This is a genomic window from Streptomyces ficellus (assembly GCF_030406405.1).
GTDB lineage: Bacteria > Actinomycetota > Actinomycetes > Streptomycetales > Streptomycetaceae > Streptomyces > Streptomyces ficellus_B.
The window spans coordinates 1-41,692 of record NZ_JAUEPL010000056.1 but is presented as its reverse complement, the minus strand read 5'-3'; the positions used below and the strand labels follow the sequence as shown (position 1 = coordinate 41,692).

The 41,692-nt window shown below is 72.3% G+C and carries 32 protein-coding genes and 1 pseudogene; 14 read left to right on the top strand and 19 right to left on the bottom strand.

Translation table 11 applies throughout. The features are described 5' to 3' along the window. Nucleotides 1–167: 167 nt before the first annotated feature. Nucleotides 168–1,316, bottom strand: a complete 1,149-nt coding sequence (locus QWM81_RS27125; protein ID WP_290115013.1) for an ABC transporter substrate-binding protein — start codon at nt 1,314–1,316, stop codon at nt 168–170. 332 nt (nt 1,317–1,648) lie between these two features. Here QWM81_RS27125 and QWM81_RS27120 point away from each other — a divergent pair, with 332 nt between their 5' ends. From QWM81_RS27120 to QWM81_RS27100, 5 genes are all read left to right on the top strand, one after another. After that, on the top strand, nt 1,649–2,890 hold the full coding sequence (locus QWM81_RS27120) for an ABC transporter substrate-binding protein (protein WP_435372466.1): 1,242 nt from the start codon (nt 1,649–1,651) through the stop codon (nt 2,888–2,890). Continuing rightward, nucleotides 2,890–3,909 carry a carbohydrate ABC transporter permease gene (locus QWM81_RS27115; protein ID WP_290115011.1) on the top strand — a complete coding sequence of 340 codons (1,020 nt, stop codon included), beginning with the start codon at nt 2,890–2,892 and terminating at the stop codon, nt 3,907–3,909. Before QWM81_RS27120 ends, QWM81_RS27115 begins: the two co-directional genes overlap by 1 nt. After that, nucleotides 3,906–4,763: a carbohydrate ABC transporter permease gene (locus tag QWM81_RS27110; RefSeq protein WP_290115010.1), complete on the top strand. Its 858-nt coding sequence runs from the start codon at nt 3,906–3,908 to the stop codon at nt 4,761–4,763. The genes QWM81_RS27115 and QWM81_RS27110 overlap by 4 nt, the downstream gene beginning before the upstream one ends. Before the next feature lie 4 nt (nt 4,764–4,767). Further along, nucleotides 4,768–5,325: a hypothetical protein gene (locus tag QWM81_RS27105; RefSeq protein ID WP_290115009.1), complete on the top strand. Its 558-nt coding sequence runs from the start codon at nt 4,768–4,770 to the stop codon at nt 5,323–5,325. A gap of 202 nt (nt 5,326–5,527) precedes the next feature. Then, nucleotides 5,528–8,260: an exo-rhamnogalacturonan lyase family protein gene (locus tag QWM81_RS27100; RefSeq protein ID WP_290115008.1), complete on the top strand. Its 2,733-nt coding sequence runs from the start codon at nt 5,528–5,530 to the stop codon at nt 8,258–8,260. 92 nt (nt 8,261–8,352) lie between these two features. Here the strand turns inward: QWM81_RS27100 and QWM81_RS27095 are convergent, their stop codons facing one another. The 4 genes from QWM81_RS27095 to mmuM form a co-directional block, all read right to left on the bottom strand. Beyond that, on the bottom strand, nt 8,353–9,384 hold the full coding sequence (locus tag QWM81_RS27095; RefSeq protein ID WP_290115007.1) for a LacI family DNA-binding transcriptional regulator: 1,032 nt from the start codon (nt 9,382–9,384) through the stop codon (nt 8,353–8,355). 115 nt (nt 9,385–9,499) lie between these two features. Beyond that, the gene (locus QWM81_RS27090) at nt 9,500–11,449 is read right to left on the bottom strand and encodes a DUF2264 domain-containing protein (protein WP_290115006.1); all 1,950 of its coding nucleotides are present in this window, start codon (nt 11,447–11,449) and stop codon (nt 9,500–9,502) included. Further along, the gene (locus QWM81_RS27085) at nt 11,446–12,480 is read right to left on the bottom strand and encodes a hydroxyacid dehydrogenase (protein WP_290115004.1); all 1,035 of its coding nucleotides are present in this window, start codon (nt 12,478–12,480) and stop codon (nt 11,446–11,448) included. Before QWM81_RS27085 ends, QWM81_RS27090 begins: the two co-directional genes overlap by 4 nt. Before the next feature lie 109 nt (nt 12,481–12,589). Continuing rightward, a complete protein-coding gene (gene mmuM / locus QWM81_RS27080) occupies nt 12,590–13,501 on the bottom strand; it encodes a homocysteine S-methyltransferase (protein WP_290115003.1) in 912 nt (303 codons plus the stop codon). Nucleotides 13,502–13,698: 197 nt separating this feature from the next. On the opposite strand from mmuM, the pseudogene QWM81_RS27075 reads away from it, so the two are divergent. The 4 genes and pseudogenes from QWM81_RS27075 to QWM81_RS27060 form a co-directional block, all read left to right on the top strand. Then, nucleotides 13,699–14,790: pseudogene (locus tag QWM81_RS27075) on the top strand (glycoside hydrolase family 43 protein); the annotation flags it as partial. Nucleotides 14,791–14,814: 24 nt separating this feature from the next. Continuing rightward, nucleotides 14,815–15,591: a glycoside hydrolase family 43 protein gene (locus QWM81_RS27070; protein WP_353938351.1), complete on the top strand. Its 777-nt coding sequence runs from the start codon at nt 14,815–14,817 to the stop codon at nt 15,589–15,591. Between the two features lie 56 nt (nt 15,592–15,647). After that, on the top strand, nt 15,648–17,015 hold the full coding sequence (locus tag QWM81_RS27065; RefSeq protein ID WP_290115022.1) for an RICIN domain-containing protein: 1,368 nt from the start codon (nt 15,648–15,650) through the stop codon (nt 17,013–17,015). A 31-nt stretch (nt 17,016–17,046) separates the two neighbouring features. Then, nucleotides 17,047–18,117: a rhamnogalacturonan acetylesterase gene (locus QWM81_RS27060; RefSeq protein ID WP_290115002.1), complete on the top strand. Its 1,071-nt coding sequence runs from the start codon at nt 17,047–17,049 to the stop codon at nt 18,115–18,117. A gap of 60 nt (nt 18,118–18,177) precedes the next feature. On the opposite strand, the gene QWM81_RS27055 is transcribed toward QWM81_RS27060, so the two are convergent. From QWM81_RS27055 to QWM81_RS27005, 11 genes are all read right to left on the bottom strand, one after another. Beyond that, nucleotides 18,178–18,750, bottom strand: coding sequence for a hypothetical protein (locus tag QWM81_RS27055; protein ID WP_290115001.1), 573 nt, complete (start codon nt 18,748–18,750; stop codon nt 18,178–18,180). Nucleotides 18,751–18,759: 9 nt separating this feature from the next. Further along, the gene (locus tag QWM81_RS27050) at nt 18,760–21,654 is read right to left on the bottom strand and encodes a glycoside hydrolase family 2 TIM barrel-domain containing protein (RefSeq protein ID WP_290115000.1); all 2,895 of its coding nucleotides are present in this window, start codon (nt 21,652–21,654) and stop codon (nt 18,760–18,762) included. A 12-nt stretch (nt 21,655–21,666) separates the two neighbouring features. After that, a complete protein-coding gene (locus QWM81_RS27045) occupies nt 21,667–22,524 on the bottom strand; it encodes a carbohydrate ABC transporter permease (protein ID WP_290114999.1) in 858 nt (285 codons plus the stop codon). Beyond that, nucleotides 22,521–23,426, bottom strand: coding sequence for a carbohydrate ABC transporter permease (locus QWM81_RS27040; RefSeq protein ID WP_290114998.1), 906 nt, complete (start codon nt 23,424–23,426; stop codon nt 22,521–22,523). Before QWM81_RS27040 ends, QWM81_RS27045 begins: the two co-directional genes overlap by 4 nt. 1 nt (nt 23,427) lies before the next feature. After that, entirely contained in the window at nt 23,428–24,747 is a 1,320-nt protein-coding gene (locus QWM81_RS27035; protein ID WP_435372464.1) for an ABC transporter substrate-binding protein, read from the bottom strand. 164 nt (nt 24,748–24,911) lie between these two features. After that, nucleotides 24,912–26,135: an ROK family transcriptional regulator gene (locus QWM81_RS27030; protein ID WP_290114997.1), complete on the bottom strand. Its 1,224-nt coding sequence runs from the start codon at nt 26,133–26,135 to the stop codon at nt 24,912–24,914. 102 nt (nt 26,136–26,237) lie between these two features. Next, entirely contained in the window at nt 26,238–26,933 is a 696-nt protein-coding gene (locus QWM81_RS27025) for an ester cyclase (RefSeq protein WP_290114996.1), read from the bottom strand. Nucleotides 26,934–26,969: 36 nt separating this feature from the next. Further along, nucleotides 26,970–28,346, bottom strand: coding sequence for a glycoside hydrolase family 10 protein (locus QWM81_RS27020; RefSeq protein ID WP_290114995.1), 1,377 nt, complete (start codon nt 28,344–28,346; stop codon nt 26,970–26,972). A 94-nt stretch (nt 28,347–28,440) separates the two neighbouring features. Then, nucleotides 28,441–31,284 carry a helix-turn-helix transcriptional regulator gene (locus tag QWM81_RS27015; RefSeq protein ID WP_290114994.1) on the bottom strand — a complete coding sequence of 948 codons (2,844 nt, stop codon included), beginning with the start codon at nt 31,282–31,284 and terminating at the stop codon, nt 28,441–28,443. Between the two features lie 189 nt (nt 31,285–31,473). Then, nucleotides 31,474–33,168 (bottom strand): S8 family peptidase, encoded by a 1,695-nt coding sequence (locus tag QWM81_RS27010; RefSeq protein ID WP_290115017.1) that lies wholly within the window; start codon nt 33,166–33,168, stop codon nt 31,474–31,476. 442 nt (nt 33,169–33,610) lie between these two features. Beyond that, the gene (locus QWM81_RS27005; RefSeq protein WP_290114993.1) at nt 33,611–35,128 is read right to left on the bottom strand and encodes a PucR family transcriptional regulator; all 1,518 of its coding nucleotides are present in this window, start codon (nt 35,126–35,128) and stop codon (nt 33,611–33,613) included. A 290-nt stretch (nt 35,129–35,418) separates the two neighbouring features. On the opposite strand from QWM81_RS27005, the gene QWM81_RS27000 reads away from it, so the two are divergent. Continuing rightward, entirely contained in the window at nt 35,419–36,930 is a 1,512-nt protein-coding gene (locus QWM81_RS27000; protein WP_290114992.1) for a purine-cytosine permease family protein, read from the top strand. Next, nucleotides 36,927–37,769, top strand: a complete 843-nt coding sequence (locus QWM81_RS26995; protein ID WP_290114991.1) for a lysyl oxidase family protein — start codon at nt 36,927–36,929, stop codon at nt 37,767–37,769. Before QWM81_RS27000 ends, QWM81_RS26995 begins: the two co-directional genes overlap by 4 nt. 84 nt (nt 37,770–37,853) lie before the next feature. Here QWM81_RS26995 and QWM81_RS26990 read toward each other — a convergent pair whose 3' ends face one another. Together QWM81_RS26990 and QWM81_RS26985 are read right to left on the bottom strand one after the other, a co-directional pair. Continuing rightward, nucleotides 37,854–38,309, bottom strand: a complete 456-nt coding sequence (locus QWM81_RS26990; protein ID WP_290114990.1) for a hypothetical protein — start codon at nt 38,307–38,309, stop codon at nt 37,854–37,856. Next, a complete protein-coding gene (locus tag QWM81_RS26985) occupies nt 38,303–38,767 on the bottom strand; it encodes an ATP-binding protein (RefSeq protein ID WP_435372463.1) in 465 nt (154 codons plus the stop codon). Before QWM81_RS26985 ends, QWM81_RS26990 begins: the two co-directional genes overlap by 7 nt. A gap of 215 nt (nt 38,768–38,982) precedes the next feature. Here QWM81_RS26985 and QWM81_RS26980 point away from each other — a divergent pair, with 215 nt between their 5' ends. Genes QWM81_RS26980 through QWM81_RS26970 form a run of 3 tightly spaced genes read left to right on the top strand, consistent with a single transcriptional unit; the run spans nt 38,983 to nt 40,498 of the window. Further along, on the top strand, nt 38,983–39,846 hold the full coding sequence (locus QWM81_RS26980) for a Sco1979 family transcriptional regulator (protein ID WP_290114989.1): 864 nt from the start codon (nt 38,983–38,985) through the stop codon (nt 39,844–39,846). After that, the gene (locus QWM81_RS26975) at nt 39,847–40,083 is read left to right on the top strand and encodes a DUF397 domain-containing protein (protein WP_290114988.1); all 237 of its coding nucleotides are present in this window, start codon (nt 39,847–39,849) and stop codon (nt 40,081–40,083) included. Further along, on the top strand, nt 40,019–40,498 hold the full coding sequence (locus QWM81_RS26970) for an SAM-dependent methyltransferase (RefSeq protein ID WP_290114987.1): 480 nt from the start codon (nt 40,019–40,021) through the stop codon (nt 40,496–40,498). Before QWM81_RS26975 ends, QWM81_RS26970 begins: the two co-directional genes overlap by 65 nt. 37 nt (nt 40,499–40,535) lie before the next feature. On the opposite strand, the gene QWM81_RS26965 is transcribed toward QWM81_RS26970, so the two are convergent. Next, nucleotides 40,536–41,692 (bottom strand): 6-phospho-beta-glucosidase (locus QWM81_RS26965; protein WP_290114986.1); only part of this gene is annotated, 1,157 nt, incomplete at its 5' end.

Genomic DNA, 41,692 nt, shown 5'->3' with positions numbered 1-41,692 from the left:
ACCCGGGGTCGGTCTCGGACCTGTTCAACCGCAAGGGCGTGGTGATCGTCCCCAAGGGCGAGCTAGGCCGCAGGGCTGCCGGGCCCACGGCTGCCGGCCCCCGGGCGGGCGGCCCCCGAGCGGGCGCGTGCCCGCCCGGGAGCCTTCGCTCCGGGGGCCCCGGGCCGTCACCCCCGCAACGGCAGCAGCTCGCCGTCGACCGGCAGGCCGTCCACCCGGCGGTTGTGGACGACGGCCAGTTCGTACGGGTGGCGGCGGCCGCGCTGCCACTGGCCGCCTGCCAGCCGCACCGTGGCGATGTTCGGCACCGGACCGGACGTCCAGTCCAGCGGGCCCGCCATGGTCTCCAGGCGGGTCGCGCCGAGCGCCGCCGCGACACGGGCGGGGTCGGTGGGGTCGTCGGCCGTGGCCAGGGCGTGCGCGGCCACCTCGAACAGCGCGTAGGCGAGCCCGAGCGGCTGGAGCCACTGGTTGCCGGTGCTCCGTTCGTACGCCTCGGCCAGCTCGGCGGCCGTCATGCCGTCGATGGAGGAGCGGTAGGGGTGGGCCGGGGTCCAGTAGACGAGCGTCGCCACATGCGCCTGGGGCGGCTGACCGGCGGCCGTGGCCACGGGCGGATAGGCCAGCCACCGCGAACAGGTGAGCAGCCGGGGCCGCAGGCCCTGCTCGGCCGCCTCGCGGCGGAAGCGGCCCAGATCCGCGCCGGTCGCGGCGCTCGTGACGATGTCCACGCCCGCCTCCCGGAACGCCGCCAGGTGGCCGTCGAACCCGGCGGACGGCTCCCGGTACCCGGCCGGGTCCACCACGTGGTGCCCACGCGCGCGTGCCACGGGCAGGAAGCCGTGCTCGGGGTGGCGCGACCACTCGCCCTGCGGGCCGTCGTTCCACAGGCACCCGACCGTACGGCCGGTGCCGCCCGCCGCCTCCCACAGGTCCGCGAAGGTTTCCGCGATGTCGTCAAGGCCCCAGCAGAAGTGGTACGTCCAGCGCGGCGGCCGCTCCGGCGTCGCGCCGCGCCCGTAGTAGTACACCTGCCACGGGAAGGTGCTGGACAGGCACGGAACCCCCACCCGCTCACAGGCGTCGGCGACGGCCGGCAGCACCTCCGTACCCGCCAGCGTGAGCACGATCCGCGCCCGCTCGTCCTCCACCAGTTCCCGTACCGCCTTCCGTGCGCCCTCCGCGCTGGAACCGCTGTCGCGGCCCACGAGCCGCAGCCCGCGCAGCTTCGGTGCCAGCAGCTCCATGGCGTAGGCGAGCGGATCGCCCAGCCGCGCCAGCCGCCCGGTGCGCGCGACCACCACGCCCACGGTCACGGCCCGTCCCTCTTGACTGTTCGTCTCTTCCATGAGACGGACAACGCGGCGGGCACGGCGGACGTCACGATCCCGTACATCCGCCGAGTCGATGAATCGATTCACACGCGCTGCCCCCGGCCGCCGGGGCGTCGCTCCCCGCAAAGGGCCGCGACGAAGCCGACAGCATAGATCTCGTCCGAACCGTTGACGTTGCCCGCGAGGCTCCTTACGTTGTCCCGGCAAGCGCTTTCCTAAAACGATTCAACGGACGAAGAACGCGGCGATCCATGCGCGCTGGAGGACGAACTGTGCGTACGAATGGGACTGTTGACCGGCGCAGCCTGCTGAAGATGGCGGGCGGCTCCATGGCCGCCCTCGGCCTCACGGCGGCGGGCTGCGGCTCCGGAAGCGGCTCGGGTGACGGGACCGTCACCATCCGGTACGCGTGGTGGGGGTCCGACGACCGCGCCAAGCGCATCAATCAGACGATCGCGCTCTTCGAGAAGAAACACCCGAAGATCAAGGTCCAGACCGACTTCCAGCCCTACCTGGACTTCTGGAAGAAGTTCAACACCCAGGCCTCCGGCGGCAATCCGCCGGACGTCTTCCAGAACGCCATCGGCTTCCTGCGCAAGTACGACGAGAAGAACGTGCTCCTCGACCTCAATGAGCAGGTCGAGGCGGGAAACCTGAGCATGGACAACTTCCGCGCGGGCCTGGAGGAGTTCGGCCGGGTCGACGGCAAGCTGCTCGGCGTCCCCGTCGGCTCGAACTCCATGGCCCTCGTCATCGACCAGCCCGTCTTCGCCAAGGCCGGTATCAGCCCCAAGCCCGGCTGGACCTGGGACGAGTACCACGACGCGATGGCCAGAATCCGCGACACCCAGGGGCGTGCGGGCGACAGCGGCCTCTACGGCGTGATGTACCTCTACGACCTCTTCCTGCGCCAGAACGGCAAGGCGTTCTTCACCGAGGACGGCCTCGGCTTCACCGAGGCGGACCTCGTCGACTGGTGGACCAAGGGCTTTCAGGGCGTGAGGTCCGGCGTCTACGCCGACCCCAAGAAGGTCGCCCAGATCAGGCCCAAGTCGGCGGTCGCCGCCGAGATCGCCGCCTCCGAGTTCACCTGGGACAACTTCACCATCCGCTACACCTCCGAGGGCAAGAGCCAGTACGGCCTCGCCCCCATCCCCACCACGGACGGCAAGACCACCGGCCAGTACCTCGGCTCACTGATGCTCAGCGGCTCCCGGCGCACCCAGCACCCCAAGGAGGTCGCCCGGTTCATCGACTTCATGGTCCACGACCCCGAGGTCGCCAAGATCATGGGCTACGACCGGGGGGTGCCCGCCACCACCGAGCAGTACGAGGCGTTCCAGCCGACCGACGAGGTCAACAAGAAGATCGCCGCGTACGAGCGGCAGCTCGTCGAGACGCGCGTCCTCCAGCCCATCACCCCGCACCCCGCCGGCGCCGACGTCTGCGAGGCGGCGTTCCTGCGCGTCGCCGAGGACGTGGGGCTCGGCAAGCGGTCCGTGGACGAAGCGGTCCAGCAGTTCTTCACCGAGGCGAAGACAGCGCTCGGCTCCTGATGGGAACCACCGTGACACACCTCCCGACCACCGCGGCGCAGCCCCTGACCGAGGGGGACGAGGGCTCCGTACCGCGGTACGGCCCGGGCGGCGGCGAGCGCCGCACGCGCGCCGCCGTCCGGCGCCGCGGCCGCCGCGACAACCTCGCCGGCTACCTGTTCATGTCCCCCTGGATCGCCGGATTCCTGCTCCTGACGGCGGGACCGATGGTCGCCTCGCTCTACTTCGCCTTCACCGACTACAACCTCTTCGACACGCCGAAGTGGATCGGCCTGAGGAACTTCACCGACATGTTCGCCGACCCCCGGTGGCGTACGTCGGTCGAGGTGACGCTCTGGTACGTGGTCGTCGGCACCCCGCTGAAGCTCGCCGCCGCCCTCGCCGTGGCCCTGCTGCTCAACCAGAAGCGGCGCGGACAGGCCTTCTACCGGGCCGCGTTCTACGCCCCGTCGCTGATCGGCGCCAGCGTCTCCATCGCCATCGTCTGGAAGGCGATCTTCTCGGACGACGCCATCGTCGACCGCGCGCAGCGCGCCCTGTTCGGAGTGGACGTCGGCGGCTGGACCGGCGACCCGGACTGGATCATCTACAGCCTGGTGGCGCTGACCGTCTGGCAGTTCGGCGCCCCCATGGTCATTTTCCTCGCCGGGCTCAAGCAGGTACCGCGCGAGCTGTACGAGGCGGCCGAGGTCGACGGGGCCGGCACCTGGCGGCGGTTCTGGCACATCACCCTGCCGATGATCTCGCCGGTCCTCTTCTTCAACGTCCTGCTGGAGACCATCCACTCGTTCCAGATCTTCGGCTCGGCGTACATCCTCGGCGGTGCCGGCGGCACCTGCGGTCCCGCCGACGCCACCCTCGTCTACACCTGTTACCTCTACGTCCAGGGCTTCGAGAACAGCCGGATGGGCTTCGCCTCGGCCATGGCGTGGATGCTGCTGCTCGCGGTCGGCCTGGTCACCGCGGTGCTGTTCTGGTCCCAGCGGCGCTGGGTCCACTACGAGGAGGCCGCCCGATGACCGCGCTGACCACCTTCCGCCGGCGCGGCGCCGGATCGCTCGCCTGGCACCTCGGGTCGCTGGCGGTCCTCGCCGTGGTGCTCTACCCCGTGGTATGGGTGATCGGCGGCTCGTTCAAACCGAACGACGAGATCGTCGGCAGCCTGGAACTGTTCCCGGCGAACCCCATCACCGACAACTACAGCCGCCTCGCCGACGGCATCGCCGACATCCCCATCTCCACCTTTTTCGGCAACTCCCTCCTTCTGGCGGTCGGTTCGGTCGTCGGCGTCCTGATCTCCTGCTCCCTGTCCGCCTACGCCTTCGCCCGCATCGGGTTCGCCGGGCGCGGCGTGCTCTTCGCGCTGATGATCGGCACGCTGCTGCTGCCGTACCACGTGCTGCTCATCCCGCAGTACGTGATGTTCCAGAAGCTGGAGCTCATCAACACCTACACCCCGCTGCTCCTGGGCAAGTACCTCGCCACCGACGCCTTCTTCGTCTTCCTGATGATGCAGTTCATGCGTGGCCTGCCGAAGGAGCTGGACGAGGCCGCCCGGCTGGACGGCTGCGGGCACCTGCGGATCTACTGGTCGATCGTGCTGCCGCTGTGCCGGCCCGCGCTCATCACCAGCGCGATCTTCACCTTCATCAACGCGTGGAACGACTTCATGGGCCCGCTGATCTACCTCAACGAACCCGAGAAGTACACCGTCTCGCTCGGCCTGAAGATGTTCGTGGACCAGGACGGCGTCGCCAACTACGGCAGCATGATCGCCATGTCGCTGGTCGCGCTGCTGCCCGTGCTGCTGTTCTTCCTGGCCTTCCAGCGCTACCTGATCGACGGTATGGCCACCTCGGGCCTGAAGGGCTGAGCCGGTGCGCGCCGTCCGCTTCGGGGTCTTCGCCGAGTGCCTGCTCACCGGAGTGTGGATCGCCCTCGCGTCGCTGCCGCTGGTCACCCTGCCCGCGGCGCTCGCCGCCGGCTCCGCCCACCTGCGCCGCCACCTCGCCCACGAGCCGGGCGGGCTGCGCGAGTTCGCCACCGACGTGCGCGCCGCCGCCCGCCACGGCGGCCTGCTCGCGGGCCTGACCGGCTGGGCGGCGCTCGCCCTGGTGTGGGCGGACATCGCGGTCGTACGGGCCGGCGGGCTCCCGGGCGGCGCGTTCGCCGGCGCCGTGGGCGTACTGGCCCTGCTCGCCCTGTCCGTCGCGGGCCTCCGGGCGGCCGTGGCCTGGCACCCGGGCGCCCCGTGGCGTCCCCTCCTCACCTCGGCCACCCGCCGGACGGTGAGGGACCCGGCCGGATCGCTCGCGCTGGTCTGCGGGTTCGCCGTGATCGCGGCGTCCATGTGGTTCTCCCCGCCCCTGGCGGCGCCCGCGCTGGGGATCCTGACGGCGGCGGCCCTCGCGGTAGAGCAGCGAGCGGACGCCTAGGGAGAAACGGCGCAAGGGGGCGGACAGGGTCGCCCCCACAGGGGCTGGCGGCGTCCGAAGAGCTCCCCCCCCGCGGGACCTACGGCCGCCGACCGGCGAGGAGGCGCGCCCGCCGGGGCCCCCGACCCGTCCCACCGGCGGAACCCACCCGACGCCACGGACCCGTGGCGCACCCGACAAGCCCCATGGAAAGGAACCTTCCATGTCCCCCATCCCCCGCAGAGGTCTCCTCAAGGCCGCCGCAGCCGCCGGGGCCGCCGCCCAGTTCAGCTGGGCGCTCGGCCAGGGCGCCGCCCAGGCCGCTGAAGCGCCGGACGCCGCGGCCGGTGACGCGCCCGTGAGCGTCGGGTGGCTGGAGGCCGGCGGCCTCGGTGCCGCGCCCGGCTCCACGTTCGGCGTGCCGTGGCCCAAGGGCGCCCACCCGGCCGGCCAGACGTTCGCCCTGGCCACCGAGGGCGGCGCGAGCCTCCCCGTACAGACCTGGGCCACCGCCTACTGGCCGGACGGCTCCCTCAAGTGGACCGCCCACGCGGTCGGCCCCGAGGCGGCCGGCGCCGAGAAGTTCACCCTCACGGCCGGAACCCCGGCCCCCGCCGGCCGCCAGGTGACCGTCACCGAGACCGGCCGGCGGATCACCATCGACACCGGCACCGTCAAGGCCGTCGTCTCCAAGGACGGCGAGAAGCTCGTGGAGTCCGTCACCCGGGGCGGGACAACGATCGCCACCGAGGGACGGCTCGTCCTGCTCCGGCAGAGCGACCTGGACGACGGGGACCAGGGCAACGCCAAGTGGGAGCGGTTCGACGGCGAGATCAGCGGCGCGGTCGTCGAACAGCGCGGCCCGGTGCGAGCGGTGGTCCGCGTCGACGGCAAGCACCGCAAGGGCAGCCGCAGCTGGCTGCCGTTCAGCGTGCGGCTGTACTTCTACGCGGGCGCCGAGTCGTTCCGGATGGTCCACACCATCACCTACGACGGCGATCAGCGGAAGGACTTCATCCGCGGCCTCGGCGTCCGCTTCACCGTCCCCATGCGCGACGCCGCCTACGACCGCCACATCCGTATCGCGGGCGAGGGCAAGGGCTTCCTCACCGAGGCCGTCCAGGGCATCACCGGCCTGCGGCGCGACCCCGGCGCCGCCGTACGGACCGCGCAGGTCAAGGGCCAGAAGCTGCCCGACCCCGCCACCTGGGACCAGCGTGTCACCAGCCGCCTGGGATACATCCCCACCTGGAGCGACTACACCCTCGCCCAGCTGTCCGCCGACGGCTTCACCCTGCGCAAGCGCACCAAGGCGGACCACGGCTGGATACCCGCCGGAGGCGGCGGCCGGGCGAGCGGCTTCGGATACGTCGGCGGGGTCAGCGGCGGACTGTCCTTCGGGCTGCGGGACTTCTGGGAGAAGCACCCCGCCCAGCTCGACATCCGGGGCGCGGCCGAAGACGCCGCCGAGGTCACCCTCTGGCTCTGGTCACCCGAAGCCCAGCCCATGGACCTGCGCTTCTACCACGACGGCATGGGCCAGGACACCCATCCCGAGCAGCTCGAAGGCCTCAACATCACCTACGAGGACTACGAGCCCGGCTTCGGCACCCCGTACGGCATCGCCCGCACCAGCGAGCTGATGTTCTGGGCCAACGCCGCCACCCCCAGCGCGGAGGCGCTCGTCGCCCAGGCCGCCGCCGTCCGCACCCCGCCGCAGCTCGCCGCGTCCGCGCGCGACCTGGCCAGGGCCGGGGTCTTCGGCGGCCTGTTCGCCCCCGTCGACCGTTCCACCGCCGCCAAGGCCAGGATCGAGGACCAGCTCGACTTCCTCTTCACGTACTACAAGGACCAGGTCGAGCAGCGCCGCTGGTACGGCTTCTGGGACTACGGCGACATCATGCACACCTATGACGAGGACCGTCACCAGTGGCGGTACGACGTCGGCGGCTACGCGTGGGACAACTCCGAGCTCTCGCCGGACCTGTGGCTCTGGTACGCCTACCTGCGCTCCGGTCGCGGCGACATCTTCCGCTTCGCCGAGGCGATGACCCGGCACACCGGCGAGGTCGACGTCTACCACCTCGGGAAGTGGGCCGGGCTCGGCACCCGGCACGGCGTACAGCACTTCGCCGACAGCGCCAAGCAGCAGCGCATCTCCACCGCCGTCTACCGCCGCCCCTACTACTTCCTCACCGCCGACGAACGCGTCGGCGACCTGATGCGCGACCTGGTCGACTCCGACGAGACGTTCCTGGTCCTCGACCCCATCCGCAAGATCCGCACCGAGCCGTACACCCCCGACCGCCACGCCCTGTCCATCGGCTTCGGCACCGACTGGAGCGGCCTGGCGGCCGCCTGGCTGACCGAGTGGGAGAGGCGCGGCCCCCAGGCGGCGAAGGCCGAGGCCCGGCTGCGCTCCACCATGGAGACCATCGCCGCCCAGCCCAACGGCTTCGTCCAGGGCACGGGCCTGTACGACCTGGACACCGGCCGTTTCGCGGTCGCGGACAAGCCGGTCGTCGGCGTCTCCCACCTGTCGGCCATGTTCGGGCTCGTCGAGATGTGCGCCGAGCTCATCGACCTCATCGACATGCCGGCGTTCACGCGGGCGTGGCTGGACTACTGCCGCTACTTCAACGCCACCAAGACCGAACAGGCGGCACGTTACGGCTCCCACTTCGGCAACCTGCTGCTCTTCCAGGGCCACTCGCGCCAGGACGCCTACGCGGCCGTGCGGTTGAAGGACGACAAGCTGGCGGCGCGCGCCTGGCAGAAGTTCTTCAGCAGCGACGGCTACACCACGGCCATGACGTGGAACAAAACCCCGCTCGAAGGCCCGGCCGTCCTCGAACCCGGCTACGAGCACCTGTGGATCAGCACCAACACCACGGCCCTGTTCGGCCTCGCCGCGATTCAGAACCTGGCACTGATCGGCGACAAGCTGCCGCGCTGAGCCTCACACCGGGACCGGGGGCGGGCCGCGCCCCCGGTCCCGGACCCATGCGGCGGCGGCGCGGGCCACAGTCGCGTGGCCGGCGCCGCTCGTCAGCCGAACCGGCCGACCCCGGCCGGGGCGGCCGTGCTCGCCCGCACCACCAGGCGCGTCGACAGTTCCGTGCGGGTGCCCTCGGGGCGTTCGCCCGCCATGAGGCGGACCAGCAGGCGCAGCGCGGTGGAGGCCATCTCGGAGAGCGGGCGGCGCACCGTGGTCAGCCCCGGTGCGGCCCAGCGGGCCTCCGGCAGGTCGCCGAAGCCCACCACGCTGATGTCGTCCGGCGCCCGCAGCCCGCGCTCGGCGAGGGCCTCGTACACCCCCAGGGCCATCGCGTCCGAGCAGACGAAGAGGGCCGTCGGCGGCTCGGGCAGGGCCAGCAGCTCCCGCGTGTGGCGTCGCGCGGTGGCCTCGTCCGGCTCGCCGTGCCGCACGTACTCGGGTCGCCTGCGGAGGCCGGCCGCCACCAGTGCCGAGCGGTACCCGGCCACCGCCGCGCCCCGGCACAGGTCGCCCCGGCAGTCCCCGATCACCGCGATCCGCTCGTGCCCGAGCGCGATCAGGTGCTCGGTCGCGGTCCTCCCGCCCTGCCAGTCGCTCGCACCGACCGAGACGGCGCCTGGCGGCGGTCCGGTGACGGGGTCGATCATCACGTACGGGACGCGGTGGCGGGCCAGCCAGGCGTGCTGGGACGCGGTCAGCTCCGCCAGGTGGAACAGCGCCCCCGACGAACCCCGGCCGGCGAACGTGTCCAGCCAGCCCCCGGCCCGCGCCGGTCCCGCCGACACGACCACCTCCAGCCCGGCGTCGTGCGCGGCCTGCCCCACTCCGTGCACCACCGCGCCCGGCCACGAGCGCTCCAGCGAGGGCAGCACGAGGTCCACCAGGCCGGACGTGCGCGCCGTGCCCGGGCGGGGCCTTCGCACGTAGCCCAGCCGGTTCAGTACCTCGGTGACCCTGCGGCGGGTCTCGGGGGCCACGTCCTCGCGGCCGTTGACGACCTTGGAGGCGGTGGGCACGGAGACCCCGGCCTCCCGGGCGACCACCGCCAGCGTCGGCCCGGCGGCGCTCACGGTACGTCCCATCGCGTTCCCCTCCAGGCGTCGGTGCGTCGCGGCAACGTTTCGGTAACCGCTTTCTACAGTACGGGCTGCCTCATCCGACCGTGAAGAGCGGGGAGTTCACGGACTTGAACGCTCCTTACACGGTGTGCGCGACCGCCAGGGGCGCGAAGGCGACCCGGGTGACCGCCCCGCCGTCCGCCCACCGCACCTCGACCGCCTCCGCGTCGGCACGCTCCACCGCCGCCATACCCGCCAGGCCGGCCGGGTCGTGAGTGCCCGTCAGGGACGCCAGCGCCACCAGCACCGCCGTGCCGCCGCCGTCGTACGGTCCGGCGCTCAGCCGGGGCAGTGTCGCCCAGCGGGTGAACGCCGTGCCCTGGGGCGCGCGGAGCCGCTCCAGGCCCTCCCAGCCGTGCAGGCCCTCCAACTGCGACACCAGGCCGTGCCCGCGAAGTCCCCGCTGCCCGTCGACAGCTGGCGCCTCGTCCGGGCCGGTCGCCCACCCCGACAGGTGTATCCGGGCCCCGGGCGGCAGGCCCGTCACCCGGTGCACCCGCAGCTCGTAGCGGCCGCGCGCCACCGTGACGCTCTCCGCGCGCAGCCCCGGGACCATCGGCGGCCCCGCCGGGAACACCGGCCGGTGCCAGGAGGCCGCCCACCCCCAGCCGTCACCGTGACCGGCCCCCAGCGCCCGGACCCGGCACCGTACCGACGCCACCCCGCCGACCTCGACCGACAGGTGGTTGTCGGGCGCGTTGGCGGCGGCGGTCGGGCCCGTACGCGTGGAGTAGGCGAGCCGGCCGTACAGCACGTCGTGCACGGCGGCCGACTCGCCCTCGTGCGGCCGGAGATGGTCACTGCCGTGGTTGTGCAGCCGCGCGATGCCGTCCGCGCCGGTCGTCTGCACCAGCAGCCCCGGCGCGGGCAGCGCCAGCACCCGGTCCGGTCCCTCGGCGGGCGCCGCCTCCTCCCGTACCGTCCACAGCGGGTCGTCCGCCGGGACGAGCAGCGCCACGAACGCCTTGGCGGCCCAATAGGGCGAGGCGGGGCCCGAGTACGGCTGGAGCGTCGCCTCATGAGGCCCGTGCCAGCCCAGCGACAGCAGCCCGTCACGCGCGTCGACGGCGCCCCGGTCCAGGAAGTACCGCAGGGCGCCGCTCAGCAGCCGCCGCGATACGCCCGGGGCGAGCGGGGTGTGCCCGGTCAGCGCCCCGACGCCCACCGCCGCGCCCGCCGCGAAGCGGTACGACAGCGACCGCCCGAAGTGCACCGGCGCCCCGTCGCCGCCGAACAGCAGCGAGAAGCCCTCCAGATGCTCGCGCAGCCGGGGCCCGTACAGATCCAGCAGGGCCTTGTCGCCCGCGAGATGGGCGTGCAGGACGGGGTACAGGTGCAGGGCCCAGCCGTTGTAGTGGTCGAAGGCGCGGCCGTCGCCGTCCGCGTACCAGCCATCACCCCGGTACCAGCTCTCCAGCAGCTCAAGGCCCCGGTCGATGGCCCGCGCCGTATGAGCGTCGCCGCGCCCCACCGACTCCAGGAACCCGGCCACGCACAGCGGGAACAGGTACCAGTTGTTCGGCGCGGGCGTGTGCCGCAGCGCGCCCCGCAGCCACGCCTCGGCCCGGTCCCGCACGCCGCCGTCGAGGCGGTCCCACAGCCATGGCCGGGTCAGCCGGAGCCCGAGCGCCACGGACGCCGACTCCACCATCGGCTGGCCCTGCACATGGTGGTCGAGGATCAGCGGCCACGACTCGGTGTCCTCCCGGCCGGGCGTGCGCGTCCCGGCCGCGAGCCCGTCCGCGTACCGGCCGAGGAAACCGTGGGGGTCCTCACCGCCGGCGCCCGCGACACGGAACGCCGCCGCCAGGAAGGTGCGCGCGTACCCCTCCAGGCCATCGGAGCGCACCCCCGAGACGGACGGCCGCCCCGGCAGGTCCAGCAGCGCCCCGCCGGGGGTCGCCCAGCGCCAGGCGGCCCGCACCAGGCCATCGGCGGCGGCCTCCCAGTGGGCCCGGGTGAAGCCGGTGTGCGGGCTCAGCGCCCGGTCGTCCGGTGGGAGTCGCAGGAGCCGCAGAGGGTCGCTCATGCCAGGTACGCCAGCCTCTCGCGTCGTACGGGATGGGCGAAACCGTCGCCTGCGGCCCAGCGGGCGACCTCGCCCGCGGTCAGTTCGGCCAGCCGCCGCCACTCATTGCCCTGGGAACCGGCCAGATGCGGGGTCAGCAGGGCGTTTTCGCACTCCCACAGGGGGTGAGCGGGCGGCAGCACCTCGGGATCGGTGACGTCCAGCACGGCGTGGATACGGCCCGCCGTCACCTCCTCGGTCAGGGCCTGCTGGTCCACGACCGCGCCGCGCGCGGTGTTGATCAGCGTCGCGCCCGGGCGCAGCGCGGCGAGCAGTGGGCGGCTGACGAGCCCCCGCGTGGCGGGCAGCAGCGGCGTGTGCACGCTCACCACGTCGCTCGCCGCGAACAGCTCCTCGATGCCCACCTTCCGTACGCCGAGCGCGGCGGCCTCGTCGTCATCGACGTACGGGTCGTACAGCAGGACGCGCAGGTCGTAGGGGCGCAGCAGCTCGATGACCCGGCGTCCGACCAGCGAGGCGGAGCACATCCCCACCGTACGCCCGTAGTTGCCCAGGTCATGAGGTGTGCGCAGCCAGTTCTCCGGGGCGCGCGCCACCCGGTAGGCACGGGCGCGTTCCAGGACGCGCTTGCCCGACAGCAGGATCATCGCGACCGTGTACTCGGCCACTGGCAGGGCGTTGGCGGCCGCCGCCGACGACACCTCGACGCCCCGTTCCCAGCACGCCTCGGTGACGTGCGCGCGGACGCTGCCGGCGGTGTGCGCGATGGCCCGCAGCCGGGGCGCCGCGGCGAGCACGGCCTCGTCCACGGGCGGGCAGCCCCAGCCGGTGACCAGCAGTTCGGTGCCGGCGAGCACGGCACGGGCCCGGTCGGTGGTCAGGTCGTCCAGTACGGGCGGGGGCGCCAGGTCGCAGACGGCGGCGAGTGCGGCCGTGCCGTCCGTCAGGTCCGGTCCGAAGATTGCCGCTGCCGCGTCCTCGCTCATGGCGAGAGCGGCGGACGGCCGCCGGCGGGGGCGCACGGTCGGCATCGCATCACTCCAAGGGGGTGGGCACGGGCGGCAGGGGAATCGTGATCGTCCTGCGGTGGTCCGGTCAAGGGATGGGACGGGGGTTTGGTAAGCGCTTTCCGGATGGGCCTCACGCCAGCCTGACCGCCAGCTCGGCGATCGTGTCGGGTCCCACGCGGCAGCAGCCCCCGATCAGCCGCGCGCCGGCCCGCTGCCAGCCGGTCACCCGCTCCGCCGAGAACGTCGAACGGCCGCGCCAGGCGCGCGCCTCGGCGTCCCACTCCTCGCCGCTGTTCGGGTACACCACCACCGGCTTGCCCGTGACGCGGGCGGCCAGCGCGACCGCCCGGTCGGCGTCTTCGGGAGCGCAGCAGTTCACGCCCACGGCGACGATCTCGTCGGCGCCGGCCGCGACCTCGAACGCCTCCGCCAGCGGCTGCCCGGCGCGCGTCCGGTCCCCGGCCACGGTGTACGACAGCCATGCCGGTACGCCCAGCCCGCGCACCGCCCGGACCAGGGCCCGCGCCTCGTCCGCGTCCGGCACGGTCTCCAGGGCCAGGGCGTCCGGGCGGGCGGCGGCCAGCACCTCCAGGCGCGGGCGGTGGAACCGCTCCAACTCCTCGACGCTCAGCCCGTAGCGGCCCCGGTACTCCGACCCGTCGGCCGGCATCGCGCCGTACGGTCCGGCGGACGCGGCGACCCACAGCGGGCGGCCCGGAGCCTTGGCCTCCGCGCGCCTGGCGGCCTCACGCCCCAGTTCCACGCTCAGCGCGAGCAGTTCGGCCGCCCGGTCGTGGTCGACGCCATGGCGGGCGAACCCCTCGAAGGTGGCCTGGTAGCTGGAGGTGATGACGACGTTGGCGCCCGCCTCGTAGTACGCGAGGTGCGCGTCGACGATCGCTTCCGGCCGCTCGGCGAGGAGCCGTGCGGACCACAACTCGTCGCTCAGGTCGTGCCCGGCGGCCTCCAGCTGGTTGGACAGTCCGCCGTCGAGGACGACGGGGGAGCCGGCGGTCAGGGCCTCCATGAATGTGCTGCTCATGGGCCCGAAGCTAGCGGAAGCCGTTCCACCGGTCGCGCCGTCGCGGGGTCATTGGCCCGGACGGGCACCGATCGCCCCGTACGCGACGGCAATCCCTCCCGACCCGTTGACCTCCTCCCAAGTCGCCCTTACCGTTTCGCCGTTCGGTATCGCAGATGGTGTTCGGTATTACGAACCACCAGGGAAGGTTCCACCGTATGAGCCGCGATGACACACCTCCCACCCGCAGGCTGCTCCTGAAGGGAGCCCTGGCCACCGGGGCCCTCACGGCCGTGCCCGGCGTCGCCAACGCCGCGCCGGTCGCCGCGCCGTTCGCCGGCGCCTCCGCCGGCGCGGACGCGTCCTCCGCGTACGCCAATCCGCTCGTCCGCAACCGCGCCGACCCGCACATCCACCGCCACACGGATGGCCACTACTACTTCACCGCCACCGCCCCCGAGTACGACCGGATCATCCTGCGCCGCTCGCGCACGCTGCGCGGTCTCGCCAAGGCCGAGGAGTCGGTGATCTGGAAGAAGCACGCCAGTGGGGACATGGGCGCCCACATCTGGGCCCCGGAGATCCACCACATCGACGGCAGGTGGTACATCTACTTCGCCGCCGCGCCCGCTGACGATGTGTGGAAGATCCGCATGTGGGTGCTGGAGAACTCCAGCAAGGACCCCTTCAAGGGAACGTGGACGGAGAAGGGCCGGATCACCACCGCCTGGGACACCTTCTCCCTCGACGCCACCACCTTCACGCACGGCACGAACCGCTACCTCGCCTGGGCGCAGCACGAGCCCGGCATGGCCAACAACACCGGCATCTTCCTGTCCCGGATGGCCAACCCCTGGACGCTGACGGGCCCGCAGGTCCGGCTCACCACGCCCGAGTACGACTGGGAGTGCGTCGGCTTCAAGGTCAACGAGGGAGCCTCGTTCCTCCACCGCAACGGCCGCGTCTTCATGACGTACTCCGCGAGCGCCACCGACAGCAACTACTGCATGGGCCTGCTCACCGCCGACGCCGACAGCGACCTGATGGACCCGAAGTCCTGGACCAAGTCGCCCGAGCCCGTCTTCACCAGCAACGACTCCACCCAGCAGTACGGCCCCGGCCACAACTCCTTCACCGTCGCCGAGGACGGCCGCACCGATGTCCTCGTCTACCACGCCCGCCAGTACAAGGAGATCAGCGGCGACCCGCTGCACGACCCCAACCGCCACACCCGCATCCAGCGCCTGGGCTGGAACCCGGACGGCACCCCCGACTTCGGCATCCCGGTCGCCGACCGGCCCGCGCCCGCGGCGGTGAGGGCCACGCGCTACACGATGACCGCGTTCACCAACAGCAGCGAATCCAATATGTACGTGTACGAGTCGGGGGACGCGACCACGTACACCCTGCTGAAGGGACCGGCCTACACCCCGCCCACCGGTCTGATCCGCGACCCCAGCGTCATCAAGCACACCGACGGCCACTACTGGATCGTCCACACCACCAACTGGACCGGCAACACCATCGGGTTCGCCCGCAGCAAGGACCGGGTGAACTGGCAGTTCGTCGCCAACCACACCCTGCCCACCACCGGCCTCGCCCGCACCTGGGCACCCGAGTGGTTCGTGGACGAGGACGGCTCCACCCACGTCATCGTCTCCCTCGACACCACCAACACCTACACCTTCCGCCCCCACCTGCTCACCGCCACCGACCGCACCCTGCGCTACTGGACCAGCCCCAAGCCCCTCGCGGGCCTGGACCGGTCCAACTACATCGACACCTTCGTCGTCCGGCACGGCGGCACATACCACGCCATCACCAAGCAGGAGACGACGAAGTACCTGGAGCACGCCGTCGCGGACCGCCTGACGGGCCCCTACACCTTCACCGGCACCGGTGACTGGGCCGGCTGGGGCAGCTGGCGCGAGGGCCCCGCGCTCGTCCGCCTGCCCAACGGCGGCTGGCGGGCCTACTTCGACGGCTACGCCGAGAAGAGGTACTACTACAGCGACAGCCTCGACGGACTGCGCACCTGGACCCCGATCCGGCAGCTGCCCGGACTCACCGGCTTCGCCCGCCACTTCACCGTCCTCAGGGAGAACGCGTGACCTCCCGGATACGGACGGCCCTGCTCGCCCTCTGCCTCGCGCTCGCCGGGGCGCTGATGACCGCCGCCCCCGCCCAGGCCGCGCCCGTCACCGTCGTCAACGGCACCCAGTTCACCGACCTCGCGGGCGCGCCGGTCCACGCGCACGGCGGCGGTGTCCTCAAGGTGGGCGCCTACTACTACTGGTTCGGCGAGAACCGCAACGCCGACAACACCTTCCGGTACGTCTCGGCGTACCGCTCCAGGGACCTGAAGAACTGGGAGTTCCGCAACCATGTGCTGACGCAGGCGAGCGACCCCGAGCTCGCCGTCGCCAACATCGAACGCCCCAAGGTCGTCCACAACCAGCGGACCGGGCAGTTCGTGATGTGGATGCACAAGGAGAACGGCTCCGACTACAGCGAGGCCCGCGCCGCCGTCGCCACCTCCGCCACCGTCGACGGCGACTACACCTGGCGCGGCTCCTTCCGGCCGCTGGACCGGCACATGTCGCGAGACATCACCCTCTTCACCGACTCCGACGGCACCGGCTACATGGTCTCCGCCGCCCGCGACAACTACGACCTGCACATCTACCGGCTCACCGCCGACTACACGCGGGTCGCGGCGCTCGTCGCCAACCCCTGGCCGGGCGGCCACCGCGAGGCCCCGGCCCTCTTCAAGCGCGGCGACGTCTACTTCATGCTGACCTCCGGCGCCACCGGCTGGAACCCCAACCAGCAGAAGTACGCCACCGCCACCTCACCCGCCGGGCCGTGGAGCGCCATGGCCGACATCGGCGACGCGACGGCGTACGGCTCGCAGACGGCGTGGGTGCTGCCCGTGCAGGGCACCCGGGCCACCTCGTACCTCTACCTGGGGGACCGCTGGGGCAACTCCTTCGGGCAGAAGGTCAACGACTCCCGCTACGTCTGGGCCCCGCTGTCCTTCCCGACCTCGACCACCATGACCATGGACTGGTACCCCGAGCTGGTCATCGACACCGAGGCGGGCACGGTGACCGGTCGCGGCGGCCCCTACGAGACGCTGACCGCCCGGCACAGCGGCAAGTGCGCCGACATCCCCTCGCAGTCGCTCGCCGAGGGCGCCGCGCTCACCCAGTACACCTGCAACGGCGGCGGCAACCAGACGTTCTGGTTCAAGGACGCGGGGGAGGGCCACGTCCAGCTCATGGCCCGGCACAGCTCGCTGTGCCTGACCCGCGACGCCACCACGGGCGCCGTCGAGCAGCGGCCCTGCGCCGGCCCGCCGTCCGCCGCCCAGCAGTGGAAGGTGACCCCCGTTGCCACCGGTCACCTCACCCTCACCTCGCGGGCGAGCGGCACATGCCTGGACGTGTCGGACGCGTCGACCGCCAACTCGGCCAAGATCATTACGTGGAGCTGCACCGGCGCCGCAAACCAGCAGTGGAAGCGCGGCACCTGACACACCCCCCACCGAACAGGGAGCCCCACACATGACCCGCAAGAGACATCCCGCCGTCCTCGTCACCGCCCTGGCCGCCCTCGCGGCGCTGCCCGCGCTCCCGGCCCGGGCGGCGGACCCCGACCCTGTCCCTGCCCCCGCCCCGTACGGCCAGGGCATCGACAACTGCACCGGCACCGCGCCCGTGGTCTGCCACTTCGACGTCGCCCCCGGCACGTACGACGTCACCCTCACACTCGGCGGCGACAGCCCCGCCACCACCTCCGTCACCGCCGAGACGCGCCGCGCCATGCTGCCCGAGACCGCCACCGCGGCGGGCGAGCGGGTGCGGCGCGCCTTCACCGTCGACGTACGCACACCGGAAGGCGAACCCACCGGGCCCGCCGGCACGCCCGGCCTCGACCTCACCTTCGGCGGCCCGGCCCCGGCCCTCTCCGCCATCCGCGTCACCCCCGCGCCGCGCGCCCGGCAGGTCGTCCTCATCGGCGACTCGACCGTCTGCGACCAGCCGGGCGAACCGTACGCCGGGTGGGGGCAGCACCTGCCGAGCCTGCTCACGCGCGGCACCTCCGTCGCCAACTACGCCGACTCCGGCGAGAGCACGGTCAGCTTCCTCGCCAACCAGGCCCTCTTCCCCACCGTCCGCGAGAAGATCCGCAGCGGCGACCTCGTCCTCATCCAGCTCGCCCACAACGACAAGCAGACCAACGCCGCCACCTACCGCGCCAACCTCACCGCGCTCGTCGACGGCGTCCGCGCCGAGGGCGGCCGGCCGGTCCTCGTCACCCCCATCGTCCGCCGCTGGTTCGGCGCGGACGGCACCCTCAACAACGGCACCGCCCTGCTCGTCAACGGCCTCGGCGTCGACCACCCCGCGGAGATCCGCGCCCTCGCGGCGCGCCTCGGCACCCCGCTGGTCGACCTCACCGCGCTCACCAAGGCACGGGTGGAGGCGCTCGGTACGGAGGCGTCGAAGGCCCTCTACCTGACGAACGAGAAGCGCGACAACACCCACACCTCGGTGCGCGGCGCCACCGAGTACGCCCGGCTGGTCGCCGCCGAACTGAGCGCCCAAAACCTGCTCGGCCGGTCGGTGCGCTGACCGGCTCGGGCCCAGGCGCCGGCGTCACCGGCCGGGGAGATGGCCCCCGGCCGGTGACCGTCACGCCATGTGCGTCTGCGCCTGCGTGTGCCCCTGCCGGTGTGTCCGCGGGGGCGCCGGGCAGGCGGAACGCAGCGCGGTGAGCGCGGCCCACGGGCTCTGCGGGCCGAACAGGCGCGGCGGCGCGGGCCGGGGGTCCAGGACCGCGTAGTGCAGCGGCAGGAACGACAGCCCACCCCAGGGCTCCACCGCGTGCGCGCGGGCCAGCACCCCGCCGCACCGGGAGCAGCCGATCCACGGCACCAGGACGTGGGCCATGCCCCGGGCGGGCAGCGGCCGGGCGTCCGGGTGCTCGATCAGCCGCAGCGGAGGGTCGTCCTCGTCGCTGCGGACCGCGGCGCAGCACAGGAGCCGGGGCGTGAGCACGTCCGCCATGCCCCACTCCCGCGCCATCACCGCGATCTCGACCAGCGTGGTCTCGCTGACCACCACCTGGTGCGCCTGGAGGCCGGACACGAGCGCGTCGAGCCCGGCCTCCGGTTCGCCGGTGTTCCAGCAGTCCCTCACATGGGTGGCCTCGGGCTCGGGCAGCAGGGCGGCGAACCGGTACCACAGCGCGGCGTCACTGATCATCCGCCGAGGTTAGGCGGTGAACGTGAACGAGAACTCCGCGGGGGCCACCATGAGCTGGTACCCGGGCAGCACGCCCGGCCCGCAGGACTGCGAGCCGATGCCCTGCTGGGCGTGGTCCAGGCTGACCCACACGGTCTCGCTCGACGGCACCAGGTCCGTCAGGTGCCCGGCCGCGTCCAGCTGTTCGCTCGTCCAGCGGCGGGCGGTGAACCAGAACGCCGGGTCGCCCTCCATCCGCAACGCGCCCTCGGCGCCGCTGAGTTCGGCCCACCGCACATCCGCGCGGGCACCGTTCTCCTGCGGCCGCACGTACGGCGTCTGCAACCGGTCCACCTCCGCCGTCCAGCGGCCCAGCATCGAGGCGGCCCGCGTGTCCGGGTACGCCTCACCGGGTCCGCCGCCGAACCAGCGCACCGAGCCGTACGACGCGGGCAGCCCGAACCGGATCCCCAGGCGCGGCAGCGGCACGGCCCACCGGCCCTCGGGCGTCACCGACACGGTCAGCCGCAGCCGCTCCCCGTCCGACGTCCAGCGGTAGACGGTCCGCAGCCCGACGTCACGCCCCGCGGGCGCCACCCTCGTCCGTACGGTCAGGGCGTCGTCACCCGCCTCCACCGCGTCCAGCCGGTGCCGCATCCGGTGCAGGCCCAGCTCCCGCCACAGCGGCCCCAAGCGCGGATCGGGCTGCCAGGGCGCCCCGTTGTCGTTGTCGGTGGGCGCCCGCCACACATCCAGCCGCAGCCCGGTCACCTCCACCGGGCCGAGGGTTCGCAGCTCACCGGTGCGGGCGTCGAACGACGCCGGGCCGAGCGTGATGCGCCCATCGCCGCGCACCGGCCGGTCACCGGCGACGGCCGGCGCCACCGCGCCGGGCGCCACGGGCAGTTGCCCCCACGCGACCGGGTGGCCCTCGCGCGCCCACGCCGTGTCGGCGGCCAGCACCGCCCGTACCGTCCACTGGCTCTCCCCGGGGCGCCCGGCGTCCGGCGGCGCCGGCAGCTTCACCTCGGCCGACTCACCGGCCGCGAGCGGTGGCACCGTGAGCGGGCCGTGCGCCACCGTCTCGCCGTCCAGCTGGTACGACCACGTGAAGGCCAGGTGCGAGAGGTCGGCGAAGTCGTACCCGTTGACGATCCGTACCGTGCCCCCGGCCCCGTCGCCCTCGATGCGGACCGGCTCGATCACCTTCTTGTACTCGGCCAGGCCCGGCGACGGCGTACGGTCGGGGAACAGCAGCCCGTCGCACACGAAGTTCCCGTCGTGCAGCTCCTCGCCGAAGTCACCGCCGTACGCGTAGCCGTACCGCTCGTCCCGGATACCGTGGTCGATCCACTCCCAGACGAACCCGCCCTGGTTGCGCGCGTGAGCCTCGAACAGCCGCTGGTAGTCGGCGAGACCGCCGGGGCCGTTGCCCATGGCGTGGGCGTACTCGCAGAGGATGAACGGCAGTGCGCGGCGCCTGGTCGTCCCGCCGTCGAGGCCCCGGCCGATCTCCTCGACCTCGGCATGGCTCGCGTACATCCGGGAGTACATGTCCGTGTCGCGGCAGTCGGGGTCGCCCTCGTAGTGGATCAGCCGCTCGGGGTCGCGGCCCCGGATCCACTCGGCCATCGTGTTCAGGCCGCGCCCGGTCCCGGCCTCGTTGCCGAGCGACCAGATGATGACCGAGGGGTGGTTCTTGTCGCGCTCCACCATACGGGCGGCGCGGTCTAGCAGCGCGGGTGTCCAGCGGTCGTCGTCGACCGGGTTGTCGCGCCAGCCCTGCTCGACGAAGCCGTGCGTCTCCAGGTCGCACTCGTCGATCACCCACAGCCCCAGCTCGTCGCACAGGTCCAGGAACGCCGGGTGGGGCGGGTAGTGGGAGGTGCGGACGGCGTTGATGTTGTGGCGCTTCATCAGCTCCAGGTCCTGGCGCATGGTCGCCGCGTCCAGGGCCCGCCCGGTCTCCGGGTGGAACTCGTGCCGGTTGACGCCCCGGAAGAGGACGGGCGTGCCGTTGACCGTGATCAGACCGTCTCGAAGGGCGACCGTGCGGAAGCCGATCCGCAGCTCGACCCGCTCACTGCCCGAGGCCAGCACGCCCGCGTAAAGGCGGGGCGTCTCGGCCGTCCACGGTTCGACGGGTACGGTCACGGGCGCGCCGGTCGCGGTGTCGATGCCCAGCTCGGGCACGGTGACCCGGCCGGGCACCTCCGCGTCGACCCGCAGCGTGCCGCTGCCGGTGACGTGGTCGTAGGAGGCGTGGACGAAGAAGTCGGCGGCGCACTCGGCTGGGCGGTGCAGCAGGGTCACGTCCCGGAAGATGCCGGGCAGCCACCACTGGTCCTGGTCCTCCAGGTACGAGCCGGAGGACCACTGGTGGACGCGCACCGCCAGCACGTTTCCGCGCGCCTTCAGCAGCGGCCCCACCGCGAACTCGTGCGGCAGCCGGCTCCCCTTGAACTCACCCAGCGGTTCGCCGTTGAGCCACACCTTCGCGCAGGACTCCACCCCGTCGAAGCGCAGCACGGCGTCACCGTCCGCCGGCCAGTCCGCCGGCAGGTCGAAGGCCCGCAGATGGTCACCGGTCGGGTTCTCGGTCGGCACGTGCGGCGGGTCGACCGGGAAGGGGTAGAGGTGATTGGTGTAGATCGGCGTGCCGTGGCCCTGGAGCACCCAGTGGCCGGGCACGGTCACCTCGTCCCAGCCTGACGTGTCGTGGCCGGGCGCGGCGAACGACGCGTCGTGCGCGTCGGCGGTGGCCGACAGCCGGAACCGCCACCTCCCGTTCAGCGACAGGCGGGCGGCGTCCGATTGCGCGTACCAGGCGCGCGGTGGCAGCGCCCCGGTGCCGGGCGAGACGTCTTCGACGTACGAGACGTCCGGGACCTCTTCGGCGGATGAGAGGTTGGAGGGGAAGGACATCGGTCTCCTAGGTCAGCCCTTGATACCGGTCTGCGCGACCCCCTGCACCAGCCAGCGCTGGAGGAAGAGGAACACGAAGACCAGCGGCAGGAGGGAAATGGCGGTGGCCATGAAGATTAGGTGGAAGTTGACGGTCTGGTTGGTCATGTACGAGGACAGTGCGACCTGCACCGTCCACGCCTCCTGGTCCTGGCCGATGACCAGCGGCCACAGGAAGGAGTTCCAGCCGCTGATGAAGGTGATGGTGGCCATCGCGGCGAAGAAGTTCAGCGAGTTGGGCACGACGATGCGCCAGTACGCCCCCCAGTGGCCGAGCCCGTCCACCCGTGCCGCCTCCTCCAGCTCCTTGGGGAAGCCGAGGAAGAACTGCCGGAACAGGAAGCAGGTGAAGCCGCTGAACAGCCCGGGGATGATGAGCCCGCGCAGGCTCGACACCCAGCCCAGCGACGAGACCAGCACGAAGCTCGGTACGAAGGTGACGGCGGCCGGCACCATGAGGGTGCCGAGCACCAGGAAGAAGACCTTGTTGGCGTGCCGGTGGGGGATGCGGGCCAGACCGTAGCCGGCCAGCGAACTGACCAGCAGTGTGCCGATGGTGTGCAGGACCCCGACGACCGCCGAGTTCAGCAGGGAGCGGGCGAAGGGCACGGTCGGGTCGCTGAACAGCTCACCGATGTTGCCCCACTGGATGTCGGTGGGGAAGAACTGCCAGTTCTCGCCGGTGATCTCGGCGTCCGTGGACAGCGCGTTGCGGACGATCAGATAGAAGGGAACGAGGAAGAGCAGGGCGCAGACGCCGACGGCCAGGTAGAGACCGGTGTCGGCGAGGACGGAGCGCCGGCGCGCGGCCGGCCCGGTGACGGTGGTCATTTCTCCTCCTCACCCCTGCCGAATCCCAGGAACTTCCCCTGGAGCAGGGTGACGACGCAGATCAGTACGGTCAGGATCAGCGCGCCCGCGCTGCCGCGCCCGTAGTCCTGGTTCTCGCCCAGCGCGGTGAAGTACAGCTCCACCAGTGGCGGGCGGCCCCATGTGGTCTTGGCGAGGAGGTTGAAGAACTCGTCGAACGCCTGGTACGCGGCGATGAGCAGCAGCAGGATCACGGCCGTGGAGGTCGCGCGCAGCTGCGGCAGCGTGATGTACCGGAAGGTCTGCCAGCCCCGCTCGGCACCGTCGATGGCGGCGGCCTCGTACAGCGACGGCGGGATGTTCTGCAGGGCCGCCAGGAACAGGATCATGTAGAAGCCGGACTGGAGCCACAGCCGGACGGTGACGATGACCAGCCAGTACCACGGCGGGTCGGGCGAGGCCAGCCAGGCGATGTTGTCGATGCCGAACCAGCCGAGGACGGTGTTGGCCAGCCCGAACCGGACCCCGCTGAAGACCGACATCTTCCAGATCAGGGAGGCCGCGACGAAGCTGCACGCGGTGGGCAGGAAGAACACGGACCGGAAGAACGCCCGCATGAAGCGCAGCCGGTTCACCATCAGTGCGAGCGTGAGCGAGAACGCCCAGGTGACGGGGGTGACGATCGCGGCGAAGACGGTGAACGTGACCAGGCTGTCCACGAACGCCTCGTCGGTGAGCATCTGGACGTAGTTGTCCAGGCCGACGAACGTCGTGGGGGTGACGGTGGAGCGTGCCTCGAAGAGGCTGAGCCAGGCGCTCCAGCCGATCGGCACGTACACGAAGACGATCAGGCCGATCAGGAACGGCCCGGTGAACAGCCAGAAGCTACGGGCGGTGGCCTTGTTGACGGATGTGCGGGCCATGTCAGCCGAAGAGGGTGGTGAGTTCGCGGCGGACCTTCTTGTCGCACGTGTCGAGCGCGGCCTCGGGGTCCTTGTCGTCGCGTACGGAGTCGGCGATCACGCCCTCCAGGGCGTTGAGCATGGCCTGGGTGAAGGCGGGGTTGTCGTAGTGGCCGTACCGCTCGGACAGGGCGACGCCTTCGGCCGCCAGGCCCTGCTTGAGCTGGTCGGCCTTCGCGGCGAGGGACTTGCGCGGCGGGATGTGGAAGCCGTAGCCGAGGCACCAGTCCTGCTGGTAGTCGGTCCGGTCGAGCCACAGCCACTTGACGTACTCCTTGGCCAGGTCGACGTCCTTGGCCTTGGAGCTGACGAACATCGACCAGCCGCCGTTGATCAGCGACGGCCTGCCGGTGTCGGTGACTTTCGGGAAGGGGATGATGCCGACGTCGTCGCCGTGCGCCTTCTGGATCGCGGGCATGGCCCACATGCCGCACCACTGCATGGCGGTCAGGCCCTGGTTGAACGCGGAGGGGTCCCAGTAGTCGGCGGGCGCGTCCAGCAGCAGACTGCCGCTGGTGAAGAGGGTCCGCAGTGTGCGCAGTCCGGTGACGAGCTCGTCGGTGTGGTAGGCGATCTCGTTCGTGGGGGTGAGCAGTTCCGCGCCGGACGACCAGACCATCGGGCGGGCGATGTCGGACAGGTTGTTGCCGAGGTAGAGGCCCTTGACCTTGTCGGTGGTGAGCTTGGCGGCGGCTTCTATGAGCGCGTCGAGCGTGGTGGGCGGCTCCAGGCCGGCCTTCTCCAGCAGCGACTTGCGGTAGTAGAGGAACTTGGGGTCGTCGATCATCCGGATGCCCCAGATCTTGCCGTCCATGGTGTGGGAGGCGATGTCGGCGGCGTGGAAGTCGTCCTTGACCGGGGCGATGATGTCGTCGAGCGGCACGATCTGACGCGCCTTCACCATATGGATCTGCGGGTGGAATTCGAAGACGTCCGGTGCGTCGGAGGAGAGCAGCGCCGAGAACAGCTTGCTCTCGAAGTTGGTGCCGGTGATCCACTGGGTGGTCACCTCGGCCTTGCCGAAGTCCTTGGCGTAGCGCCTGATCGCCTGCTCGGTGCCCGCCTCGCCGTACGCGTGGAAATACTGCGTGAGGCCCTTGCCCGACGAACCGCCCACCGGGCGGCCGGTGTTGGAGCCGCAGGCGCTGAGTGCGCCCAGCGCGGCCAGCCCTCCGGCCGCTCGCAGTACGGAGCGGCGGTCCCAGGCCGTGCTGTTCACGCCGCTGCTGTCCCCACCCCTGGTGTCCCTGCTGTTCTCGCTCTCCCTGCCCGGTGCAGACATGGCGGACGTCCCTTGTCTCGAAACGGCTCGGATGTGGTGGTGCGGAGCGGGACGCTAACCTTCGCCCACCCCTTCGGCAAGGGGTCAGACAAACTCCGTTCGAAATGTTGTGAAGCGTTCGGCATGCCGGACGGAGGCGAAGCCGGGTACCGCCTGAGGGCTCGTCAGAGACCGGCGGTGATCCGGCTCTTCGCCACGGCGGTACTCCGGGCGAGCGCCCCCTCCAGCGCGAAGGTCGCCGCGCCGAGGCACACCGGATCGGTGGGGATCGGCGACAGCACGATCTCCGTGGCGGACAGCGGCCGCCTCAGCGCGTGCCGGGCCACCGCCTCGCGCACCCCGGCGAGCAGCGGCTCGCCCAGTGTGGCCGCGACCCAGCTGCTCAGCACGATGACCTGCGGATTGAGGAGGTTCACCAGGCCCGCGATGGCCGCGCCCAGACAGCGGGCGGTGGTGCGCACCACCGTGACCGCCACCGGATCGCCCTCGGCGACGGCCCGCCCCAGCGCCTCGATCGTCGCCGTCTGGTCCCCGGGGTGCAGCAGGGCGCTGTCCGGGCTCAGCTCCCGCAGGTTCAGCATGATGCCGGGCGCGCCCACATACGCCTCCACGCACCCATGGTCGCCGCAGTGGCACAGCCGGCCGTCCAGCACGAGCGTGGTGTGCCCCCACTCGCCCGCGCTGTTGCTCACGCCCCGGTGCAGCGTGCCGCCCAGCGCGAACCCCGCACCCACCCCCGTACCGAGGTTGACCACCACCGCGTCGTCCCTGCCCCGCGCCGCGCCGAACCACAGCTCGGCCGCCGTGCAGGCGTGCAGCGGATTGTCCAGGTGCAGCGGGTACGGGACGGAGCCGGACAGCAGGCCGAGCAGCGGCACGTCGTGCCAGTCCCAGTTCGGCGCGTACACCAGGACCCCGCTCTCCCGGTCCACCTGCCCTGGCATGCTGATCCCCGCGCCCAGCACCCGGGCGCCGTCCACCCCGGCCCCGGCGACCACGCGAGCGACGGCCGCCGCCACCTGGGCGACCACCTCGGGCGGGGTGCGCGCGCCGGGGCGTACCTCCTCCTCCGCCCGCGCCAGCACGTTCAGCCCCAGGTCGAACAGCTCGGCGCGGACGTATGTCTCCGCGATGTCGACGCCGATCAACGTGCCCCCGGCCACGTTGACGGCGATCAGCCCCCGGGGCCGCCCGCCGGCGGAGTCCTCGAACCCGACCTCGGTGAGCATGCCGAGTTCCAGCAGCTCACCGACGAGCGTCGCCACGGTCGCCATACTCAGGCCCGTGGCCGTCGCCAGCTCCTGCCGCGAGGTCGGCGACCGGGCGATGATCTCCCGCAGGACGTGGTACCGGTTCGCGGTGCGTATGTCCCGGGACGTGCGCTTCACCGGACTTCCCCCTCCACCCCTCGGGCCCGTGGCGAGGCGCCAGGCTACGGTGTGCCCGACGCCTCCGACAAGGGTTGGAAAAGGGGGTGGAGGAAGTACCGGTCAGACCTCCACGACGCCCAACTGGCGCATCAGGCCCAGGTCGTCCAGGTTCCACCAGCTCTCGGCGATCTTCCCGCCCTCGCAGCGGAAGGTCGCGTGGCCGGTCCCGGAGACGTCCCGGTGGGTGGGCTCCATGCCCTTGAACGCGCCGACGTGGCGGCCCCTGAACGACATCCGCAGGCACACCGTGTCGCCCTCGGCGATCAGGGTGTCAATGGTGCACGTCGGCTGGAACGCGTCGATGATCTCCTTGTTCTCCGCTTTGGACCGCTCCAGGTCCGCGTCGTACGTCGACAGGCCCGGATCGTGCTCACGGTAGTCGGCGGTGCACAGCTCGTCGGCCGCGTTCACGTTCCCCTTGTCGATCACTTCATCGACGAAGCGACGCACGACGATCTTGTTGAGCTGCTCGTCCCGCAGGACGTCCACGTCCGTGAACGTGGGCTCGCCGTCGCACAGAGCCGTCAACTCCTGGAAGATCCGGTTGGTCTCGGGCAGTTTCGAGTTCTCCATCGCCTCCTCGTACGAAGGAAACTCCACGATCTCCACCACATGCGTGGAGTCCGCGCGGTCCCGGCCCACCATCGAATGCGTGGCGGTCCGCTTACCCTGGGTGGCTTCCACCCAGCGGTCCATCAGCCGGTTCATCTCATCGAGCCGGTCGGTCTTGCAGTCGATGATCTGGACGAATGTCATGACGCCTCCTGCCATAGGAGTGACTGCGGTTTCAGCTTATGCCGAGCAGGCGGCGCCGTTCAGGGTGAAGCCGGCCGGCGCCGGGTTCGACCCCGACCATGTGCCGTTGACGCCGAAACCGACCGCCGAGCCCGGCGCGATCGTCCCGTTGTACGAGGCGTTCGCCGCCGTGACCGCCGTACCGGACTGGGTCACGGTGGCGTTCCACGCCTGGGTGACGCGCTGCCCGGACGACGGCCAGCTCCAGCCCAGCCGCCAGCCCGGGATGGTGGCCGAGCCCGTGTTGCGTACCGTCACCTGCGCGGTGAAACCGGTGCTCCACTGGTTCTGCACGGTGTACGTGACCGCGCAGCCGGTCACCGGGCCGGTGCCGCCGCTCCACCCCAGCGCCTCCGCGATGCCGAAGTACGCCGGCTTGGGCCGCAAGCCCTCGTCGTACGGAGTGGCCGCCCCCTGTCCCGGGAAGACGTCCGGAATCCACGAGTCGGCGTCGGTGAAGCCCCACACGGTCACGCCCGCGCAGCGCGCCACCGCCAGGCAGGCCTGGGTGACCGCCTTGTAGTCCGCCTTCTGCTGGGCCAGCTTCGCGTCCGTGGCGGGAAGGGGCATCCGGATGTCGAGCTCCGTGATGGCCACGTCCACCCCCAGGTCGGCGAACCGCTGGAGGTTGGCGCGCAGCGTGGCGGGGACCTGGCCCACGATGAGGTGGGCCTGGAGGCCGACGCCGTCGAGCGGAACGCCCCGCGCCTTCAGGGACTTCACCAGCTCGTACATGGCGTCGCTCTTGGCGTTGACGCCCTCGATGTTGTAGTCGTTCAGGTACAGCTTCGCCGCCGGGTCCGCCGCCCGCGCCGCCCGCAGCGCGTCCTCGATGTACCCGTCGCCGATGACCGTCTGGAAGACCGAAGGGCGCCGTGTGCCGTCCTCGTCGAACGGCTCGTTGACTACGTCCCAGTGGTCGATCCGGCCCTGGTAGCGGCCGGCCTCGGTGGCGATGTGGCCGGTCATCACCGTGCGCAGCGCGTCGGCGGTCCAGCTTCCGCCGCTCACCCAGCCGGGCAACTGACTGTGCCAGACGAGGGTGTGGCCCCGGACCTGCTGCCCGTGCGCCTCGGCGAAGTCCACGACGGCGTCCGCGCCGGACCAGTCGTAGGAGCCGCGCGCCGGCTCGACGGACCCCCACTTCATCTCGTTGCCCGGCGTGATGGACCCGAACTGCCCACCCGCCAGGGAGGCGTAGGCGCCGGACAGCTTGCTCGCGGTGACGGCCGTCCCGTAATAGACGCCCTTCGCGGCGGCCAGCTCCCGCAGCACCGGGCCGTCGGCCGCGTGCCCGGCGGGGGCGGCCCCGGCCACCAGCAGTGCCGCTGCCGCCGCGGCGCACACCGCTCTTCGTAAGTTCCGCACCTTCATGGAGCTCTCCCTCATCACGGTCCCGGTTTCACCGGCTCCCGGAAGGCTCCTGCACACTTCCGTCAACCGTCAATGGAAGTGCGGGACCCGGCGGTCACCGCGGTGGCGACGCGGAGCCGTTGAGGGCGGTGGCCAGCTGGGCGCGGGAGCGGACGTCCAGCTTCTGGTAGATGCGGGTCAGGCGGGCCTCCACCGTCTTCACGCTCAGGTAGAGCCGGGCGGCCGCCTCGTGGTTGCTCGCGCCCTCCCCGACCAGCCGGGCGAGCCGCAGCTCCGCGTCGGTGAGCCGGGACAGGGCGCTTCCCGCGCCGGACGCCGGGGCGGCGTCGGCGGGGGAGGGGCTCTCCACGGTCAGGCCCAGCCACGGAGCGGCGCCCGCCCGCTCGAAGACGGCCGCGGCCGCCTGCATCGCCGCGCTCGCGGCCGATCGCCTGCGCCGGCGGCGCTCGACCCGCGCCAGGGCGATCAGGCAGCGCCCCTGCTCCAGCACCAGCCCGTGCCCGGCGAACCGGTCGGCCGTCTCCACCAGCAGGGCGACCGCCTCGTCGGTCTTCCCGGCCGCCGCCAGGCACAGCGCGTACACCCGGTCGCAGCCCAGCAGCACGGTGCCGCGGCCGAGGCGTTCCGCGACCGGCCCGACATCGGCGAGCAGCGCCTGCGCCTCCTCCAGGGCGTCGTTCGCGAGCAGCGCCTCGGCCAGCTCCTCGTGCCAGCGCAGCATCGACGGGTCGACCGCGCACTGGGCGTTCTCGCCGTCCCGCACCCGGCGCAGCGTCTCCAGCGCGCCCGCCACGTCCCCGGTGACCAGCTGGACCCGCCCCAGCGCGTACAGGCTCCGCGAGAGGAAGACGTGGTCGCCCTCCTCCTGCGACGCCCGGACGCTGCGCCGCGCGTACCCGGCGGCCCGCGCGAAGCTGCCGCCCGCGGTCTCGGCCAGCGCCAGCGCGTACCAGGCGGGGCCCGGCGACAGGCCCGCCTCCAGCGTCAGGGCGAGCGACCGCCCGGCGTGCGCGAGGGCGGCCGCGCACTGGCCGCGCCGGGTCTCGACCTCGGCGAGGGTACGGAACAGTTCGATGGCGTCCTCGACCGGGCCGCGCCGCTCGACCAGCGGCAGCAGCGCGTACAGCTGGTCGCGGGCCTCGGCGAGCCGGTCGTCGAACAGCGCGTGACGGATCGTCAGAATCTGGGCGGTGTTACGCACCCCCAGCGGCCGGTCGGTCATCTCCAGCGCCCGGGCCCCGGCGAGCGTCCGCTCGGCGTCCGGCGAGCCGAGCACCCGGTCCATGCGGGCCTGCTGGGTCAGCGCCTGCGCGGCCGTGTGCCGGTCGCCCACCGACGTGGCGAGCGCCGCCGACTCCACCGCTGCGGCCCGCGACCGTACCGGATCGCCGTCCGCGAGCACGTACTTCACCGCGAGCCGCAGCAGCACCGCGGCCCGCAGGGCGGGCTCGCCCTCGGAGTCCTCCATGGCGTGCACATAGATCTCGTCGAGGTCGGTCAGCCCCTGCCCCGCCGTGTCCAGCACGGCGAGCCGCGCGCGTACCCGCTCGGCGGGTGTCGCGTCCCGGGCGAGCAGATCACCCGCGGCGCGCATCGCGAGATCCGCGCGGGCGGCCCGCGCGGCCTCCTCCGCCGCGTCCACCAGCCGCTCCAGCCGGCGGCGGCCGAGGCTCGCGGGCGTGGTCTCGGCGGCCAGCAGCGCCAGCTCCGCGGCGAGCGCGCTGTTGCCGCGCCGGCGTGCCGTGTCCGCGGCGGCGGCCACCTCGGCGGCCAGCGCCTCGTCGGGCACGTCGTTGGCCAGCGCCCGGTGCCGTACCGCCTCCACCGGGTCGTCCACCACCGCGGCGAGCGCGGCGTGCCCCTCGCTGCGCTCGGTCCAGGAGGTGTCGTGGACCAGCGTGGAGGGCAGCAGCCCCGCCGTGAACGCCACCGTCCCGTCCCCGGCGAGCGATATCAGGCCGGCGCGCTCGGCGGCGGCCAGTTCCGCCTCGGCCGCCGGGCGCCCCGCGCGGCGGATCAGGGCGCTGGTGGGGCGCAGCGCCAGGGCGGCGAGCAGCAGCGTGGCCCGTACGGCGGGGGAGGCGGGCGCGAGCATCCCGCGCGCCACGTCCCGGGCCCGCCCGGACAGCGGCAGCGCCTCGGCGTGGTGCACCGGGGTCCTGGCGTCGGCCAGGGACCGGCCGACGGCGAGCGCGAGGCGCGGGTTGCCGCCGCTCGCGCGGTGGATGCGCCCCGCCAGCCGGGACGGCAGCCGGTGGTGGACGAGCAACTCGGCCATCTCGTCGGCGTGGAGGGGCGGCACGAGCAGGACGTCGGCCTCGGAGGCCACCCACAGCGGCAGGGGCGCACCCCCGCTGGCACCCTCGGCGGAGCCGGACGGCCCGTACGGTGCGGGCGTCTCGACCGCGACGACCCGCAGCGCGGGCGGCGCGAGGGGGAGGGCGAACCGCAGCAGGTCCGCGCTGTCGGTGTCGAGGCGCTGGGCGTCGTCCACGACGAGGAGGACGGGCGCCCGCTCGGTCAGCGTCCGCAGGATGCCCGCGACGGCCAGCCGCAGGGCGATGGGGTCGCGCCCCTCGTCCCGCGCGGCGGCCTCGCGGCAGAGCACCGCGACGGCCGCCCGCTGCGGGCCCGGCAGACCGTCGAGCGCGACGGGGGGCACGGAGGCGATGAGCGCGGCGGCCGCCGCGCCGGCCACGTCCTGGTCGGCGGGGTGGGGGGCGAGCCACAGGACGGTCTCACCGCGCGCGGCGGCCTGGGCGGCCACGGCCTGGGCGACTTCGGTCTTGCCGACCCCGGCGGGCCCGGTGAGCAGGGCGCGCCCCCGGGTGCCGAGGACGCGTTCGAGCCGCGCGAGGAGCTCCGCGCGTCCGACCGGCGCGGGGTGGTCGGCCCCCGTGGGGGCGCACGGCGTGGCTGGGTACGGCTCCGACCTCATCCGCGACCACCACCCTCCGGCGCGCGGACCCCCTGCCCGCGATCTGTCTCGCGAGCGCAGGATACGAACTCGGCCACCGGAGTCCAGGTGTCGCGTCCGGTATGTGGACGAACACACAACAGGGCGTGCTCGCGGAACTGCGCCGCGAGCACGCCCCTGACCTGTGGTGACGCGCGTTCTGCGGGTGGATCAGAAGGTCAGGCCCCAGGAGTCGATGTAGCCGGTGTCACCCGACGCCACGTCCCGGACCTGGAGCTTCCAGACGCCGGCCGCGGTCTCGGCGGAGGCGTCCACCGTGTAGGTGGCGAGGACGTTGTCGGCCGAGTCGGAGGAGCTGGAGTTCTTCAGCCGGTACGCCGTGCCGTCCGGGGCGACCAGGTCGACGACCAGGTCACCGCGCCAGGTGTGCTTGATGTCCACGTCGACCTTGAGGGCGGCGGGGGCGTTGCCGGTGATCCCGGTGACGGAGATCGAGGACGTCACGGTGGTGTTGTCCGAGATCGTCACGTTGGTGGCGTTGCTGAAGCTGGTGCCCGTGCTGGGCGAGCCCGTGACGGCGTTCACCGTCTTGGCCGCGTCGGCGATACCGGCACCGCAGCCACCGGAGCAGGTGCCGGGCAGCGGGCGGGCGTTGGCCTTGATCGCGGACTCGATCTCGGCGGGCGTCAGCGTCGGCTTGGCCGACTCCAGCAGCGCGGCGAGGCCGGCGATGTGCGGGGCGGCCATCGACGTGCCCTGGTAGGGCTTGTAGTTCTCCAGTGACTGGGTGGTGGTGCCGGAGTTCAGCGTGGAGAGGATGCCGTTCTCGGGGGTGGTGACGGTGCCGGGCGTGTCGGTGGAGCGGCGGGTCTCACCGCCGGGCGCCGAGACGTCGATGATGGTGCCGTAGTTCGAGTAGTACGAACGGTTGCCCTCACGGCTGGTGGACGCCACGTTGATGACGTTCGCGCAGTTGGCGGGCGTGAACCCGGAGGCGTTGGCGTTGCTGTTGCCGGCCGCGACGACGACGGTCGTGCCGCGCGCGACGGCCCCGTCGATGGCGTTCTTGTACACGGTGGGGCAGGTCGAACTGGCCCCGCCCAGGCTCATGTTGATGATCTTGGCCGGGTTGGGGTTCGCCGCGATGCCGGGGACGCTGCCGCCGGACGCCCAGGTGATCGCGTCGGCGATGTCCGACGAGGAGCCGCCGCACTTGCCGAGCACCCGCACGTGCTGCACCTTCGCCCCGTACGCGACGCCCGCCACGCCCTTGGCGTTGTGGGTGGTCGCCGCGATGGTGCCGGCCACGTGCGTGCCGTGCCAGGAGGAGTTGCTCGCCCGGGAGCCGGTGCCGCACTCGCCGTCGGTGGCGTTCCAGTCGCCCTCATCCGTGGGGTCGGCGTCGCGGCCGTTGCCGTCGCGGGCGTCGGCGGAGCTGGAGATGAAGTCGTAGCCCGAGACGGTGTTGCCGCTCAGGTCGCTGTGCGCGGCGTAACCGGTGTCGATGACGGCGACGGTGACGCCGCTGCCGGTGGTCTTGTCCCAGGCGCCGGGCACGTTCATGCCGCCGGTCGGCTCGAACAGGTCCCACTGCTTGGCGTACTCGGTGTCGTTGGGGGTGACCGCCATCGCGTAGGCGCGGATGTCGGGCTCCACGGACGCGACCTCCGGGTCGGCGCGGAAGGCGGCCATGACCTCCGTGACGTCCTGCTTGGTGGCCTGCGCACCCAGGTCGACGAGCGCGGCGCCGCTCGCGAGCCGCCGCTCGAAGGCGAGCTTCTCACCCGTCTCGGCGCCCTTGGCCGCGGCGTCGCTCTTGGCCGCGGTGTTCGAGGTGGCCTCGGCGGTACGGGACTTGTAGGTGACGATCACCTTCTCCACGGGCGCGCTGGGCAGCGCGGCCATGGACTGCGAAGCCGGGGCGGGCTTCGGGGCGGGGGTGGCCTCCGCGGCGAGGGCCACCGAGGAGGTGGCGCTCACGCCGATGATCGTGGCGCTCGCCGCCACGACGGATATGAGTCTCCGTCTCGAACCGTTCAAGGTGTTCCCTTTCAGGGCAGCTCCGGCGGCTCCCGGAGCGGCTGACGGTGCGGGGCGCGACGGGCGGCGGGCGCGTGGGACCGCGGTCGGACCGTGGGGGTGGCCGTCCGTGGCCCCTGGGCCGGGGTGGACCCGCTGCGCCGCCGCCGACGCGACGGCCCCTGGGGCGGGGCCGTCCCGGTGGAGCTCGAATTACATGCACCTGACAGTGAGGTGGCCGAGAACCGCCGGTGCGGCAGACAGTAGGGAAACCGGGGGTGACGCCGATACGGGGAAAACCCTTGTCACCCCCCGGCGGCCCCCCGCCTCAACTCAGCAGGCCCGCGCTCCGGGCCGCCCGCAGAGCGAGCCACACCTCGGTGAGGTCCGCCGTCGACGACAGGTTCCTGCCGCTCAGCGCGGCGAACCGGCGCAAGCGGTAGAGCAGCGTGTTGGGGTGGATGTGCAGGGCAAGGGCCGCCTCCTCCGTGGACCTGTCCCGCTCCAGCCACGTGAGGGCGGACAGCACCAGCGCGCCGCCGTGCTCGGTGTCGTACCGCAGCGCCGCACCGAGCACCTGGTCCACCAGAGCGTGCAGGACGGAGGGGTCCTCGTGCAGCCAGCGGTCCGTCGTGTCGTCGCCGCAGTCGCCGCTCGTGACCAGCGGCCGGCCCGCCGACCGCGCCCGGGCGAGCGCCAGGCAGGCTTCGCGCCGGGGCACGCCGAGCGGGCCGCCGGCGGTGAAGGGGCGTGAGACACCGGCCCTGATGCGCGGCAGGGCCGCGAGGGCGTCCAGGGCGGGCGGCGAGTCGGCGAGGAGGACGTACAACCCCTCGTGCCGGCGCAGCACCAGGTACGGTACGGCCGCTCCGTCCAGGGCCTGTACGACCGCGGCGTCGTCCGGCGGACCCTCCCCCTCGCCGTCGACCACCGCCAGCAGCACCGGCGCCCGCGCGTCGAACCCCAGCCGGGACAGATGCCGGCGCGCGGACTGCGGGTCCAGGGCTTCCTGTACGAGTTCGGCGAGGGTCTCCGCCCCCTGGCGGCGCAGCGTTTCGCGTTCGTGGCGGACCATGGACAGCTGGAGTGCCGCGACGGTCGCGATGTGCTGGACGACGCCGAGTCCCGCCGGCCGCGCCCCCCGCCCCGCTCCGCCGCCCCGCCGCTCCAGGGCCAGCAGGTACCCGGCGGGCCCGCCCGGCGCGGGTACCGGCAGGACGTAGCCGCCGGGGACGGCCGGGGCCGGGTCGGGCGAGTCCGGCAGAAGCGCCGCATGGCGGCTGCCCGGTACGGGCACGCCCGGCAGCAGGGGGCTCCCGTGCCGCGTACAGAGGAAGAGGGAGTAGCCGGACAGCCCCTCCAGGCGGCGGAAGAGCTCCGCGGCGGTGAGGTCCTCCGCGGCGAGCCAGCGCAGCGCACCGAAGACCTGCAGCTCCGCGCTCAGCCGCTTGCGCGCGTCCGCCTGCGCGGCCGCCGCCACCTCCTGCGCCACGGCGATGAAGGGCACCTGCAAGGGCAACTCCAGCACCGGCAGGGCCCGTTCCTCGGCGGCCGCCAGGAACGCCTGACGCAGCGGGGGAACGTGGAGGTGGGCGGAGAGCGCGAGGGCGGCCACGCCCGCGGCGTGGAGCCGCTCGACGTACGCGCGCTGCCGGACGGCACTGCGGGGTACCGCGATCCCGGTCGTCATGATGAGCTCCGCACCCAGGAGCCACGGGGTCGGGTCCTCCAGCTCGCTCACATGCGCCCAGGCCACCGGCCGGCCGAGCCCCGCCTCACCCGCCAGGACCCGCAGCTGGAGGGCGGGCGAACGCACCAGGTCGTGGACCCGGAGGGCTGCTGCCATCGCCGTCATCGAGCACATGCTGCACGGTGGCGCCGGAGAACGGAAGGGGTCGTCTTCGAACGACGCACCATCGTCACGCACCTGCCGGTCGCGCCCCTGCGAGGCGGCCGACACGACAGGTAGAGCAGTCGCAAGCCCACACGGCCCCCCTTCCAGCATGGTGGCGGCCCACAAAGAGACGGCACCGGCTTTGAACGCCGCACAATTGCCGCTGGACGCACGGCGACCGCACACTCTGGCTTCCGGTTCCGGGCACGGGTGCCCGCGAACCACCGACAACGGGAGGGTCCATGGCGGACAAGCCCTTCAAGCGCCCCCTCGCCGCGCACACCGGCGTCGAGGTCATCGAGACCCTGTCCATCCAGCATGTCCCCTTCTCCGAACGGCACGGAAAGCTGTGGAAGCAGGGCCCCTTCTGGTTCCAGGGCAACTTCCAGCCCTTCACGCTCTCGCTCGGCTTCATCGGCCCCGGACTGGGCCTGTCCGTCGGATGGACCGTGCTGGCCAGTGCGCTGGGACTGCTGGTGGGCACGTTCTTCATGGCCTTCCACGCCAGCCAGGGCCCGCAGCTGGGGCTGCCGCAAATGATCCAGTCCCGTGGCCAGTTCGGGTACCGCGGGGTGATCGTGCCGCTGGCGGCGACCTTGTTCACCTTCGTCGGCTTCAACGTCGTCGACACCATCATCATCGGCAACGGCCTCCAGTCGGTCTTCGGCTGGGACGCGACCGTGGTCGGGATCGGCATCACCCTCATCGCGGTGGCGCTCGCCGTGTACGGGCACGACTGGCTGCACCGGGCGTTCCAGGTGCTGTTCTGGTGCTCGGCCCCGTGCTGGCTGCTGCTCTCGGCGGCAATCCTCACCGGTCAGGCGGCCGGCCCGGCCGGTGACGGCGCGGACGGCGGTGGCGGATTCACGGCGGTCGCCTTCATGGTGCAGTTCACCGCCGCCGCCGGGTACAACATCTCCTACGCCCCGTACGTCTCGGACTACTCGCGCTACCTGCCCCGTGACACCCCCACGCCCCGCATCATCGCCTCGGTGTTCTGCGGCGCCGCCGGCTCGCCGATGTGGCTCATCCCCATCGGCGCGTGGATGGCCGGCACCCTCGGCGTGAACGACCCGCTGGCCGGCATCCGCACGGCCGGGGACCAGGTGGTGACCGGCCTCGGCGCCGTACTGACCCTGCTGTCGGTGCTGGCCCTGGTCGCGACCATGGGCCTCAACGCCTACAGCGGCATGCTGACGGTCCTCACCGGCGTCGACTCCATCCGCCCGCTCCGGCCGGGGCGGCGGGCCCGGGTGCTCACGATCAGCGGCCTGGCCGCCGTCTGGTGCGCCGTGGGCCTCAGCGTCTCGGCCGACTTCACCACGGCGCTGGGCAACGCCCTGCTCCTCATGCTCTACCTGCTGATCCCGTGGACCGCGGTGAACCTCGTGGACTACTTCTCCGTCCGGCGCGGCCGGTACGCCATCACGCACCTGCTCCGGCCGGACGGCATCTACGGCACCTGGGCGTGGCGCGGCCTGCTGGCCTACGGGGTGGGCCTGGTCCTGATGGTGCCGTTCATGGTGGTGGGCCCCTTCACCGGGCCCGTCGCGGAGGCACTCGGCGGGGTGGACGTGGCCTTCGTGGTGGGGCTCGCCGTATCGGGCCTCCTGTACTACGCCCTGACCCGCCGGCTGGACCTGACCGCCGAGGAGCCCGCGGTGGCCGCCAGCGAACGGGAACTGACCCTGCCGGAACCCGAGCCCACCGAACACCCGGTACAACCCACCACCTATCAGGAGGTATCCCCGTGAAAGGCACCAGACGCACCATACGACCTGTACGCCCGTCCCGGGCCTGGATCGTCGCGGCCGCCATGGCGCTCGCCGCGCTGCTGACCACCGGCCCCGGCCCGGCGTCGGCCATCGACACCATCGACACCATCGACACCCCCACGGACCAACTGCCCGCCCTCGAACCGCTGCAGCACAAGCTCGCCGAGAACGACCTCGTCCGTGAACCCGATACCGGGATCACCTGGCTCCGCTTCACCGGCGCGCCCGCGAACCTCGGCTCCGGCGCCCTGCACGTCACCGGACGGCGCACCAGGGAAGAGGCGGCAGCGGCCACCCCCGGCAACAACGTGATCCCCGCCTACCAGCGGATCTCCCGGTCGGACGGCTCCTCCTACGAGGTACCGGTGGGTCTGATGACCTATCACGACGCGCACAAGCACTTCCACATGGAGGGCATCTCCCGCTACCGGCTCATCAACTCCGGCGGCCAGGTGGTCCGAGAGTCGCCGAAGGTCGCGTTCTGCCTGGTGGACCTGGAGATCGCGGACTCCACGCTCCCCGGCTTCCCCGTCAACCCCGTCTACAACTCCTGCTCGCACAACGCCCAGGCGACCAGCCTGACGATGGGCATCTCCGTGGGCTGGGCCGACGTCTACGCCAAGGAGCTGGAGGGCCAGTCCTTCGACGTGAGCGAACTGATGAACCTCCCGGCGCAGCAGTACACGCTGGAGATGACGACCAATCCGCTGGGCCTCCTGCACGAGACCCACCGGAGCAGTCCCAGGACGACGTCGGTGACCGTGACGATCGGCCAGGGCGTGCCCGTCGGCGTCGGCGGCCCGAGGCCGGGCGTCTGACGGCCGTACGGCGGCATCAGCCGGTGCGGCGGGGGCACGGCTCCCGCCGCACCGGCGCGTCGGCGGGCAGGGGGGCCGGTGCGTTCAGAGCCGGCTGCCGACGCCCGGCACCGTCCAGGCCGGAGCGACACCGGTCAGCTGGCAGATCATGAGGTAGAGCGGGATGGGCGGGGTGTACGGGGAGGTGGTGCCCGGTCGGTGGATCAGCCGGGGCCGCCGGTCGGGGACGTACGCGCCGGCGGCGTAACACGCGGGCAGCGGCCAGCGCAGGTCGGCGTCCGAGCCGGCCGGAACGATCCACCACCACCAGTCGGTGTCGGCGAAGACGCAGCCGTTGCCCGGCAGCCGCGACAGCAGCCGGAACCCGTGCCGCGCCGGCACCCCCACCGCGTCGCACCCCAGCGCGGCCGGGAGCGACGGCGGCAGTGCGAGCCGCACCTCACCGCGCACCTCGCCCGGCGTCCCCCCGCCCCGGGCCCCGTCCCGTTCCGGCCCCCGCTGGCCACGCGCCGACAGCAGCGTGGCCATGGACCTCAGCATGGCTCCACCAGGCCGTGGCCCAGCTCCGCCCAGACCACACGCCCGGCTCCGTGCCGCGCGCCGTGCGCCCCCCACGCGTCGCTCACCGCGTCGACCAGCAGCAGTCCCCGGCCGCCCTCCTCGGGGGCGACACGCCGCAGCCGCGGACCGGTGGCCGGACACCCCTCGTCCTGGACCGCCACGCGCAGCCGGTCGCCGCGGTCGCGCAGCTCGCAGACCACCCGGCGGCTGGCCGTGTGCACCACGGCGTTGGTGACGAGCTCGGAGACGACCAGCGTCACCCCCTCGCACACCTCGCCCGCCACCTTCCACAGGACGAGCCGCTCCTCCACGAGGTGTCTGGCCCGGGCGACGGATTCGGCCTGTGCGGGAAGCTCGAAGGAGAAACGGCGGAGATCGGCGTACATCGGCGGTCGCTGGGCTATGAGCCGGGGGGTGAGCGCATGAGCAGGAGCCACGACCGATTCCTTACGTGGGGGGACGGCGCCGTACGTCGCCTCTCCCGGGCAGTGCGCGGCAGCCGAGTGAACTGGTTTCACCAAACTGGTTCACCGCAATACTTTCCTCCCGCCACGGACACTTGGCAAGTGGCACTCTGAAAATTGCAGAGTGCGGTGTTCTCTCTGGCCGTCGCATGGCACACTCATCGAAACAGCGCGTGGGGAGGTCTTAAGTGAGCGAGCCGCGGTCCGCCCCCACCGTGGGACAGGTCGTACTCGGCAAGCGTCTGCAGGATCTGCGGGAGCGGGCCGGCCTCAAGCGGGAAGAGGCCGCCAAAGTGCTCCGCGTGGCCCCGGCCACGATCCGCAGGATGGAGACCGCGGAAGTCGCGCTGAAGATCCCCTACGTTCAGCTGCTGCTCCAGGCCTACGGGGTTCCCGCCGACGAGGCGGACAGCTTCGTGCGGCTGGCCGAGGACGCCAACAAGCCCGGCTGGTGGCAGCGGTTCCACGACGTCCTGCCCAGCTGGTTCAGCATGTACGTCAGCCTGGAGGGCGCCGCCAGCGTCATCCGGGCCTACGAACCGCAGTTCGTCCCCGGCCTCCTCCAGACCGAGGAGTACGCCAGGGCCATCCTGCGCGGCGGGGCCGTCGGGCAGGTCAAGCACGACGACATCGAGCGCCATGTGGCGCTGCGCATGGAGCGGCAGTCCCTCCTCACCCGGGCGGACGCGCCGAAATTCTGGGTGGTCATGGACGAGACGGTGCTGCGCCGTCCCGTGGGCGGCGGCCCCGCCCTCATGCGGGCGCAGATCGGCCGGCTGCTGGAGGCCACCGAACTGCCGAACGTCACCCTCCAGATCGCCGAGTTCGCCACGGGCCACCACCCCGGCACGTACGGACCGTTCGTCCTCTTCCGCTTCGCCGTGCCGGAACTCCCGGACATGGTCTACAGCGAGTACCTGACCGGCGCCGTCTACCTCGACGCGCGCGCCGAGGTGGCCACGCACCTCGAGGTCATGGACCGCATGGCGGCGCAGGCCGCCACCGCGCAACGTACGAAGGAGATCCTCAAGGATTTCCGCGAGGAGCTGTGAATGGATCGCATATACAACGGCATGCCGGCCGCCGAGCTGGGTGCCGAGGGGTGGCACAAGCCGTGGAGCGGCGGCAACGGGGGCAACTGCGTCGAGGCGATGAAGCTGGCCGACGGCAGGGTCGCGGTCCGCCAGTCCGCCGACCCCGACGGCCCCGCGCTGATCTACACCCATGGCGAGATCGCCGCCTTCATCCAGGGGGCCAAGTCGGGCAAGGCCGACTTCCTGCTCACCTGACCCGTCCCGTACCCGAAAAAACCAGCCGACCACTGGAGCCGTCCTCGACTTCACCAGGCCGGTCGCTCTGTCCCTGCTCGCCCTGCTGCACTTCGTGGACGACGAAGACGGCGCCTACGAGCTGCTGCACCGGCTCGTCGAGCAACTGCCGTCCGGCAGCTACCTGGTGCTGTCCCAGGTGACGGGCGACTTCGACCCGGCAGGCGCCGCGAAGGCACGGGCCATGTACCAGGCCCGTGGCCTGACGCTGCGGCCGCGCTCCGTCGAGGAGTTCACCCGGTTCTTCGAGGGCCTGGAGCTCGTCGAGCCCGGAATCAGCCTGACGGCCGACTGGCACCCGGAGCTCGGCGAGGTCATCCCGGTCGCCGGCGACGCCCCGATCCCCGGCTACGCCGGCGTCGCCCGCAAGCCGTAGGGGCGCCTCCAGCGCACCGTAAGGACAGCGCGGTCGGCTAGTGCGGCGCCAGATACGCCAGGCCCGGGTGCTCCTCGACGTACGCGTCCAGCAGGCGCCGCGCCACCGGCACCGAGTCGACGAGCGGGTGCAGGGCGAACGCCTTCACGGCGGCCGACCGGGACCCGCCGCGCGCCGCCGCCATCACTTCCCGCTCGACCGCCTTGACCGCCGTCACCAGCCCCACCGCGTGGTACGGGAGCGGCGCCACCGACACCGGGTGGGCGCCGTTCGCGTCGACGAAGCACGGCACCTCGATGACCGCGTCGGCGTCGAGCACCGACAGGGTGGTGCCGTTGCGGACGTTGAGGATGAGGGTGGTCCGCTCGTCGCGGGCGATGGCGCGCATCAGCGCGAGGGCGACGTTCTCGTAACCGCCCGGCTCCAGATCCTCCTCGGTGCGCTCACCGGCGCCCGCCGCCTCCCGGTTGGCGGCCATGTAGGTGGCTTCCCGGTCGGCGAGGGTGCGGTGCCAGGTGTCCAGAGAGGGGGCGCCGTAAAACCCGGTCTGCTGCTCCTGAAGGTACGCCCCCCGCGTCCGCCCGGCCTCCCGGTAGCCCCGTACCGCCTCGCGGTTGAAGTAGTAGTAGTGCAGGTACTCGTTGGGAACCGCGCCCAGCGACCGCAGCCACTCCGGACCGAAAAGCTTGCCCTCTTCGAACGAGCCCAGCGCCCGCGGGTCCGCCAGCAGCCGTGGCAGCACGTCCCGCCCGGCCACCCGCACGCCACGCAGCCAGCCGAGGTGGTTCAGGCCCACGTAGTCGAACCACGCCTCGTCCGGGTCCACGCCCAGCAGCCGCGTCACGCGCCGGCCCAGGCCCACGGGCGAGTCGCAGATGCCGATCACCCGGTCGCCCAGCACCCGCGACATGGCTTCCGTCACGAGCCCCGCCGGGTTGGTGAAGTTGATGACCCAGGCGTCCGGAGCCAGTTCGGCCACCCGCCGGGCGATCGCGGTCGCGACCGGGACCGTACGCAGCCCGTACGCGATACCGCCCGCGCCCACCGTCTCCTGGCCGAGCACGCCCTCGGCGAGCGCCACCCGCTCGTCCGCCGCCCGGCCCGCGAGGCCGCCGACGCGGATCGCCGAGAACACGAAGTCGGCGCCGCGCAGCGCCTCGTCGAGGTCGGTGGTGACGGCGACCACCGACCTCG

Coding starts and splice junctions, on each gene's coding strand:
- QWM81_RS27120 (WP_435372466.1), top strand. CDS start 1,649: ATGGCGGGCGGCTCCATGGCCGCCCTCGGCCTCACGGCGGCGGGCTGC.
- QWM81_RS27115 (WP_290115011.1), top strand. CDS start 2,890: ATGGGAACCACCGTGACACACCTCCCGACCACCGCGGCGCAGCCCCTG.
- QWM81_RS27110 (WP_290115010.1), top strand. CDS start 3,906: ATGACCGCGCTGACCACCTTCCGCCGGCGCGGCGCCGGATCGCTCGCC.
- QWM81_RS27100 (WP_290115008.1), top strand. CDS start 5,528: ATGTCCCCCATCCCCCGCAGAGGTCTCCTCAAGGCCGCCGCAGCCGCC.
- QWM81_RS27095 (WP_290115007.1), bottom strand. CDS start 9,384: ATGGGACGTACCGTGAGCGCCGCCGGGCCGACGCTGGCGGTGGTCGCC.
- QWM81_RS27090 (WP_290115006.1), bottom strand. CDS start 11,449: ATGAGCGACCCTCTGCGGCTCCTGCGACTCCCACCGGACGACCGGGCG.
- QWM81_RS27085 (WP_290115004.1), bottom strand. CDS start 12,480: ATGCCGACCGTGCGCCCCCGCCGGCGGCCGTCCGCCGCTCTCGCCATG.
- mmuM (WP_290115003.1), bottom strand. CDS start 13,501: ATGAGCAGCACATTCATGGAGGCCCTGACCGCCGGCTCCCCCGTCGTC.
- QWM81_RS27070 (WP_353938351.1), top strand. CDS start 14,815: ATGACCGCGTTCACCAACAGCAGCGAATCCAATATGTACGTGTACGAG.
- QWM81_RS27065 (WP_290115022.1), top strand. CDS start 15,648: ATGACCGCCGCCCCCGCCCAGGCCGCGCCCGTCACCGTCGTCAACGGC.
- QWM81_RS27060 (WP_290115002.1), top strand. CDS start 17,047: ATGACCCGCAAGAGACATCCCGCCGTCCTCGTCACCGCCCTGGCCGCC.
- QWM81_RS27055 (WP_290115001.1), bottom strand. CDS start 18,750: ATGATCAGTGACGCCGCGCTGTGGTACCGGTTCGCCGCCCTGCTGCCC.
- QWM81_RS27050 (WP_290115000.1), bottom strand. CDS start 21,654: ATGTCCTTCCCCTCCAACCTCTCATCCGCCGAAGAGGTCCCGGACGTC.
- QWM81_RS27045 (WP_290114999.1), bottom strand. CDS start 22,524: ATGACCACCGTCACCGGGCCGGCCGCGCGCCGGCGCTCCGTCCTCGCC.
- QWM81_RS27040 (WP_290114998.1), bottom strand. CDS start 23,426: ATGGCCCGCACATCCGTCAACAAGGCCACCGCCCGTAGCTTCTGGCTG.
- QWM81_RS27035 (WP_435372464.1), bottom strand. CDS start 24,747: ATGTCTGCACCGGGCAGGGAGAGCGAGAACAGCAGGGACACCAGGGGT.
- QWM81_RS27025 (WP_290114996.1), bottom strand. CDS start 26,933: ATGACATTCGTCCAGATCATCGACTGCAAGACCGACCGGCTCGATGAG.
- QWM81_RS27020 (WP_290114995.1), bottom strand. CDS start 28,346: ATGAAGGTGCGGAACTTACGAAGAGCGGTGTGCGCCGCGGCGGCAGCG.
- QWM81_RS27015 (WP_290114994.1), bottom strand. CDS start 31,284: ATGAGGTCGGAGCCGTACCCAGCCACGCCGTGCGCCCCCACGGGGGCC.
- QWM81_RS27010 (WP_290115017.1), bottom strand. CDS start 33,168: ATGGCCGCGCTGCCCAGCGCGCCCGTGGAGAAGGTGATCGTCACCTAC.
- QWM81_RS27005 (WP_290114993.1), bottom strand. CDS start 35,128: ATGGCAGCAGCCCTCCGGGTCCACGACCTGGTGCGTTCGCCCGCCCTC.
- QWM81_RS27000 (WP_290114992.1), top strand. CDS start 35,419: ATGGCGGACAAGCCCTTCAAGCGCCCCCTCGCCGCGCACACCGGCGTC.
- QWM81_RS26990 (WP_290114990.1), bottom strand. CDS start 38,309: ATGCTGAGGTCCATGGCCACGCTGCTGTCGGCGCGTGGCCAGCGGGGG.
- QWM81_RS26975 (WP_290114988.1), top strand. CDS start 39,847: ATGGATCGCATATACAACGGCATGCCGGCCGCCGAGCTGGGTGCCGAG.
- QWM81_RS26970 (WP_290114987.1), top strand. CDS start 40,019: ATGGCGAGATCGCCGCCTTCATCCAGGGGGCCAAGTCGGGCAAGGCCG.